We start from the raw sequence: 56,643 nt of genomic DNA on the forward strand, positions 1-56,643 counted from the left end.
GGTCATGCTGTCTCTCCCTTTTGATTTTTTTAAGTTCGACCCTGAGTGGCTGGTCCCGCCTGCTGGTTTCACGCTGGCAGAGCCTAAACAAAAAGTAAATCAGTGCCTTAAGAGGTTTAAACGATTTAGTTTTCTTAAATCGATTGTATTGCGCATTTTTTGTGACAACCGGGCGTCTGCGGACGCCGGTGGACAGGGGATCAGCGGATGGACAGGGCTGTATTCTTCGGCAACGTTCGCCGGACGCTTTTTGGCGGGCGGCTGACGAGCGGGCAGGTGGTGGGGATGAGCGCCATTCTCGAGCGGGCGCGGGCCGGGCCGGGTGGCCTCGCCGGGTTCTATGACAGGCGGTGGCTCGCCTATATGCTCGCGACCGTGCATCACGAAACCGGGCGAAAGATGCAGCCTGTGCGGGAGACGATGGCGGCGAGCGATGCGCAGGCGATCGCCCGGCTGGACAAGGCTTTTGCGGCCGGACAGCTGCCGACGGTGCGCACGCCCTATTGGCGGCGCGATGCCGAGGGCAAGTCGTGGCTCGGCCGCGGCCTGGTGCAACTGACGCACCGGCGCAATTACGAGAGAGTGTCGGGCCTTGTCGGGATCGACCTTGTTGCTGATCCCGCCCGCGCGATGGACGGCGCGACGGCCGTCGAGATCCTCTTTATCGGCATGGAAACGGGTGCCTTTACCGGGGTGTCGCTGGCGGATGTTTTCAGCGCCGGCCGGACCGACTGGGTGGGCGCGCGACGGATCATCAACGGGCGGGACCGCGCCGTCGATATCGCAGCGCAAGCCCGGGCCTATCATGCGGCGCTGAGCGCTGCGGGACTGCCCTCCATCAGAAGGATTTCCTTACCATGAAGATGCCGTTCGGTTTGAAAATGCCGGGGGTTTGGTGCGGGGACGCTGCACGAGGCGGCGGCGACCGATGCCGTGGACGCGGCGCTGCGCGACCATCAGGCCGGGCGCCGGCAATTGCGCTTCGCGCTGCCGCCGAATGCGCTCGGGCCGATGCCGGGGGATATCGTTACCGTGCCTGCAGGGCCGTCCGGGACGTTCGTCATCGAGCGGATCGACGATGGCGAGGTGCGGCGGGTGGAGGCACGCGGCATCGTCCTGGGCGGTGCCAGCCGTTTCGTGCCGCAGGCGCGGGTGGCCGCGAACGGCCACAGCGCCTCTGCCGCCTTCGCGCCGCTGGTGCACCTGATGGACCTGCCGCGCTACACGGACGGGGACGCGGCCAGTTTTGCGCGGGCGGCGGTGTTTGCGCGGCCCTGGACGTCGGTGACGCTGTCGGCCTCGCCGACGCGCGAGGGCTATGCGGCGCGGCTGTCGTTGGATCGCCCGGCGCGGACGGGGACGCTCGTCGCGGCGCTTGGCGTCGGCGTTTCCGGGCGGTTCGACCATGCGAATGCCGTAACGCTCGACCTGCATGCGGGGGAGCTGACGTCGATCAGCGATCTCGCGCTGTTTCAGGGTGAAAACCGGATGGCCGTGCTGTCGCGCAACGGCGCCTGGGAAATTCTCGGCTTCGGTCTGGCCGAGGAGATCGCGCCCGGACGCTGGCGGTTGTCCCGGCTGCTGCGCGGGCTTGCCGGATCGACCGATGCGCAGGGGGCGGGTGCGCAGGGCGGTGCCGCGATCGTGATCCTCGACGCGGCCGTGCAGCCGCTGGGCCTGACCGGTGCGGAAGCGGGCCAAGTGCTCAACTGGATCGTCGAGGCGCAGGGCATGCCGGCCGGTGCGGCGGAGACCTACAGCTTTGCCGGCGGTCTGCGCGCGGAAACGCCGCTCGCGCCGGTGCATCTGAGCGCGCAGCGGGATGCCGGGGGTAACCTGACGCTCCGGTGGATCCGCTGCGCGCGTGCCTCCGCCGACGCCTGGCTCGACGGGGAAACGCCGCTCGACGAACCTGTCGAGGCCTACCGTGTCGAGATCCTCTCGGGCACGCAGGTGGTGCGCGCAAGCGACACGACCACGAACGCTTTCGCCTATCCGCTGGCGCAGGAGATCGCGGATTTCGGGGCGCGGCAGAGCCAGGTGTCGGTGCGGGTGCGGCAGCGGGGGCAGGTCGTGGCGCTCGGGCTTCCGGGTGAGGCGCTGCTGGCCGTGTGAGACAGGTGGGGCCGATCGCAGCTGTGAATTGCAGGAAGACACGCCGGAAGCGGCCACCGGACGGCGGATCAGGGCTTGATCCGGAGCGGAGAAAGTGGCGTAAGTCGCGCATTCATTCGCCATTCAGGCAGGGACACCTAATACACACGCAACACCTCGGAAATGCGAAAGTGCGTTCATGCCGTCACCGCTGATCATCGCGATGCTCGCCGGAAGCCTGGCCGGAAGCCTGACGCTGCTTCCGCTGCCGACGGCCGCAGCGCCTTTCGGGGCCAGCCCCGCCGTGGGCGAGGTCGAAGCCCTGGAGGCAGCGCCCGTTTCCGGCGATTGCAGCTCGGCGGCCTCGCAAGTCGTCGAGGAAACTGGCGGCGACCTGCTGTCGGTGCAGATGACCTCGGACGGACAATGTGTGGTGACGGTGCTCATTCCCGGCAATGGCGGACGGCCGAAGAAGGTGACGATGCGGGTGCCGATGTAGATCGGACCTGAAACGGACGTGCCCCTTCCATCGGATGGCGGGGCGGGCACTGAACGCAATGCTGCCGGGCTTGCCCGGTAAGGTCCGTGACGACGGACAGACGGAGAGTGGTATCTGATGCGCATTCTGGTGGTCGAAGACGACGTGAACCTCAACCGGCAGCTGACCGACACGCTGAAGGAAGCCGGCTATGTCGTCGACCAGGCCTTCGACGGCGAGGAGGGGCACTATCTCGGCGAGGGCGAGCCCTACGACGCCATCATCCTCGACATCGGCCTGCCCGAAATGGACGGCATTACCGTGCTGGAGAAATGGCGTGGAGCCGGCCGGCGCATGCCGGTGCTGATCCTCACCGCCCGCGACCGCTGGAGCGACAAGGTCGCCGGCATCGACGCCGGCGCCGACGACTATGTGACGAAGCCGTTCCATGTCGAGGAAGTGCTCGCCCGTATCCGCGCGCTCATCCGCCGCGCGGCGGGCCATGCGACGTCCGAAATCGTCTGCGGCCCGGTGCGCTTGGACACCAAGGGCTCTAAGGCGACGGTCAACGGCATCGCGCTGAAGTTGACCTCGCACGAATTCCGGCTGCTCTCCTATCTGATGCACCATATGGGGCAGGTGGTGTCGCGCACCGAACTGGTCGAGCATATGTACGACCAGGATTTCGACCGGGACAGCAACACGATCGAGGTGTTCGTCGGGCGGCTGCGCAAGAAGATCGGCAACGACCTGATCGAGACCGTGCGCGGGCTCGGCTACCGGATGCAGGCGCCGGGTGTCGCGGAAAATGGCATGGCGGAAAAGTCTTGAGGCGGCCCGTGGAAAGCCGGCGCGGCTGATGCTGCGGCTGCAATCGCTCACGGCCCGCGTTCTCCTCGTCTCCACCATCTGGGCGGCGGCGGCCCTCGTGGTGATCGGCGTCGTCATCTCGACGCTCTACCGGCAGGGGTCGGAGCGCGGCTTTCAGGATCTTCTGCGGGCGCAGCTCTACAACGTCATCAACTCGATTGTCGTCAACGACAAGGGCGTGCTGGCGGGCAGCCCGCAGCTGGGCGACCTGCGGTTTTCGCAGCCGCAGACGGGCTGGTACTGGATCGTCGAGCCGATCGGCGAATTCAACACGCCGCCGCTGGTCTCGACCTCGCTCGGCTCCGGCAAGCTACCGATCGTTAGTGTCGACGACGTGCCGTTCGACATTCGCTACGAGCGTTTCTATACGACGCTCGACAGCTTCGGCAACGAGGTGGAGGTGGCCGAGACCGAAGTGGTGCTCGACATTCAGGGCCGCACCGCAAGGTTCCGCATTGCCGGCAACCGCGACGTGCTCGAAGCCGATATCAACGATTTCAACCGCAATCTCTATCTGGCGTTGGCGATCTTCGGCTTCGGCGGGCTGGGCATGAACGCGCTCGCCATCCTCTTCGGCCTGCGCCCGCTGGATCAGGCGCGGCGGTCGCTTGAAAAGATCCGGGCCGGCGAGAGCGAGCGGCTGGACGGGGTGTTTCCGCGCGAGATCCAGCCCTTAGCGAGCGAGGTCAATGCGCTGATCGACAGCAACCGGCGCATCATCGAGCGGGCGCGCATGCAGGTGGGCAACCTCGCGCATTCGCTGAAGACGCCGCTGGCCGTGCTGATCAACGAGGCGCGCGTGCTGGAGGCGCCGCATGGCGAGCTCGTGCGCAGCCAGGCCGACGCCATGCAGGTGCAGGTGCAATCCTACCTCAACCGGGCGCGCATCGCTGCGCAGCGCGAATCCGTGCTGGCGCGCACCGAGGTGGAGCAGGCCCTGGAGCGGCTGGTGCGCGTGATGCGCCGTCTGCATTCGGAAAAGACGTTTCTCCTGACGATCTCGCCGCCCAACCTCGTGCTGGCGATGGAGCAGCAGGACGTGGAGGAGACCGTCGGCAACCTGCTCGACAATGCCGCGCGCTATGCGCTCGGCGAAGTCCGGATTACGGCGCATCTCTCGGGCGAAGGCGTGCAGGGGCTCGACCCCGGACGGCGCGCCTGGATCACGGTGGATGTGGAGGACGACGGGCCGGGCATCGAGCCCGCACAGATCGCCATGGCGATGAAGCGCGGGCGGCGGCTGGACGAGAGCAAGCCGGGCACCGGCCTCGGCCTTTCGATCGTGCGGGAGATCGCCGGCGAGTATCACGGCACGTTGGCCATGGACCGCGCCGAGATCGGCGGCCTGAGAGCGACGCTGGTGCTGCCGGCCGCTTCGTGACGGGCGGCACGCGCTGCGGCGTGCTTTTTCGACACGGGTCGGCGGGAAATGAACGGATGTCGTTGCTTATTTCGCGATGAGCTGTTGCCCGCATTTTGCGGCAATGCAAAATAAGCCCATCAACGCTTCCTGATGAAACCCGGATCCGCTTCGCGCATGACAGACAGACACCGTTTTCCCCGCATGATCAGGCTCGCAACCACGGGACTTCTCGTCGCGCTGGGCGTTGCGAGCGGCTGTGCCTCCAAGTCTGCCGGGCCGACGACGGCGGCACTCGGCGGCGTGGCGACGCGGGGTGGTGCATCGTCCTCCTTTATCGCGGCGCTGGGTAACGGCATCATCGGGCAGAACGCCAATGTGAAGCTTTCGGGTGCGGATCGTCAGCGGGCGCTGGAAGCGGAATATCGCGCTCTCGAGGCCGCACCGGGCGGCCAGCCGGTCGTCTGGCAGGGCAGTGGCATGCGCGGCTCGGTCGTCGCGGCGGCGCCCTATCAGGTGGGCTCGCAGAACTGCCGGCAGTACAGCCATACGGTGACCGCTGGCACCGCCGACAATGTCGCGCGCGGCGTCGCCTGCCGCAACGCCAACGGCACCTGGACGCCGCTGACCTGACGTCGGCTTTCGTGGCCGGCAAGACAGCGGTCGGCATCGTCGTCCAGCCGATGCCTCAATTTTCCGTCATGCCCGCTTTGCCGATTGGAACACGACTGTCCGCATAGTATGGCTGCGAGGTGGGTCTGATCCGTCTGCCGCCGTGGCATCAGGAAGGGCTCGATGATGGAGCGTCCTGTCGGGCGCGCTGTGAGGGCTTGAAAGACTGGACATGCTGTTCTGGATCATCGTTGCCGTGATGACGGCCACCGTCTCGGCGCTGCTGCTTCTGCCGCTGTTGCGGGCAGGTGGGCCAAGCACTGTCGCCGGACAGCATGACGCCGAAGTCTATCGCGACCAATTGGAAGAACTGAAACTGGATGCGCGGAACGGGCTGATTGCGCCCGAAGAGGCCGAGCTTGCCCGCGCCGAGATCGCCCGGCGGCTGCTCGCCGCCAGCGCCACGGCGGATAAGCACAGGGTGCCGAACGGGGCGTCTTCGGCCGGCAGGGCCAACCGGCTGGCGCAGGCGGCTGTCATCGTCGTGCTGCCTGTGGTCGGGCTCTGTCTTTACTTGACGACCGGCAGCCCGGAGCTGCCAGATGCGCCGCTGGCCGCGCGTCTCGCCGACCCCGGCGACGACATCGAACTCCTCATCGCGCAGGCTGAGAAGCAACTGGCCGCCAATCCGGAAGACGGTGCCGGATACGACGTGCTGGCGCCGATCTACTATCGCAGCGGCCGCTTCGACGATGCCATCTCCGCGTTCTCCAATGCGATCCGCCTCAACGGCCCATCGCCGCAGCGGCTCGGCGGCTATGCCGAAAGCCTGATCGCGCGGTCCGGTGGCCTGGTGGCAGCTGAGGCGCGCAAGGCGCTGGAGCAATCGCTGGCGCTGCAGCCGCGCGATCCACGCGCGCGTTTCTACCTCGCGCTGGGGCTGGAGCAGGACGGCAAGGCTGTGGAGGCGCTGACGGCGTTTCGCGAGATCGTCAAGACATCGCCGGCCGGCGCGCCCTGGCTGCCGCTCGTCAACGAGCATATCGCGGCGCTGGCGCCGGCCGATGCCGCACCCGCAGCCGGCGAGGCCAAGCTCGGCGGGCCGGACGCAGCGGCGATCGCCAATGCCGAAGCCATGAGCACGGACGACCGACGACAGATGATCGAGGGCATGGTGTCGAGCCTTGCCGCCAAGCTGAAGGACGACCCCGCCAACCTCGAGGGCTGGCAGCGGATCATCCGCTCCTATGCGGTGCTGGGCGAGACCGTCAAGGCCGAAGGCGCGCTGCGCGAGGGGCTTGCGGCCTTTCCGCGCTCGGGAGACGGCGGCCGGCAGTTGCTGGCGCTGGCGGCGGAACTCGGCATCGACACGGGGAGAGCGCCATGACGCGTAAGCAGAAGCGGCTGACGCTGATTGCCGGCGGCGTCGGATTCCTGACCATGGCCGTGCTGCTCGTGCTCTTCGCCTTCAGTCAGGCGGTGGCCTATTTCTATGTTCCCGGCGATCTGGAAAAGGCGCATGTTGCGCCGGGCACGCGCATCCGGCTGGGCGGGCTGGTTGCGGCGGGCTCCGTGGAGCGGAGCGCGGGCACGACGGTGACCTTTACCGTGACGGATACGCTGGCCAAGGTGCCGGTGACCTATACCGGCATGCTGCCCGACCTGTTTCGCGAGGGGCAGGGCGTGGTGGCGGAAGGCGCGATGAACGAGGCCGGCGTGTTCGTGGCCGATACGGTGCTGGCCAAGCACGACGAGACCTATATGCCGAAGGACGTGGCCGACCGGCTGAAGGCGCAGGGTGTCTCGCTCGGCGGGCAGGAGACGATCCGATGATGGTGGAACTCGGACATTACGCGCTGGTGCTGGCGCTGGCGACCAGCCTGCTGCAGGCCGCGCTGCCGTCGATCGGCGCGTTTCGGCGCGACGTCGGCCTGATGGCCAGCGGAACCTCGGCCGCCTATGCGACCTTCATTCTCGTCGCGCTGTCGTTCGCGGCGCTGACGCATGCGCATGTAACATCCGATTTCTCGGTCGAGAACGTCTGGGCCAATTCGCATTCGGCGATCCCGCTGATCTATAAATTTTCGGGCGTCTGGGGTAATCACGAGGGCTCGATGCTCCTGTGGATGCTGATCCTCACCTTCTTCTCCGCGCTCGTCGCCTTCTTCGGCGGCAATCTTCCCGACACCCTCAAGGCGCATGTCCTCTCCATTCAGGCGCTGATCGCCACCGCCTTCGCGCTCTTCGTGCTTTTGACCTCCAACCCGTTCGCGCGGCTGGTGCCGGCGCCCGGCGAGGGGCAGGACCTGAACCCTGTGCTTCAGGATATCGGGCTCGCGATCCATCCGCCGCTGCTCTATCTCGGCTATGTCGGCTTCTCCGTCTGCTTCTCCTTCGCCGTGGCCGCGCTGATCGAGGGACGGCTGGACGCGGCCTGGGCGCGCTGGGTGCGGCCCTGGACGCTGGCCGCCTGGAGCTTCCTGACGGCCGGCATCGCCATGGGTTCCTACTGGGCCTATTACGAACTCGGCTGGGGCGGCTGGTGGTTCTGGGATCCGGTCGAGAATGCCTCCTTCATGCCCTGGCTTGCCGGGACGGCGCTGCTGCACTCCGCGCTGGTGATGGAAAAGCGCGAGGCGCTGAAGATCTGGACGGTGCTGCTGGCGCTGATGACCTTCTCGCTGTCGCTGCTCGGCACCTTTCTCGTCCGCTCCGGCGTGCTGACCTCGGTGCATGCCTTTGCGACCGATCCGCGGCGCGGCATCTTCATTCTCGTCATCCTCATTCTCTTCATCGGCGGCGCGCTGACGCTGTTTGCGATCCGTGCCGCGCGGCTGAAGGCGGGCGGGCTGTTCGCGCCGATCTCGCGCGAGGGCGCGCTGGTCTTCAACAATCTCATCCTGACGACGGCGGCCGCGACCGTGCTGACCGGCACGCTCTATCCGCTGGCGCTGGAGGCCCTGACCGGCGACAAGATCTCGGTCGGCCCGCCCTTCTTCAACATGACCTTCGGCCTTCTGATGCTGCCGCTACTGTTTGCCGTGCCCTTCGGCCCGTTGCTCGCCTGGAAGCGGGGCGATGTACTGGCGGCCGGCCAGCGGCTGTTTGCGGCCGTCGCCTTCGGTCTCTTGGTCGGCGCCGGCGTCGCTTATGCGCAGGACGGTGGTCCGGTTCTGGCGCTGCTCGGCATCGCGCTCGGCGCCTATATGATCGGCGGCGCGGTGACGGATCTCGTGCTCCGCTCAGGCCTCGGCAAGGTGCCGCTCGGCACCGCTTGGCGGCGGCTCTCCGGCCTTCCGCGCTCGAGCTTCGGCACGGCACTCGCCCATGCAGGCGTCGGCGTGACGGTCATCGGCATCGTCGCCGTGACGGCGTTCCAGAGCGAGCATATCCTGGCGATGACGCCGGGGCAGTCGACGGAGGCGGGGGGATACGCACTGCGCTTCGACGGCGTGAAGGCGGCCCAGGGACCCAACTATACCGAGGAACGCGGGCACTTCACCATCAGCCGCGCCGGCATCGTCGTCGCCGACGTCTGGTCGGCCCGCCGCCTGTACACCGCGCGGCGCATGCCGACGACGGAGGCCGGCATCCTCACCTTCGGGATGAGCCAGCTCTACGTTTCCCTCGGCGACGACCAGCCGAACGGCGGCGTCGTGGTGCGCATCTGGTGGAAGCCGCTGATCCTCTGCATCTGGGGCGGCACCATCCTGATGATGCTCGGCGGTGCGGTGTCGCTCAGCGACCGTCGCCTGCGCATCGGCGCGCCTTCGCGGGCGCGAAAGCCGGTCCGCGGACTGCCCGAGGCCGCGGAATGACGATGGCTCGACGGGCGCGCAAGGGCCTGCAGATGGCGGCGACGATGCTCGTCGCCCTGATGCTCGGGCTTCTAACGCTCGGGCCGGCACGCGCGGTCAACCCGGACGAGGTGCTGCCCGATCCGGCGCTGGAGGCGCGGGCGCGCGCCCTTTCGGCCGAGCTGCGCTGCATGGTCTGCCAGAACCAGTCGATCGACGACAGCAATGCGGAGCTCGCCAAGGACCTGCGGCTGATCGTGCGCGAGCGGCTCGCACGCGGAGACACCGACACCGCCGTGATCGACTATGTCGTCTCGCGCTACGGCGAATTCGTGCTGCTGAAGCCGCGCTTCGAGGGCAAGACCCTGATCCTCTGGGGAACGCCGGTCCTACTGCTGGTTGCCGGTGGCGCGGCGATGCTGCTCGCCGCCCGTGGCCGCCGGCCGTCGCGGGTGGTGGGGGTGCCGCTGTCTACGGAGGAAGAGGCGCGGCTGCGGTCCGTGCTCGACGACTGAGTGCGTTTTTCTCAACATTACCAAATGTTCATGCCCCAGACATTCCCTCGTAAGGTGGGGGAGCCTATCTCTGTCGTCATCGGTTGTTTCCCTCCAGTCACAGCCAGAGCAGAGAAGAAAAGGCACATCAGGATGACAACGACACGTTCTTTCCGTCCCTCCCTCAAGACCGTCCTGAAGACGTCCGGCGTCGCGGGTCTGGCCGCCGTCATGCTCTCGACGGGCATCCCGGCCGCTATCACCAGTTCCTTTGCAGAGCCCGTCCGTATCACGGCGCCGCAGCAGGTTCCGAGCTTTGCCAATGTGGTCGATGCCGTCTCCCCGGCCGTCGTGTCCGTTCGCGTGCAGAGCCGCGCCAATCCCGTTTCCGAGGATGCCTCGAACGGCTTCTCGTTCGATTTCGGCGGTCGCGGTTTCGACGATCTTCCCGAGGATCACCCGCTGAAGCGTCTGTTCCGCGAATTCGGCGGCCCGAACGGCGGTCCGCAGCATGGGCCGAACGGCCCGCGCGCCGAACGCGGCCCGCACGGCAAGGGCGGCGAAGGTCGTCTTCGTCCGACCTCGCAGGGCTCCGGCTTCTTCATCACCGAAGACGGCTATCTCGTCACCAACAATCACGTCGTCAGCGACGGCTCGGCCTTCACGGTCGTGCTGAACGATGGCACCGAGCTGGATGCCAAGCTGGTCGGCAAGGACAGCCGCACCGACCTCGCCGTGCTGAAGGTCGATGACAAGCGCAAGTTCACCTATGTGGGCTTTGCCGACGACAGCAAGGTGCGTGTCGGCGACTGGGTCGTGGCGGTCGGCAATCCGTTCGGCCTTGGCGGCACGGTGACCTCCGGCATCGTTTCGGCCCGCGGTCGCGACATCGGCTCCGGCCCTTATGACGACTATCTGCAGGTGGATGCGGCGGTGAACCGGGGCAACTCGGGTGGTCCGACCTTCAACCTCGAAGGCCAGGTCGTCGGCATCAACACCGCGATCTTCTCGCCCTCGGGCGGCAATGTCGGCATTGCCTTCGCCATTCCCGCCTCGGTGGCGAAAGATGTGGTCGAGGACCTGATGAAGGACGGCAGCGTTTCGCGCGGCTGGCTCGGCGTGCAGATCCAGCCCGTCAACAAGGACATCGCCGACAGTCTCGGCCTTGCGGAGGCCAGCGGTGCGCTGGTGGTCGAGCCGCAGCCGGGTTCCCCGGGCGAAAAAGCCGGCATCAAGAAGGGCGATGTCGTGACCGCGGTCGATGGCGAGCCGATCAAGGGACCGCGCGAGCTGGCCCGCAAGATCGGTGCGATGAAGCCGGGGAGCTCGGTCGATGTCTCGCTGTGGCGTGACGGCAAGTCGCAGAGCGTCAAGCTGGTCATCGGCACCCTGCCGGACGACAAACAGGAAGCGGCGGCTGAAACGACCCAGCCGGACGAGCCTGCGCAGCCCGCAAGCGAAAAGGCATTGGCGGATCTCGGCGTGACGGTGGCACCTTCCGAGGATGGACAGGGCGTGACGATCTCGCAGGTCGATCCGGACAGCGATGCGAGCGATCGCGGCCTGAAGCAGGGCGAGAAAATCGTCTCGGTCAACAATCAGGAAGTGAAGTCTGCCGACGACATCCTGAAAGTGATCAGCCAGGCCAAGAAGGACGGCCGCACCAAGGCGCTTTTCCAGATCCAAGCCGACAATGCCAGCCGCTTCATCGCGCTGCCGATCGACCAGGGTTGATCCTGCCTCGATAGAATGGCGCGCCGCGAAATCGACGAGGTTTCGCGGCGTTGCCGTTTCTGGAGCATTTCCAGGCGAAGCGGGATCGCTTTGCCGCGGGATAATGCGGCTCTGGAGACGGGATGTTTTCAAGGAAACACTGTGAAAGTGACGGGACCGGCAGTATGGTCAGCCACATGAAGATATTGATTGTCGAGGACGACCTCGAGGCCGCAGCCTATCTCTCCAAGGCGTTCCGCGAGGCGGGCATCGTCAGCGATCACGCCAGCGACGGCGAGAGCGGCTTGTTCATGGCGAGCGAGAACAGCTACGACGCTCTGGTGATCGACCGCATGCTGCCGCGCCGCGACGGCCTCTCCGTCATCACCGAACTGCGCGCCCGCGGCATTCACACGCCGGTTCTCATTCTCTCCGCGCTCGGCCAGGTGGACGACCGGGTAACGGGCCTGCGGGCGGGCGGCGACGACTATCTGCCGAAGCCCTATGCCTTCAACGAGCTTCTGGCTCGCATCGAGGTCCTCGGCCGGCGCAAGGGCGCGCCGGAACAGGACATGGTCTACCGGGTCGGCGATCTCGAGCTCGACCGGCTGTCGCACACCGTCAAGCGGCAGGGGCGGGAGCTGCTGTTGCAGCCGCGCGAATTCCGGCTGCTCGAATATCTGATGAAGAATGCGGGGCAGGTGGTGACGCGCACCATGCTGCTCGAAAACGTGTGGGACTATCATTTCGATCCGCAGACCAACGTCATCGACGTGCATGTGTCACGGCTGCGCGCCAAGATCGAGAAGGACTTCGACCAGCCGCTGCTGCGTACTGTTCGCGGTGCCGGCTACATGATCAAGGATGAACCCAAGGTCGAGGGGCGCGCCGAGGCATGAGCCGCGTCGGCATTCTGATGCGCACGACGGCCGTGCGGCTGTCGGCGCTGTATCTCGTGCTGTTCTCGCTCTGCGCCGCCTTCCTCGTCTTCTACGTCACCGGAATGTCGCAGCGGCTGCTCGACCAGCAGACCAAGGATGCGGTGAGCGTCGAGGTCTCGCAGATCGAGGCGATCTACGGGCGGGCCGGCATCAACGGGCTGCTGCGGACGCTGGAGCGCCGCGCGCGCCAGCCGGGTGCCGCGCTCTACGTGATTGCCGGACCGACCGGCGAGATCTTCGCGGGCAACGTCGCCTCCCTGCAGCCGGGCCTGCTCGCCAAGGAGGGCTGGACCGACGAGGCCTTTGCCTATCAGCGCTATACCGACGAAAACGGCAAGGACCGCCATGTGGCGCTGGCCCATGTCCTCTTTCTAGACAACGGCCTGCGCGTGCTGGTTGGCCGCGACCTGCAGGAGCCGGAGAAATTTCGCGTTCTCGTCCGCCAGGCGCTGATGGTCGCGCTCGGCGTCATGGGCATCGGCGCGCTGATCATCTGGTTTGCCATCGGCCGTAATGCGCTGAAGCGCATCGACCGCATGTCGGATGCCAGCACGCGCATCATGGCCGGGGACCTTTCGCAGCGCCTGCCGATGAGCGGCTCCGGCGACGAGTTCGACCGGCTGTCGGAATCTCTGAATGCGATGCTCGGCCGTATCGAGAAGCTGAACGAGGGCCTGCGGCAGGTCTCCGACAACATCGCCCACGACCTGAAGACGCCGCTGACGCGTCTGCGGAACAAGGCGGAAGCGGCTCTGTCTCATAATACCTCCATCGACGGCTATCGCGGCTCGATGGACGAGATCATCAACGAGTCCGACCAGTTGATCCGCACGTTCAACGCGCTGCTGATGATCTCGCGCGTCGAGGCCGGCTCGTCGGCTGCCGAGATGAGCGACGTCGATCTGTCGCAAAGCGTGGCCGATTGCGTCGAGCTCTACGAGCCGCTGGCGGACGAGCACGCGCTGGCGCTGGAAGCCGAGGTCGAACCGGGCATCTCGATCACCGGCAACCGCGAGCTGATCGGGCAGGCGCTCGGCAATCTCATCGACAATGCCATCAAATATTCCGAGGGTGCCGCTGACCCGCGCATTCTCGTCCGGTTGGTTCGGCGCGATGGCGCGGCCGTCGTGTCGGTTGCGGATTTCGGCCCCGGCGTTCCCGACGACAAGCGGGAGGTGGTGGTGCAGCGGTTCGTGCGGCTCGACCAGAGCCGGTCGAAGCCGGGGACGGGGCTCGGCCTGTCGCTGGTGGAAGCCGTCATGGAGCTGCATCATGGCAGCCTTTCACTCGGCAGCACCTTGCCCGAGGCGGACGGCGCGAAGGGTTTGACGACGGAGATGGTTTTCCCGCAAGGTCAGAGCTGACACTTTCCCTGACGCATGTTGGTCTCCCGAAACCGTTACACACATCCCGGCGACATGCTGTAAGAGACGTTGGAAAACGTCGTGATCGGGAGGTTTCATGACCGGGCAGGAGCAGCCGACGCGGCTGGCGGCGCTGGCGACATGCGCGCTGAAGCCGTTGAGCCAGAGCGAGGCGCGGAGCGTCAATGCCGATCTGAAGGCGATGGCGAAGGCCGAACCATTGCTTCAACCGCTGCTGGAGGGGGCGCCTGCGCTGCGCGACTTCCTCGTTGCGGCTTTCTCTCTGTCTCCCTATCTGCGCGATATCGCGGTTGCCCACCCGGCGCTGCTCCTGAGAGTGGTGACAGAGCCTCTCGGTTCTCTTCTCGACGAAACCATCGGGCAGGCGCGTGAAAGCTGGCGGGGGCTCGACGTGACAGACGGCGTGCTCATGGAGCGTCTGCGCCAGGCCAAGCGAACAGCGGCGTTCGCGCTTGCGCTGCACGATCTGGCGCGGCTGACGGAGGCGCGTGACAGTGCCCGGCTGCTCAGCCTGTTTGCGGCGGCTGCCACCTCCGCCACGATCGACCATCTGCTTCTCGGCGCGCATCGGCAGGTCAAGATCCGGCTTGGCGATGAAGACCGGCCAAGTGCAGGCTCGGGCGTCATCGTTCTCGGCATGGGCAAGCTCGGTGCCGACGAGCTGAACTACTCCTCCGATATCGACCTCGTGGTCTTCTACGAACCGGAGGCGCTTGGTTTCGCCGATATCCTCGACGCCTCCGACATCTTCGCGCGGCTGCTGCGCCGGCTCGTGCGGATCCTGCAGGAGCGCACGGGCGACGGCTATGTCTTCCGCACGGACCTGCGCCTGCGGCCCGATCCCGGCGCGACGCCGCTTGCCATTCCGGTCGAGGCGGCATTGATCTACTACGAGGGACGCGGGCAGAACTGGGAGCGGGCGGCCTATATCAAGGCGCGCCCCGTTGCGGGCGATCTGGAGGCCGGCGAGCGGTTTCTGAAGGCGCTTCGTCCCTTCGTCTTCCGGAAATATCTCGATTATGCGGCAATTGCGGACATCCACTCGATCAAACGGCAGATCCACGCGCATAAGGGGCATGGCGAGATCGCGGTGAAGGGGCACAACGTCAAGCTCGGCCGCGGCGGCATTCGCGAGATCGAGTTCTTCGTGCAGACCCAGCAGCTGATCGCAGGCGGCCGTGCCGCGGCCTTGCGCGGACGCGAGACGGAGGCGATGCTGGCCGCGCTGGCAGAGGCCGGCTGGATCGACGCGGGGACGCGAGACGAGCTGACGGAGGCCTACTGGTTCCTGCGCGATATCGAGCACCGGATTCAGATGGTGCGCGACGAGCAGAGCCACACGCTGCCGACCACGGAAGCGGAACTGAAGCGCATCGCGCTGATGGCGGGATTTTCCGACACCAAGACTTTCGCCGAGGCGCTTTCGCGCGTCATGCGCACGGTGGAGCGGCGCTATGTGCAGCTGTTCGAGCGCGAGGCCGAGCTTTCCTCGGAGCTGGGCAACCTCGTCTTCACCGGCCAGAAGGACGATCCCGACACGCTGGAGACCATTCACGGCCTCGGCTTCGAGCGGCCGCAGGACATCGCCCGCGTGATGCGCACCTGGCACAATGGCCGCTACCGGGCGACCCAGTCCGTCGAGGCGCGCGAGCGGCTGACGGAGCTGACGCCGCGGCTGTTGAAGGTGTTCGGCGAGAGCCGGCGGGCGGACGAGGCGCTGCTGCGGTTCGATGCCTTTTTGTCCAAGCTGCCGGCCGGCATCCAGCTCTTCTCGCTGCTCGGCAACAATCCGGCCCTTCTCTCCCTGATCGTCACCATCATGTCGGCCGCCCCCCGGCTTGCCGATATCATCGCGGGCAAGCCGCATGTCTTCGACGGCATGCTGGACCGGCGCGTACTCGACGAGATGCCGGAGCGGGCGGACCTTGCGCACCGGCTGGATGACTTCCTCTCGACGGCCCGCCACTACGAGGACCGGCTCGACCGCCTGCGGATCTTTGCGTCCGAGCAGCGCTTCCTCATCGGCATCCGGCTCCTGACCGGTGTCATCGATGGCCCGGCGACCGGCCGCGCGCTGACCGATCTCGCCGAGATACTGGTTGCCGCGACCTTCAAGGCCGTGCGCCTGGAGATTGCCGAGGCGCATGGGCAGATCGCCGGCAGCAGCGCGACGCTGGTTGCGATGGGAAAGGCCGGCAGCCGGGAGCTGACGGCAGGCTCCGACATCGACCTGATTCTCATCTACGATCATGATGGCGACGCGGCGGATTCCGACGGTCCTCGCCCGCTCGACGCCGCCCGCTACCATGCCCGCCTGACGCAAAGGCTGATCGCCGCTTTGTCCGCGCCGACGGCCGAGGGCGTGCTTTACGAGGTCGACATGCGGCTGCGCCCTTCGGGCAACAAGGGGCCCGTGGCCACGCGGTTGCCGGCCTTCGTCAAGTATCAGCGCGAGGAGGCCTGGACCTGGGAGCACATGGCCCTGACCCGCGCCCGCCCGATCGCGGGTGACGGGGACATGATGCAGGCGACGGCGGATGCGATCCAGGCGATCATCGCGGAGCCGGGTGATGCGACGGTGCTGCGGAAAGACGTGCGCGAGATGCGCGCGCTGGTGGAGGCGGAAAAGCCGCCGGAAAATGGTTGGGATTTCAAGCTGATCCCGGGCGGCCTCGTGGATATCGAGTTCTCGGCGCAGCTGATGTTTCTGCTGGCCTCTGCGGAGGGGAAGACCCTGCCGGCCTGCGGCCTGCCGACGGCGGGTGTGCTGGAGGATCTGGGCCCGCGCTTCCTGTCGGATGCGGACCTCACGCTGATGACGCGGGCGCTGGCCTTGATGACCGATCTCTCGCAGATCATTCGCCTCTGCATCGACAGCCCGTTCGATCCGAAGCAAGCTCCGGCCGGCCTGATCGAGCGGCTCTGCCGGGCAGGCGATGCGCCCGATATCAAGGTGCTGGAAGCCGAACTGCGGCGGCTGACAAAGGCCGTGCGCCGCATATTCCTCGCACTCGTTTCCGACTGACGGCTCAGACCGAGTCGGGGATGCGCACGGAAATGATCGTGCCGACATTTTCGGCCGAGTGGATCTTCATCCGGCCGCCATGCAGCGTGGTCAGCGAGCGGGAGATGGCAAGCCCGAGCCCCGAGCCGCCCTTGCTCTTGGCGTATTGGCTCTGAACCTGCTCAAAGGGAAGGCCGATCTTGCGCATGGCGGAGCGGGGAATGCCGATGCCGGTATCGGCGATCGTCAGCATGACCGCGCCGGAGACCTTGCGCGCCCTGAGCGAGATGCGGCCGCCTTCATTGGTGAACTTCACGGCATTCGAGAGCAGATTGAGCAGCACCTGCTTCATCGCCCGGCGGTCCGCGACCATCGTCAGGCCCGAGGAAACCTGGTGGATGACGCTGATGTTCTTCTGCGTGGCGGGGATGGTGGTGAGGCGCAGCGTTTCCTCGATCAACGGCGCAAGGTCGATCCGCTCGCGGTCGATCCGCATCTGCCCGGCCTCGATCTTCGACATGTCGAGAATATCGTTGATGACGTTGAGGAGATGCTTGCCGCTGTCGTGGATGTCGAGGGCGTATTCGCCGTATTTGTCGGAGCCGAGCGGACCGAACATGCGGTGCTTCAGGATTTCCGAGAAGCCGAGGATCGCGTTGAGCGGCGTGCGCAGCTCGTGGCTCATATTGGCGAGGAACTCGGACTTCGCCCGGTTGGCGGCTTCGGCGCGCTGCTTTTCCGCCAGATAGTTCGCGTTGGCGATCGACAGTTCCGATTTCTGGTGCTCCAGCGTCATGCGGGACGTGGAGAGATCGCCGATGGTTGCCATCAGCCGGCGCTCAGATTCGCGCAGGCGCACCTGATGGCGCTTGAGGAGGGTGATGTCGGTGCCGACGGAGACGAGGCCGCCATCGCGCGTGCGGCGGTCGTTGATCTGCAGCCAGCGCTGGTCGGCCAACTGGACTTCCGACGTCGAGGAATGATTGGCGCGATCCGGATCGGCGATGCGCCGCTCGATGATCGGGCGGGCGGAGGCGGCATTGACGGCCGAGCGTTCGGTGCCGGGCACGAGCACGCTGTCGGGAAGCTGGTAGGCCTGCTGATAGTGCGTGTTGCACATCACCAGCCGGTCGTTCTTGTCCCAGAGCACGAAGGCTTCCGACGTACACTCGATCGCATCCGCCAGCCGCTGGTCGGCTTCGGCATAGCGCTGGGCGAGACGGTGCTGCTCGGTCACGTCCATGGCGATGCCGATGAGGTGTACCCGGTCGCCGCTGGTGCGGATGACCTGCGCACGGGCGCGCAGCCAGACATAATGGCCATCGGCATGGCGCATGCGGAACACATGGTCGATGTGGCGGATGTCACCGCGGGCAATGGAACGGGCGACCTTGTAGAGGCCGGTATCGTCGGGATGCATCAGCCGGGCGGCATCGCCGAAGGAGAGAACGCTGCCCTGCGGTGTCATGCCCAGCATTTCATACATGGAGCGCGACCAGAACAGCCGCCGGTTCGGCATGTCGAAATCCCACAGCCCGCATCGGCCGCGCGACAGCGCGGTTTCGACGCGGAGGTTCGACTCGGCAAAGATCTGGTCGGCGTCGCGGGCGCGCTTGGCCTGGATGTAATAGGCATAGAGCACGACGAGCAGGATCGCGGAAATGCCGGCAAACAGCGTGACGTTCAGCGAGACCTCGTCGCGCCAGAGCCGGTCCATGTGCGCGAGCGGCGTCGCGACCATCAGCGTGCCCGCCTTGTCACCCACCTGCATCAACGCGACGAGGTACTCGTCGCCGCCGATGAAGGCGTTCATGACGGTGGAACGCTCGCCGAAATACTGGAAGGCCGCGACTTCGGGCGAGATCGCCGACAGGGCTCGGCCCGTGAAGGGCTTACCCTCCGACGAGGAGGCAAAGATACGCCCGTCATTGCGCACCGCGAGCGCGAAGGCGCCGGGCTCCAGCATGTCGGGGGTGAGAAGGTCGTTCAGTGTCTGCTCGACGGGCGCGCGTTCGGCCTGATCGAAGAGGAGATGCGCCTGCGGCGCGAGCGTGGCTTCGGCTGCCGTTGCCGCCATCACCGTCGTCTGGCGGGCGCTGTTTTCCATGCGGGCATATTCGTTGACGATGCCGCTGATGCGGGAGATGGCGACCACGATCAGGAACGCCGTGATCAGCACCGGAATGGAGCGCTTCAGAAGCGGCTCCGCCTGGTTCAGCCGTATCGACGCCGGTGCGGCAAGGCTGCGCACATGCCGCAGGAAGCCCTGCTCAAGGCCCGCAAGGCCCGGGAATCGTGGACGCAGCCGATCCCCGGCCGCGCGCATCTGCTGCGCTTCCGCCATCTTCGTCAAATCTTTGAACCTCGCTTGATTCGACGCGCCGCTCGCCCGAATCTGGCTCAATGAATCAATTCGGATTCTTCTTGTCCAGCAAAAAGGGTAACGGGACGTTAACCAGTTCTCACTGGTGCGAATTCGCAGCTTGCCGCGCCGCGAACCCGATTTTCAGCGTAAGACACTGAAAGGAATCAATATTTTAGAGGTTCCGATGACGCGGATCAGCCCTTGAGCGTGCGCTCCACGATGTCGCTGACGTCAGGAGAAAGCTTCGCACCAGCTGCGATCTCGCTCAGAGCCGCGCGGGCATGCTCGGCCCGTCCGGATTCCAGCGAACGCCAGGACCGCATCGAGGTCAGGATGCGGGCGGCAAGCTGCGGGTTGCGCGGGTCGATATCGAGAATCTGGCGCGCGAGGAACCGGTAGCCCTTGCCGTCCGCCCGGTTGAAGCCGGTCGGGTTGGAGAAGGCAAAGGTGCCGACGAGCGCGCGGACGCGGTTCGGGTTGAGGCCGTTGAAGAGTGGATGCGCCATCAAGGTCTCGACGCGCTCCAGCGTCGCAGCACCCGGAATGGTCGCCTGGACAGTGAACCATTTGTCGAGAACAAGCGCGTTGTCCGCAAACCGCGTCTGGAAGCTTTCGAGCGCCGCCGTGGCCTCCGGCGTGTCCGGGAAGCGGTGGACGAGAATGGTGAGCGCCTGGCTGAGGTCGGTCATGTTGTCGGCGGCCGAGAAAGCCTCGACGGCGCGTGTCGGCGCGTTTTCGGCGAGCACGAGGTAGGCAAGCGCGCTGTTGCGCAAGGCGCGACGGCCGGCGCTCGCGGCATCCGGGGAAAACGCTTCCGTCGAGCGCATGGTTTCGAACAAACCGGCAAACGTTTCGCGGCCGGCCGTGGCGATCGCCGTCATGATCTCGCGACGGGCGGCGAAGATGGCGTCCGGGTCGTTATCCCGTCCGATTTCCCGCGCGATGTCCGACTCGCTTGGCAAGGCCAGCGCCTGAGCCCGGAAGGCCGGTTCCAGGGCGTCGTCGGAGACGGTCGCCATCAGCGCGTCGATGAGAGCCTGGTCGCAGACGACCGGCGTACCGGCGCGGACGCTTGCCGTGGCTGCGACCAGCGCATCGAGCGCCATGTCGTTCAGCGCCTGCCAGCGCGCGAAGAGATCTGTCTCGAAACGGGCGATCTGGGCGCGGTCGGCTGAGGACTTTTCGAAATGCAGGTTGATGGGGGCGGAGAAGCCGCGGTTGAGCGACACAACGGGACGAGAGGCGATGCCCTCGAACGTCACGCTCTGGCTGCGCTCGACGAGATGCAGCACGTCGCCGGTCACCTCCGCGCCGGAGACGCTTGAGGCTTCCGTGATCGTGCCGTCTTCGGAGATGAGCGCGAAGCGAAGCGGGATGTGCACCGGCTGCTTGGTGCTCTGGCCCGGCGTCGGCGGCACGGTCTGTTCGAGCTGAAGCGTGAAGGTCTGCCGGCTTGCGTCATAGGTGCCCGATGCGCTGACGAGTGGCGTGCCGGCCTGGTGGTACCAGAGCGAAAACTGCGTGAGATCCCGGCCGCTCGCCTCCTCGAAGCAGCGGATGAAGTCCTCGATGGTGACGGCCTGTCCGTCATGGCGATCGAAATAAAGATCCATGCCGGCCTTGAAGAGATCGGGGCCGAGCAGGGTGGCGATCATGCCGGTGACTTCCGAGCCCTTCTCGTAGACGGTCGTCGTGTAGAAGTTGTTGATCTCGCGGTAGCGGGTCGGGCGGACGGGATGAGCGAGCGGCCCGCCGTCTTCGGGAAACTGCTCGGCCTTGAGGTGGCGAACCTCGGCGATGCGCTTGACGGCGCGCGAGCGCTGGTCGGCGGAGAACTGGTGGTCGCGATAGACCGTGAGGCCTTCCTTGAGGCAGAGCTGGAACCAGTCGCGGCAGGTGATGCGGTTGCCGGTCCAGTTGTGAAAATACTCGTGCGCGATGATCGCCTCGATATTCGCGTAGTCCTGATCGGTCGCGGTTTCCGGGTCGGCCAGCACGTATTTGTCGTTGAAGACGTTGAGCCCCTTGTTCTCCATGGCGCCCATGTTGAAGTCGGAGACGGCGACGATCATGAAGATATCGAGATCGTATTCGCGCCCGAAGACTTCCTCGTCCCAGCGCATCGAGCGCTTCAGCGCGTCCATGGCATAGGCCGCGCGCGGCTCCTTGCCGTGCTCGACGTAGATCTTTAGCACGACCTCGCGGCCGGACAGGGTGGTGAAGCTGTCCTCGACCACGCCGAGATCGCCGGCCACCAGCGCAAAGAGGTAGCTGGGCTTCGGATGTGGATCGAACCAGGCGGCGAAGTGCCGGCCGTCGCCCATGCCGGCGCCGCCGAGGAAGTTGCCGTTGGAGAGCAGCAGCGGAACGGTCGCCTTGTCCGCGATGATGTTGACCGTGTAGACGGCGAGAACATCCGGCCTGTCGGGGAAGAAGGTGATGCGGCGGAAGCCTTCGGCCTCGCACTGGGTGCAGTAGACGTCGTTCGTCCGGTAGAGGCCCATCAGCTTGGTGTTGGTCTGCGGCGAAAGCTCGGTCGTGACGGTGATCTCGAAGGGCGCGCTGTCCGGCAGGCCGCGAATGGTCAGCGTCTCCCCGGTCTCGGTGTAGTCTTCGGCGGCGATCGGCTCCTGGTCGAGCAGCAGGCCGGTCATCTTCAGCTCGTCGCCATCCAGCACCAGCGGCCGGTCGGCCGCCACGCCTTCGCGGCGATGGAAGATCAGACGGGCTTCGACCTTGGTTTCCAGCGGATCCAGTTCGAAGGTCAGATCGACGCGTTCAAGCACAAAATCTGTCGGCTGATAGTCTTCGAGGTGGATGATCTCGCCCGTGTCCGTCCGCATGTGTCGTTTTGCTCCCCGGGGCACCCTGAAAAGCCGGTCGCGACGATGCGAAGGCCAGTGCCGATAAAAGACCTGAACAATTACGCGGTTCGGCCTAACAAGATTTTAAGCAATAAGCCATTTTGGGACAGACTTCATTCTTTTCGAGTAACGATGATCAAACTGTGCGGCGCAACCTGTCGTCCGTCACGGAGAATGCGTAAGTCACGAGCAACGTGGACACAGGAACCGTTGGTTCGGCGGATATTCGCATATTTCCGCCTCGGCTGATTCCGGTTTGGGGATTTATGCAGTAGGCTTGCGATTCTCCGCGCCGCCTCAAGCTGCCTTTTCCTCCTCGTGCATGCAGGACCGATCTTATGGATCGCGACGAGCCCAACCCGCTTCTGGGCATTGCTCTCAAAGTTTCTTCCGTTCTCGTTTTCGTGGCGATGTCGACCTTCATCAAGTCGGCCGGCGACGGTATCGCGACGGGCCAGATCACCTTCTACCGCTCGGCTTTCGCAATGGTGCCGATCCTCTGCTACCTCGCGGTCAAGGGCGATCTTGCCACCGCCTTCAAGACGCGTGATCCGTTCGGTCACCTCATTCGCGGTTTCATCGGCATTCTCGCCATGAGCTGCGGCTTCTACGGCCTGACGCATCTGCCGCTGCCGGAGGCGATCGCCATCGGCTACGCCATGCCGCTTCTGGCCGTCGTCTTTGCCGCCGTGTTCCTGAAAGAGGTCGTGCGCATCTATCGCTGGTCGGCCGTCATCGTCGGCCTCGTCGGCGTGATGATCATCACCTATCCGCGCCTGACGCTGTTTGCCGGCGGTGGTGGGGAGGCAGGGGCAGCCTATGGCGCCCTGGCGGTGCTGCTGTCGGCGGCGCTGGGTGCAACGGCCATGGTGCTGGTGCGCAAACTGGTGATGAACGAGCGGACGCACACGATCGTCCTCTATTTCTCCCTGTCCGCCTCCCTGTTCTCGCTGCTGACGCTGCCCTTCGGATGGGAGCCGCTGACCTGGCGCGCCTTCCTCTTTCTGATGGCGGCGGGTTTTTGCGGGGGTGTCGCGCAATTGCTGCTCACGCAGAGCTATCGCTATGCCGATATGTCGACCATCGCACCGTTCGAATATACCTCGATCGTTCTCGGACTGGTGATCGGCTACTGGCTCTTCGACGATGTACCCACGGTTACCATGCTGATCGGCACCGCCATCGTCATCAGCGCCGGCATCTTCATCATCCTGCGCGAACACCGGCTGGGCCTGGAGCGAAGGGCTGCCCGCAAGCACGTGACGCCGCAGGGGTGACGTGGAGCGGGCGAGGGAAGGAACGGTGGTAGGGGAGGTGTTCGAGGTCAGCCTCGATGGGACGGCACATCAGGCCAGCGCCATTGTCAAATTAGGCGTCGTAGACGCTTGCGATCATCCGACCTGATGGCACGGAAGAGCCGTCACCCGAAGTCCTGTCGGCAACGTCATTATCCCCACCGATCCATGCGGTAAGGAGAGCGAGATGCCGAAAACCTCAGCGCGGCAGCAGGCCGAACGAACCGCGGTTCGCATCCGACGATGCGCGGGCATCGCGGCTGAGGTCTGAAAAGGTCTGGGATGCACGCACGGCGATTCGGATGTCCGAAACAAGAGCGTTCAAAGCGCGGATGGCCATGGGGTGGTCCTTTCCATCTTTTCCGGAACGTTTGCCCGGATGGACGGTTTCGAGATCGTGTCTGCCGGCGATCATGCCGGCGTCAGCGCTTGACGCTCGCGAGCGAGCCAGCGATCAGCGCTGGATGAATTCGGCATAGATGTTGGCAGGACGTGCGGCGCGGGCGTAGCCGGCAGCCGTCATCTGTTCGTTTGCTGCCGAGCCGAAGCCGCTGAACGGCGTGCGGAGGGCAGAGCCACTGCGACGGAGCGTTTCGAAGCCGCAATGCAGAGGGCGCGGACGGGTGTTCATTGTCAGTTCCTTAAATTCCATTCCCCCCGTGATCATATATTGCGCTGCACCATCTTTTTCACAAGCCGCGATGTCGGGTTGCTGCCATGCGCAACTTGCATGGCTTTTTTCCTTTGCCATTCATAGTTTCTTCGCAATTGGAAAAAGGCGCGTGACGTACGAGCGTCAGGAATCGTTGCCGGCGGCAAACATCTGCAAATCCTGCCAGGCAAGGCGCTTGCAGATCGGCGCCGACATCAGGTCCTGCGGATGCAATGTCGCCAGCGCCCGGAAGGTTTCTCCGCCGGTCGTGATCGTCCGCCAGTCGCCGCGCATTTCGTGGATCGTATCGGTGCCGCCGAAGAAGAATCGTGCCGCGAAATTGCCGAGAACCAGCACGCGCTGCGGCTTGGCGAGCGCGAACTGCCTGTCGAGGAACGGTCGGCAGATCTCCATCTCCCGCGCGGACGGCATGCGGTTGCCGGGCGGACGCCAGGGAATGACGTTGGTGATCAAGACACCCGCCCGGTCGAGCCCGATGGCCGCCAGCATCTTGTCCAGAAGGTCGCCCTGCCGGCCGGCGAAGGGGCGCCCCTCGCGGTCGTCGTCGCCGTTCGGTCCCGGCCCGACGATCATCAGCCCGGCGGCCGGATCGCCCTCGGCAAATACCAGATTGCGGGCACTGTTACGCAGATTGCAGCCGGTAAAGCCGTCGAGCGCGACCTTGAGGTCGGCAAGCGTCTGGGCCGAACCGGCAGCGATCCGCGCCTCGGCCACGGCCTGCTCATCGGGTATGGCGACGCGGGTAGAGACCGGGCGTGGTGCGGGCTCGGACTTCCCTCTCGTCTGCGGCTTTTCCGCAGCGGGGGGTTGAGCGCGGCCATCCGCTTCATTTTTGGGCGCTGGCGCCCTGTAGCTTTGCGCGGTCTGCAAGGCTCCTGCAGGGCTCCCATGACCAGAGCCCGACCCGGCTTCGCCGCGCGCCGTCTGGCTGGCGGCAAAGGCGGCGATCCTGTCGATCGGATCGTCTTCCAGCAGCCACTCCACCCCCGAATCCGCATGGAAATGCAAAAGCGCCGCCAACTCGTGCGGCGTCATCGCATCCAGGGTCGGTCCGTCGGAAAACCGTGTCTCGTCGGGGGAGCTCATGGCAGAAGGTTTACAGAAGCGCCGCCGCGCATGAAAGCGGCAAATGGTGCGAACGGGCTCGCTGCAGGCACCAAGCGTCAGTTCGCCTCCGCTGTCCACAGGTCGATGTCGTCCCGTGCGCCGATGAGCGCGAGACCGTGAGCGATGGAGAGGAGTTCGCCACCGCTCTCGATGCGTCCGGCATCGAACCGCCGCTCGAACATGCGCCGCACGGCTGGCACGAAGGACGTGCCGCCGGTGAGAAACACCTTGTCCACCGTGCCGGCAGCCGTGTTCGTCTTTTCCAGCACCTCGTCCAGCGCACTCTCGATTCGTCCGAGTTCCGGCGCGATCCACTGTTCGAAGTCCGAGCGGCGCACGATCTTGCGGCTGCGCTCGCCGAGCGGCGCGAAGAAGAACTCGGTCTCTTCCTCGGCCGAAAGGCGCATCTTGGCCGCGGAAACGGCCTGATACAGCGGATAGCCCTCGTCATGCTCGATGAGGTCGATAAAGGCTTCCAGCTTTTCCGGCTCCAGCGACGAGCGCACGAGCTGCTTCAGATCGGCGAAGTCCTTGAGCGTCTTGAAGATCGACAGCTGGTTCCATCGCCCGAAATTCGCGTAGTAGCCGGAGGGCACATCCAGCACCTTGTCGAACGAGCGGAACTGCGTGCCCTTGCCGATCAGCGGCGACACGAGGTTGTCGATGATGCGGAAGTCGAAATGATCGCCCGCGATCCCGACGCCGGAATGGCCGATCGGCATTGCCGACAGCACGCCGGCATGGGTTTCGAAGCGAATGAGCGAATAGTCGGTGGTGCCGCCGCCGAAGTCCGCGACCAGCACCGTCGCATCCTGTTTCAATGTCTGGGCGAAGTAGAAGGCGGCGGCCACCGGCTCGTAGACATAGCGGATATCCGAAAAGCCGAAACTGCCGAGCGCTGTCTGGTAGCGCTCCAGCGCCAGGTTGTCGTCCGGGTTTGCCCCCGCATAGCGCACCGGCCGGCCGACGACGATGCGGGTGCCCTCGACGGGCCAGGCGTCACCGGCATAGTCCTTGAGACGTGCGACGAAAGCGCGCATCAAGTCTTCGAATCCATTTCGCCGTGCAAAGATCAGCGTTCCCTGGAACAGCGGGCTCGCGGCAAAGGTCTTGATCGACTGCAGGAAGCGCGCGTCGCCCGGATTGTCGATGAAGGTGCGGATGGCGGCCTGTCCGGCCTCGATCTGCAGAGCCTGCGCGCCGAGGTTCGGATGCTTCATGAACGACAGGGCCGTCCGCATCGTATCGTACCGTCCGGCAGGACTGTCGAAGTCGATTGCGCGTGTTTTTCCGTGTTCGACGGCGGCCAGAACGGAGTTCGTGGTGCCGAAATCAAAGCCGAGCGACTGGGTCATGGTGTCTCTCCTCATGGGGATCGCCGTGCTGCGGCAGGTCGAGCGCCGGGGGTTCCGGTCGCCGCAACGGCTGTCGATCGCGAGCATGGGCCGGCCCTTCGCGGGGGCCTGCGGGAATGGAAATGGTCGCCGGTATCGGCTGTGGGGATGCCGCTCCCTCGCATGGCCCGCCCTCAAAAACAAGAGCGCCCGCCTTCGAAAACAGGAGGCAGAGGTGGCATCGCGCCGCTTCGTGACGCACATCGGCTCGACAAGCTTGCTCTTATTTGACATGACGACCCATGGAGACGGGCGCGGCATAGGCCGTTGGAGCGGAGGCTGGTCATGAGCGAAATACAGGAAATGCCGGAGCGGGAGAGCATGGATTTCGACGTGGTCGTGGTGGGAGCCGGCCCGGCAGGCCTCTCCGCCGCGATCCGTTTGAAGCAGATCGATCCGGAACTGACCGTCGTCGTTCTCGAAAAAGGCGGCGAAGTCGGCGCCCATATCCTCTCGGGCGCCGTGGTCGATCCCTGCGGCATGGATGCCCTTCTGCCCGGCTGGCGCGAGGAGGCGGACCATCCCTTCAAGACGGAGGTGACGGAGGACCAGTTCCTGCTGCTCGGCCCGGCCGGCTCACTGCGTCTGCCGAATTTCGCCATGCCACCGCTCATGAGCAATCACGGCAACTATATCGTCTCGCTCGGCAACGTCTGTCGGTGGCTGGCCGGCAAGGCGGAAGAGCTCGGCGTTGAGATTTATCCCGGCTTTGCCGCGACCGAAGTGCTTTATAACGAGGAAGGCGCGGTCGTCGGCGTCGCCACGGGCGACATGGGCATCGAGAAGAATGGCGAGCCCGGCCCGAGCTTCGCCCGCGGCATGGAGCTTCGCGGCAAGTACGTGCTGATCGGCGAAGGCGTACGCGGTTCGCTCGCCAAGCAGCTGATCGCCCGCTACGACCTGCAGAAGGACCGCGAACCGCAGAAATACGGTCTGGGAATCAAGGAACTCTGGCAGGTGAAGCCGGAGAACCACAAACAGGGCCTCGTGCAGCACTCCTTCGGCTGGCCGCTGGGCCTGAGCACAGGTGGCGGCTCGTTCCTCTATCACCTCGAGGACAACACGGTCGCCGTCGGCTTCGTGGTGCACCTCAACTACAAGAACCCCTATCTCTATCCGTTCGAGGAATTCCAGCGCTTCAAGACGCATCCGGCGATCCGCGGTACCTTCGAAGGCGGCAAGCGCCTGTCCTACGGCGCACGCGCCATCACCGAGGGCGGCTATCAGTCGGTGCCGAAGCTGACCTTCCCCGGCGGCGCGCTGATCGGCTGTTCCGCCGGCCTCGTCAACGTCCCCCGCATCAAGGGCAGTCACAATGCTGTCCTCTCGGGCAAGATGGCGGCCGAGAAGATCGCCGCGGCGATTGCGGCCGGTCGGGCGAATGACGAGGTCGTCGAGATCGAAAATGAATGGCGGGCCGGCCCGATCGGGCAGGACCTCAAGCGCGTGCGCAACGTCAAGCCGCTCTGGTCGAAGCTCGGCACGGTGGCCGGCGTCGCGCTGGGCGGTCTCGACATGTGGACCAACCAGCTTTTCGGCTTCTCGTTCTTCGGCACGCTGAAGCACGGCAAAACGGATGCGCAAAGCCTGGAGCCGGCGGCAAAGCACAAGAAGATTGCCTATCCGAAGCCGGATGGCGTGCTGACATTCGATCGGCTGTCCTCGGTGTTTCTCTCCAACACCAACCACGAGGAGGACCAGCCGGTCCACCTGAAGGTGAAGGACATGGAGCTGCAGAAGCGCTCCGAGCACGACATCTATGCCGGGCCGTCCACACGCTATTGCCCGGCCGGCGTCTATGAATGGGTGGAGAAGGATGGCGAGGAGGTCTTCGTGATCAATGCGCAGAACTGCGTGCACTGCAAGACCTGCGACATCAAGGATCCGAACAGCAACATCACCTGGGTTCCGCCGCAGGGCGGCGAGGGGCCGGTCTATCCCAATATGTAAGTATATCCGAACATTTTAGGCTTATGCGAGCCGGGAAGACGCAGTTGCGGCGTCTTTAGAAAACGAAAACCCTCCCTTCCCGGCCAGCCTGACGAAACGTCGGGCCAGCGGGAAGGGAGGGTTTTTCTTTGTGAGGATCGATCAATGCACGGTCATCCATTCGCGGGCCGAGCGCAGCGCGATGGCGAGATCGGCCTTCGACATCGTGGCGGCGAGTTCGGCGCGCAGCTCGGCTGCCCGCTCGGAGCCCTTGATGGCGGCGATGTTCAGCCACTTGTGGGCGGCAACGACGTCGATGTCGCAGCCGCGGCCTGTGGCGTACATCAGGCCCATGTTGCAGAAGGCTTCCGCGCGGTTTTCGCCGGCGATCGTTGCGTAGGTGAAATTCTGGAGGTCGAAGCGTGCCATTGTCGTTGTCCCTGTTTCGTTAAAGCGTTTCTTCGTGCAGTCCCTGTTTCGACCCCTGAAAGCCCGGCCATCTGCGTGGCTCTTGATCTTCCGGAGGCTGTCGGCGGAGTGTTCGTCTCCGCTCGTCTTATGGGTTGGAGTATGCGGCACGGCCTTCAATTCCCGCTTAAAATGCATGCTTAACCTGCAGCAAACGAAGTTCAAACGATTGGTAAACTTGGGTTTTTGTTAAACATCCGGCCCCCTGCATTGCCGGGCTTTCGTCTTAAATTTTACGTATCTTTTACATCTCGATTTCAACGCTTCGTTCACCACGAAACGCTGAGCACCCTTCGCGACCGAAAAATATCGAGCGGCGCGATCTTTTCGAATCTGCCTTTTGACATTCCTTTTACGTTCACGTAATTTAGCAGGGAGACGCTCGGGAGGCGTCCTATGGAGGGAGATTTCATGAAGATCACACGGATCATGTCGGCCGCTATCCTCGGTTCGGCTCTTCTCGCACTGCCCGTTCTGGCGGCGGAGCCGATCGTCGGCAACTGGAAGACGGCGAGCGGCGAAACAGCCGCAATCGCCACCTGCGGCGGCAGCTTCTGCATCACGGTGAAGACCGGCAAGCATGCCGGAAAGAAGATCGGCACCCTGTCGGGCGCGGGCGAGGACTATTCCGGCGAAGTGACGGACCCCGACAACGACAAGACCTATAGCGGCTCGGCCGCCGTCGTCGGCAGCCAGCTGAAGCTGAAGGGCTGCGTGCTGAAGGTCCTCTGCAAGAGCCAGACCTGGAGCCGTCTGTAGGCCTACGCGAGGCGACGGCGGTTAGCGTCGCCGCCGCACAATGCGGCAACGATAAAGGAATGAAGCTTTCCCGGTTTACCGGGAAAGCTGGGATCTAGACGAAGAGAGAGTTACCCTCTCGATCCACCCTACTGCGCGCGCTGGCCAAACAGGATCTTCTGCGCATCCTTGTCTTCCGACAGATGCTTCTGCCGCTCGCGCTCTTCACGACCGACATCGAAGCCGGCGATGACGGCGGGGCGGGCCGAAAGGGTCTCGAACCAGCGCTGTAGGTGCGGGAAGTCGTTGAGGTCCTGTCCGCCGCTTTCATACTGGCGCACCCAGCCCAAGCAGGCCATGTCGGCGATCGAATACTCGGTAGCCAGAAACTCGCGATCCGCAAGGCGCCGGTTCATGACGCCGTAGAGGCGATTGACCTCATTCGTATAGCGATCGATGCCATAGGCGATCTTTTCCGGGGCGTAGTGGCGGAAGTGGTTGGCCTGTCCGGCCATCGGCCCCAGCCCGCCCATCTGCCAGAACAGCCACTGATCGACATCCACACGCGCACGTTCGTCGCTCGGATAGAATTTGCCGGTCTTGCGGCCGAGATATTGCAGGATGGCACCGGACTCGAACACGGAGATCGGCGAGCCACCCGGACCATCGGGATCGACGATGGCCGGCATGCGGTTGTTCGGGGCGATCTTCAGGAAGTCCGGCGCGAACTGCTCGCCCTTGGAGATGTTGATATATTTGACCGCATAGGGAAGGCCGAGTTCTTCCAGCATGATGGTGATCTTCCAGCCGTTGGGGGTCGGCCAGTAGTAGAGGTCTATGGGTGCGGACATCATGGTCTCCGGTCTCTTGCATGCATCGGGTTCGGCGCTAACCTAGCGCAGAAACCTGCGAACCGAAACCGTTCGTGCGCGATGATCGGTCCCGATCGTGCCGGAGAGGTGATGCGGAATGAGGGGTGCTGGAGACGTCCGAGAAGCGGAATCGCTGCGATGCAGCATTCAACCTGAACGGCACATGAACCGACCTCTCAGCTAGAATTCAGTTTGCCTGTGCGAAAAGACGGTCATCGAACCAACACCAACCCAATTGCTTCGAACGGATCGACTGTCATGGATATTCTTGCCCGCCGCCTCACCATCATCAGCGCTCTCATGGTCGTCTTCGCCATGAGCCTGGCCGCAGCCGTCAGCGCCGACACCGAGCGCCGCCGTCAGCACGATTACACCACGACCCTCGCGGACTGCACCGCCCACACCGCCCAGTTCTGCCAGGCCAAGCTCTGAGGCTTGTTGATGTGAGAGCGCTCGATCCGGCGCGACGATGAGACGGGACCCGCCACAGGTTGGCGGGTTACACGGTAGACGCACCGTCCAGACGGGTGCCTTCATGCGCAAATCGGCTTGTGTCCGCTCCCGCATTCCGGTCATCTAGCGGAATGTTCGCGCTCCCTTTCTCCACCATCCTCCTCTATGCGCTTGCGGCTCTGTTCGAGATCGCAGGCTGTTTCAGCCTCTGGGCGTGGATGCGTCTCGGGCGGTCTGCGCTCTGGCTCATTCCCGGCATTGCCAGTCTGGTCGCCTTTGCCTGGCTTCTGACGTTCAGCCCGCAGCCGGCGGCGGGGCGCAGTTTTGCGGCCTATGGCGGTATCTATATCGCGGCGTCGGTCCTGTGGATGTGGCTGGCGGAAGGCGTTCGCCCGGATCGCTTCGATCTCGCGGGCGTGCTGCTAGCGCTTGCCGGTACGCTCGTCATCATCGCGCCTGCGCGCGGATAGCTGCATATGGGCCAATCAATTGCGCCAGAGCATTTCCAGCCGAAGCGAAATCGCTTCGGCGTCGGACAATGCGGCAAAAACAGGAGAATAGAGCATTTCCGGTGAACCCGTGTTCACCGGAAATGCTCTAGTTCGTCTTCAACTTGTCGTTTGCTTGTCAATTGCGGCGTCCTATAATGCCGCATGAGCGCACGAATCTCTTCCATCCAAGCCCTTCCCACCGCAATGCCGGAGGCCTTCGAGCCGCAGACATTCGATGATCCGGTCAAGGCCGTCGATGCGCTGACGGCGCTCTACGAGCGCAACACGAATTTCCTCGTGGATGGCTTCACGGCGCTCGGTAAGGGTGTTGCCGCGAGCCGGTTTCGCGCCTGCTATCCGCAGGTCAGCATGGAAACCTCCAGCTTCGGCCATGTCGATTCGCGCCTGTCATACGGCCATGTCACGGCGCCGGGCGTCTACACGACCACGGTCACGCGCCCGAAACTCTTTCGCCACTATCTGAAGGAACAGCTCGGCCTGTTGATCCGCAACCACGGCACCGGCATCACCGTGTCGGAATCCTCGACGCCCATTCCGCTGCATTTCGCCTTCGGCGAAGGCGCGCATGTCGAGGCATCGCTGGCCGAAAACATCGATGTGCCCCTGCGCGACCTGTTCGACACGCCCGACCTTTCGACCACCGACGACGAGATCGCCAACGGCGCCTACGAGCCCGGCCCCGGCGAGCCGTTTCCGCTGGCCCCGTTCACGGCGCAGCGCATCGATTACTCGCTCGCGCGCCTCAGCCACTACACCGCGACCAGTGCGGCGCATTTCCAGAATTTCGTGCTCTTCACCAATTACCAGTTCTATATCGACGAGTTCTGCGTCTGGGCGCGCAAGCAGATGGCGGAAGGCGGCAATGGCTATACGGCTTTCGTCGAGCCGGGAAACATCGTGACGCAAGCCGGCTCCGATGAGCCGGATAGCGACCTGACGCTCGCCCGCCTGCCGCAGATGCCGGCCTATCACCTGAAGAAGAAGGGCCATGGCGGCATCACCGTCGTCAATATTGGCGTCGGTCCCTCCAATGCGAAGACGATCACCGACCACATCGCCGTGCTGCGTCCGCATGCCTGGCTGATGCTCGGCCACTGCGCCGGCCTGCGCAACAGCCAGGCGCTGGGCGATTATGTCCTGGCGCATGCATATGTCCGCGAGGACCACGTGCTGGATGACGATCTGCCGGTCTGGGTGCCGATCCCGGCACTCGCCGAAGTGCAAATGGCGCTGCAGGAGGCCGTTGCGGAAACCACGGGGTATGAGGGCTACGACCTGAAGCGCATCATGCGCACCGGCACGGTCGCCACCATCGACAACCGCAACTGGGAGCTTCGCGACCAGCGCGGCCCGGTCAAGCGGCTCTCGCAATCCCGCGCCATCGCGCTCGACATGGAATCCGCCACCATCGCCGCCAACGGCTTCCGCTTCCGCGTGCCCTATGGAACGCTGCTCTGCGTCTCCGACAAGCCACTGCACGGCGAGCTCAAACTGCCGGGCATGGCCACAGCGTTCTACAAGAATCAGGTTAGCCAGCACCTGCAGATCGGTATTCGCGCGCTGGAGAAGCTGGCGGCCATGCCGCCGGAAAAGTTGCATTCCCGCAAGCTGCGCAGCTTCTTCGAAACGGCCTTCCAGTAGCGCGGTAAGGCTGTGCCGGTCGGCGTTGGGTGTACCCCTCGCTAGGCCGTCATGCCGGGTGCCGGCGCCACGGCGGCGGCCTGAGGCGCCACCGGACTGCCGACCAGCAGCTTCAGCTCGCCGGCGTGGATCTTGATCTCCACATCGCCGCGAAGCCGCAGCAGTTCGCCGTCGATGACGCAATTGATCTTGTGCTTGCGGGCATCCGGAAAATAGAGCTCGACCTGCTTGACGCTCATCTCGGTGATCAGCGTGCTCTCGCGAAACTTGCCGCGCAGGATGTCGAACACGAGGCGTCCAACGCCCGGCGGGGTGAGGGGCGGGGCGGTATAGAAGCCAAGGTGACCGCCGGTCAGGTCGTCCGCATACATCAGCGAATTGGCGCCGAAATGATTGTTGGAGACGGACAGGGCCGAGACCTTCCGACGCTCCGTCACGCCATCCGCGCGAAACTCGATCTTGAACTGCGGCGGGTTGAAGACCACGCCGATCGCTGCGCGGGTGCTGGCGGAAATCTTGCCGAGGCGTGAGGCGAAGCTGTAGGATTCTCTGTAGCGCACCATGCGCGCATGCAGGCCCATGGAGAACTGGTGCACGAAGGCGCGGCCATTGGCACTGCCGATGTCGCCGTCGATCACCTCGCCATTGGCCAGCACGTCGAGAACCTTCCAGATATCGAGCGGCAGCTTCAGCGAGCGCGCAAACAGGTTCATGGTTCCCGCGGGCACGACGCCGAGCGGCAGCCCGCTTTTCCACGCAACGCCGGCCGCAGCCGAAATCGTCCCGTCGCCGCCCCCGGCGATCATCGCATCCAGATCGTCCCGGTTCGCCGCCCTTTTCAGTTCGGCTTCCATATCGCTGCCCGACACCACGGCGATCTCGATCTCGTGGCCGGCCGACCGGAACGCCTCGTCCATCGCCTTGGTGTAAAGGCCCATGTCGGTGGTGCGAAAGGTGCCGCCGTCGCTATTCAGTATGGCTTTGAGCTTCATGCGGATCCCGGCTTTGTCTGAGCACAAGGCTGGGCGAAACCGGGAAAACCCCGGCCTGTCCCTCTTGCCGGATCGTATATGCGGCGTCCGTCACCGGGTTCAAGATGATGGCAGGCGGACGAGCCCTGCTTATTTCGCATCCGCGCATAAAGGCCGAATGCTCAGGCCGAGGCCTGCAGCACCACGACCTGGCCGCCAGCCTTCACACGCCCGTAAAGATCGACCACATCGTGATTGAGCATGCGCACGCACCCGCTCGACATCGCGTGGCCGATCGACCGCGGCTGGTTCGTGCCGTGAATGCGGAACATCGTGTCGTTGCCGTTGCGATAGAGATAGATCGCGCGGGCCCCGAGCGGATTGTTGGGGCCGCCCGGCAAGCCGCCGGCATATTTCAGGTTCCGGCCCGGATCGCGCCGGATCATGTTGGGCGTCGGCGTCCAGCTCGGCCATTCCGCCTTGCGGCCGATATAGGCATTGCCAGCCAGCGCATAGCCTTCGCGGCCGACGCCAATGCCGTAGCGCATGGCACGGCCGTTATCGAGAACGTAGTAGAGTCGCCGCGCCGGCGTATCGACCACGATGGTGCCCGGTGCGGTGGCCGAGACATAAGCGACCTCCTGCCGGCGCAGTTCCGGCTCGATCTGGTCCAGCGGCACGGCGGGCAGGGGGAATCGCTCGTCTGGTAGGGCCGCATAGTTCAGCCGGGCGAGGGACCCGGTATCGGCACAGCCGGCGAGAAGAGCGGAAAAGCCGAGCAGCAGGCCGCGGCGGGAGATGGACATGGACTGGCCTCGATTGTGGTGATTCTGTGGAGACCAAAATGCGGAGTTTATGGTTAACAGCCGGTAAACACGCGCCACCGGGCGTTGTCATCGCGGCATGCCTTGGCGAAACGTGACGGCGTGTCATTCTTTGTGACATCCCGGTCACAGGCGGGAGCGGATCGTTTCAGCCTCTCGCGCGTTATGAACGGCCAAACGCATTTCCGCCCTAACTCGGGTCGATGTCCGTATCTCGTTCTGACAGGAGAAAATCATGAACAAATCCCTCGCCAGCATCGTCTGCGCTGCAGCCATCGCTTCCGGCACCCTGCCGGTCGTGGCCGCCGACCTCGCCCCTGCACAATCCTATTCCGATTCCGGCGCCCGCAACGGCGTGAAGATCGGTTACCTCGATTGCACCATCGCCGGTGGTGCCGGTTACATTCTCGGCTCGTCCAAGGAGGTCAATTGCGCCTTCAAGTCGACCATCGACGGCGAGCCTGTCGACGACTACTCCGGTGCCATGCGCAAGCTGGGCGTCGATCTCGGCTTCACCACGGAAGGTCGCCTGATCTGGGCCGTTCTCGCGCCGACAGCCGGTTACCACCATGGTTCGCTGGCCGGCCTTTACCAGGGCGCATCGGCTGAAGCTACGGTCGGCCTTGGCGTCGGTGCCAACGTCCTCGCTGGCGGTACGTCGGGCTCGATCCATCTGCAGCTCCTGAGCCTTCAGGGTCAGGTCGGCCTGAACATCGCAGCCGCAGGCACATCGATGACGCTGACCTCGGTCAACTGATTACCGACAACGTCGAATAGAAAAGAGCGCGTGGCCTCAGGCCGCGCGCTCTTTTCGTTTCCGGTGACCAATGATGTGTCGCCTCAGGCCTTGGAAAGCCGGTCGAGGACACGCGGCAGAGCGCCCGCAAAAGCGTCCATTTCCGCCTCGGGTCCGGCACTCACCCGGATGCAGCGGTTGAGGGGTGCCGCACCCGGCATACGGATGAACACACCGGCCTCATCCATCAGCCCATCCACAATGGCACGCGCGAAGGCTGCATCCCGACCGCAGTCGATGGTCACGAAATTCGTGGCCGACGGCAGAGCCTTCAGGCCCGCTCGGCTGGCAATGTCCGCGATCGTTGCGCGGGAGGCGGCAATGCGCGCGATGACGGTCTGCAGATAGGCCTGATCGTTCAACGCTGCTTCAGCCGCTGCCGTGCCGATCCGGTTCATCCCGAAATGGTTGCGGATCTTGTCGAAGGCGGCCGCCGTTCCCGGCGTGGAGATTGCATAGCCGACCCGCGCCCCGGCAAGGCCGTACGCCTTCGAGAAGGTCCGCGTCCGGATAATGTTCGGCCGATCAATGAGGGCGGCGAGGTCCGGCAGCGTGCCCGCCGGCGCCGTTTCGCCATAGGCCTCGTCCAGCACCAGCAACGTCGTTTCCGGCAAAGCCAGTGCAAACTGCACGATGCTCCCGGCATCCCACCAGCTGCCCATGGGATTATCGGGATTGGCGAGGTAGACGAGCGGCGCATCCTCGCGCCGGACGGCTTCCAGCAGGCCTTCGAGATTTTCCCGGTCGTTGCCATCGTAGGGCATGGTCACCAGCCGGCCCCCGTGGCCTGCAACGTGGAAATTGAACGTGGGATAACCGCCGAGCGACGTCACCACTGGCATGCCGGGCTCGATGACCAGCCGCACGATCTGGCCGAGCAGCCCATCGATCCCTTCGCCGATCGCCAGATTGTCCGGCCGCACACCGAGATGATCGGCAAGCGCCTGCTTCAGATCGAAATTTTCGGGATCGTTATATTTCCAGACACTGGTGAGGGCCGCCGTCATGGCCTCGATCACGCTCGGCGCCGGCCCGAAGCCGCTTTCATTCGCCCCGATCCGCGCCGTCAATCGCGCATGCCGCTGGCGCTCGATGGCTTCCGGCCCGACGAAGGGCACGGTCGCGGGAAGGGAACGAGCAAGGGGCGTAAAACGGGCAAAGGCTGACATGATGGGTCCGATGATCATGAAGATCAGCCACCCTAGCAGAAACCACAGCGCCGGAAACGGTCCGCCGCCGTGATCAACCGCTAATCACGCATCTCCTTATCCGCAATCGGACCAGGATCAAGCGGCAGCATCACCCAGCCAACGCACAGCCATAAGACCACACGCAGCGCCGAGCGCGGTGAGGAAGGTGCCCCAGATCATGTCCACCACGCTCAGCATCGCGGGCCAGTTTCTCAAGGTCGAGAGGTTGGTGATATCGTAAGTGCCATAGGCTGCGAGACCCAGCACGGCGCCATAGCCGATGGTGGTCATCATCGATCCCGCGCGCAGGCCCGGGAGAACGGCGAGAATGACGATGGCGGCGGCGAAGAACAGGTAGAAAACGGCAGCGACGGTCAGATTCGGCTGCGGCGACATCAAGTCGCCGAGCTGGTCGCGATAGAATGTTCGCGCCACCAGACCCAGCCACACGGCATCGACGACGAGGAAGGAGAGAAGGGTACCGGCATAGGCAATCAGATAGGTCTTCATCGTCGCGCTCCTGTTTCGCACGTCTACGAAGGCCGGGCAGCACCGGATTACCGAATGCTGCGTCATTGATGGGGCACCAAGGTGGGAATGTGGCCGGTGAGTCGTGTTTTAGCGGTTGGCGATGCTGTTCTGCGCGAAATCCATGCGGATGAGCTGCCGAATGACGTCTTGCGACAGCTGCATGTTGAAGCGAACGCCGAGTTCCGAGCCTGCCCGGTGAACGACGGTGCTGCCGATCTCTTCGGGAAAGCCGACGATCTCCACGAAGAAATGCTGGGGCAAGGATACGGCGGGATTGAAGTCGATCATCGCGCCGCCAATCGAGATATGGCGCAGCAGGCCGTTATATTTCGTCTTTGGCTTCAGATGCTGGCCGACGACGAGGATGCGGCACGGCCGTTCGACGAAAAAGTGCTTGTAGGTTGCACTCGTCTGCCCCGGACGGGCCTCCGCCCTGTGCATGATCATGGACATGGGATTGCTCCGGAAAAGGGGTCGCTCGGTCGCTGGTTCCGCCAAGCCTTAGGCCATGAAGCTTGTTTCGAGCTTGCTTTTTGGTTGCGGGAACGCGCGCTTTCGAAGCGGTCATTTGCCCCAGCGATTCCGTCAGGGCCGCTTCGTTCCGTCTTCAATGAGATACTGATATGTAAGTTGGAGGTTCCATTATTCGGGTTTCTCCGTTAGAAAAATTCGCAGGAGGAGATGTTTTCAACAGGGGCACGGTGCTTTCCGGCGCTGTCCTTCAGGTAGGACCGATGAAAAAATTTCTCTTTAAGAACGAAGTGACCTCGGGCGACAAGCTTTCGACGGGCGACCTGCAGAATTTGCTGAACGGCTTTCTCCTTTTTAACGAGGCCGACTATATCCGCGCCAATCCCGACGTCCGCCAGGCCGTCCAGAGAGGCGACTTCCCTTCAGGATTTTCGCATTTCCAGGAACGAGGCAACATGGAACGCCGCTTTCCCGGCTTCAACGGCTTCAAGTGGGACGATTACGTCAAGGCCAATGCCGACCTCGCGCATTTTCGCGAAGATCCCTCTCCGGAGGCACGCGCCAAGGCGCACTTCAAGGAAAGCGGATACGCCGAAGGTCGCCGGCTCGAGCCCTGACAGGCATTTTGCGCCGCTCCGAGGAGAGGCGTAACCGGCACAGGCCGCAATGACGAGAGCTGCGCGCCCGCGCGTCTCTCACTCGTCCTCAAACCATCTCATCTTTACCGCCGATCAGCGATATCATTGTAGGAAAGACCAAATAGCCCTTGATCCCCACGAGGATTGATCCTATCAGGGGCCTCGACGGAGAGGTGGCCGAGTGGTCGAAGGCGCTCCCCTGCTAAGGGAGTATACCCGGAAGGGTATCGTGGGTTCGAATCCCATCTTCTCCGCCACTATTTTCATTCATTTCATTGTGTTTTTTGAAGAGTCGGCTCCAGTATCGAATCCCGAAAAGCCTCAAGCCGGTTCTCGGTCAATCTTTTAAGTGGCAAGCCGATCAACGCGTATCGGTTCTTCGGCGTCCAGAGCTTGGCGCACGTGCTCGCTGCCGCACAGCCCGACCGTCATAGCCGATCTGCTGGTCGGCCTGCATTCCCGTCCTAGAACCAGCCGACCGATTCGGCCGTTCGCGGGCTCTTCTGAGGCCCACGTTGTTACGATTTGCGCCCTCGACCGGAACCGGCTGCTTGCCGGGATGGCTTGGCCGTATCGGAAAAACCCGGGTGCTTACCTTTGATCCATGCGACGAATTTCTGCATGGCAGGATCTCCGAGGATGGCGTCGATCGTTGAGAATGTCTTTGCGAGTTGGGAATCCGCGAAGGTCGCGTGTATCTGATCGTGGCAGATCCGGTGCAAGACGACGGTTTTCTTGCCGCCTTTGCTCTTCGGGACGAGATGATGCGCGACCGTTTGATCATCCGGGATGATTCGCTCACAGATCGGACACAGCACGGGCGGCAAGGCCTCAATGTCCCATGCAGATAAGTCATCTCTCTTCTTACGGGCCATTGGTCTTGGATCGCTTTCCGGGCGTTGGCTGTGTCGGAAAAATGTCAGCAGGAACGAACGCATTCGCTCCTGCTACGGAGCCTGAAGGACATTAAAAGCAGCGGTAATCCGTCGACAGTCTGTGGATATGGTCCGCTCCGATTCCGCAGCAGCCACCGATGATGCTGGCACCGGATGCCGCCCACCGCTTTGCCCATTCGCCGTAAGCGGCGGGCCCGAGATCCTCGCGAACCTCGGTCAGCGTGGCGTTAGCCTCCGCGTCGTCCTGCTGGGAGGGGAACGCGTTGGCGTAGACGCCGACCTGGATATCGACGCCCAGGCCTTCGAACGTCGAGCGGGCCGCTGCGATGGCGGCCTCCATGACCTCTGGCATGCTGCAATTGAACAGCATCGCCTCCGCACCGACGGACGCTGCCAGTTCGGCTGCGGCCTTGACCGTCTCGTTGGAGCGGAGAAGCGGCTCGGGCATCTGCGAGACCGGAAGATCGTCACGGAGCGTGAACGACAGCCAGAGCGGCTTGCCTGTCTCCTTCGTCGCCTGATGCGCGGCGCGGGCTTCGGCAAGGCTGCTCTGCGTTTCGGCGAGCCACAGATCGACCGACGGCGCCATGCCCTCCACGAGCACGTCGAGGTAGCGGCCGGCAAGGGCGGGGTTGAAAAGGTCCGGCTGGTAGGAGCCGAAAACGGGCGGAAGGGAACCGGCAACGAGGATCTTGCGATCGCGGCTGGCGTCCGCCGCGTCGCGCGCGAGGCGGCCGGCACGGGCGGCCAGCATGGCACCATCCGCTTCGAAACGCGCGTCGCCGATATGGAAGGGGACCACGGCATAGCTGTTGGTGGTGATGACGTCGGCACCGGCCGCAATGTAGTTGTCGTGCACCGTCCGCACAGTGTCCGGCGCTTCCATCAGCGCGAGCGCGGACCATTCCGGCTGCCGGAAGGGCGCGCCGATGCGCTCGAGTTCGCGGCCCGTACCACCGTCCAGAATCAGCCCGTGCTTCGTCATGCGATCATTCCTTTGCTTCACGTCCCGCGTCACGGTTTGGGCATTTCGGATCGGTTGCGTCCCGCGATGGCATCATCGAGCCAGCCGGGGCGCATTTCGGGGACCGATGCGATCAGCCTTTCCGTATAGGGATCGAATGGCGGTGCGAGCACGTCGGCTTTCCCACCGCTGCGTACCACCTTGCCGCCGAGCATCACAACGACGCTGTCGGCGATAGACCGCACGATCGCAAGATCATGCGTTATGAACAGATAGGATGTTCCGGCCTCCCTTTGCAAGCGCATCAGCAGGTCGAGAATGCCGTCTGCCACCAGCGGATCGAGCGCCGATGTCGGCTCGTCGCAGATGATGAGCTTCGGGTCGGCCGCCAGCGCGCGGGCGATACAGACGCGCTGCTTCTGACCGCCGGAAAGCTCGGCGGGATACCGGTCGCGGAGGGTGGACGGCAGCTCGATCTGGTCGAGCAGCGTTGCGACGCGCTGTCTTAAAGCCGGCCCCTTCAGCCCGAAATAGAAGGCAAGGGGCCGCGACAGGATCGCCTCGACCGTCTGGCGCGGATTGAGCGCGAGGTCAGGGATCTGGTTGACGATCTGGATGTTGCGGTGGGTCTCGGCATTCCGTGCGGCAAGCGCCGGCGCCAGTACCGCGCCGTCGAACTGCAACTGTCCCGACCATGCGGGAAGAAGCCCCGTGATCACGCGCGCGAGCGTCGATTTCCCCGATCCGGACTCGCCGACCACGGCCAGCGTTTCGCCACGCATGAGGTCGAGGCTGACATCGTCGAGGATGGAGACGCCCTTGGCATAGCCGGCCTTTATGCCGGAGACCCGCAGGAGGACATCGCCGCCGCGAGCCTGAGACGGCTTTTCTGCCCGGCGCAGCGAAACAAGGCGCTTGGTGTAGTCTTCATGAGGTGCCTGAAAGATCCGCTCGACAGGACCGCGCTCGACCATCCGGCCGTTACGCAGCACGAGGATCTCGTCGGCGACCTGGGCGACGACGGCCAGATCGTGCGAGATGTAGAGGGCGGCGGTGCCGGTTTTCGAGATCGCATGCTTGATGGCCGCGAGGACGTCGATCTGCGTTGTCACGTCCAGCGCCGTCGTCGGCTCGTCGAAGACGATCAGTTCCGGGTTCGGGCAAAGCGCCATGGCGGTCATGGCCCGCTGCAGCTGCCCGCCGGAGGCCTGATGCGGATAGCGGTCGCCGAAATGTGCCGGGTCCGGCAATCCGAGCAGCGCAAAGAGCGCTTTGGCGCGTTCCGTTGCCTCCGCGCGCGGCATCAATCGGTGCCAGAGCGTCGCTTCGATCACCTGGTCGATCAGCCGGTGCGCCGGGTTGAAGGCCGCTGCTGCGGATTGTGCGACATAGGTGACGGAGGCACCCCGCAGAAGCCGGGCATCCCGTCGTGCTGGCTTCAGAATGTCGCGGCCGTTCAGTTCGGCGAGGCCGCCGGTGATCCGCAGGCCCTGCCGCGCATGGCCGAGGGAGGCGAGCCCGATGGTGGACTTGCCGGCGCCGGACTCGCCGATCAGGCCGAGCACGCGACCCTTTTCGAGCGTGAACGACACCTTGTCGACGATGACAGTCGCACCGGCCTTGATTTCGAGGTCGGTGACGTTCAGCAGGAGCTCAGCCATTGCGGCGGGACCCCTTCAGGCTGGTCGTCTTCTGGAGCATCCAGTCGACGACGAGGTTGATGCAGATCACCAGAATTGCGATGGCGGCGCCCGGAATGAGCGCGGCGAAGACGCCGAACAGCAGCCCGTCCTTGTTTTCCTTCACGAGGCTGCCCCAGTCGGCAATAGGCGGCTGCACGCCGAGACCGAGGAACGACAGCGTCGACAGAAACAGGATCGCGAAGGCGAAGCGAAGGCCGAGTTCGGCGAGCAGCGGCGAAAGCGCATTCGGCAGGATTTCGCGCAGGATCACCCAGCGCCAGCTCTCGCCGCGCAACCGTGCGACCTCGACGTAATCCAGAACGACGAGATCCGCTGCGATGGCGCGGCTGACGCGGAAGACGCGCGTGGCTTCGAGCGTCGCCATGACGAGAACCAGCACCACCATGGTCTTCGGCAGCACCGCAAGCACGACGAGGGCGAAGATCAGCGTCGGTATGGCCATCATCAGATCGTTGAGGCGCGAAAGCACCTGATCGATCCACCCGCCGCGAACGGCGGCGTAGAAGCCGAGAAGAACCCCAAGAAGAAATGCGATGGCGGTCGAGAGAGCGGCGATGACGAAGGTGACCCGCGCGCCCCAGACGAGGCGGGAGAAGAGATCGCGACCGATATTGTCCGTGCCGAGCAGCGCATTTGCCGACGGCGGGTCCCAGACGCCGCCTACCACGGCGGACACGGGATGCGGCGCGAGCCACGGCGCGAAGGCTGCGAGCAGAACGAAGGCGGCAGTGCCGAGAAGGCCGATGACCGCCATGGGCGTCAGGGGAGGCAGCCGGCTCATCGCGGATGCCTCAGGCGCGGATTGGCGATGACGGAGATCATATCCGCGACGATGTTGAGAAGAATGTAGATCGCCGCGAAGACGAGGCCGGCGGCCTGCACCACGGGCACGTCGCGCTTTGCCACGTGATCGACGAGGTACTGTCCCATGCCGGGATAGACGAAGATCACCTCGACCACGACGACGCCGACGACGAGGTAGGCGAGATTGAGCGCGACGACGTTGACGATGGGCGACACGGCATTGGGCAGCGCGTGCTTCCACACGATGCGCGACCATGGCAGCCCTTTGAGAAGCGCCGTTTCGATATAGGGTGAGGCCATGACGTTGAGGAGCGCCACGCGCGTCATCCGCATCATGTGGCCGACCACGGCCAGAACCAGTGTGAGGCACGGGAGGAGCGTCACGACGAGCCGCTGCCCGAGGGACATGCTATCCGAAACGGTGGCGCTGCTCGGCAGCCAGAAATGCGTCACCGAGAAGTAGGCGATCAACAGGTAGCCCGCGAAGAATTCCGGAAGCGAAACGGCGCTGAGCGTCACGAGGCCTATGGTGCGATCGATCCAGCTTCCCGCGTGAAGGGCGGACAGAATGCCAAGACCGATGGACAGAGGCACGGCGATCACGGCGGCCATCGCCGCCAGCAACAGCGTATTCTTGAGGCGTGGGGCGATGCTTTTGGCGATGTCCTGCCGGTTGCTGTAACTGCGGCCGAAATCGCCGGTGACGGCGCCGCCCAGCCACTTGACGTAGCGAACGGCCGCCGGCTGCTCAAGACCCAGTTCCTGCCGAATACTCGCAACCGCCTCCGGCGTCGCCTGCTGGCCGAGCATGGCGGTTGCGACATCGCCCGGCAGGATCTGCGTGCCGGCAAAGATGACGAGCGACACCGCCCAGAGCAGCACCAGACCGAGCGCAAGCCGCCTGCCGAGCATCGCCCACAGGCTGAGACCCCTGGCCTTCGGTGCTGCGAGCACGGACATGACCTTGATGTCTGCTTCGATTCCATCAGCCAAGGAGAAGACGCCTGTGTTGCAAGAGTTGAAGCACTGGCGCTAACGCGATCCCGCGCGCGATGCAACGAGAGATGCACGTTTCGACCGTAAAGCCACCCGGACTTGCTCCGGGTGGGGGTTGTCATACGGTTTCCGGTCTGATCAACCGGAAACCGTATCAGATGCGCTTTCCGCTCAGGCGTTGAGCCAGACGCGCTCCGTGATGCGATAGCCGCTGAGATCGCCGCCGCCGGGAACCGGCACGTAACCGCCGATCTTGTCGGAAGCTGCGGCGATGTTGTCAACGAAGAGGGGGATCAGTTCGCCGCCTTCGTCGACCAGTTTCACCTGCAGGTCGTGGTAGATCTGCTTGCGCTTCGTCTCGTCCAGTTCGACGCGGGCGGCCGCCAGCAGCTTGTCGAAGGCTTCGTCCTTCCAGGCCGTCTCGTTCCACGGCGCGTCGGACTGCAAGATCAGCGACAGCATGGCATCGGCTGTCGGCCGAACGGACCAGTTGGAGGCGACGAAGGGCTTCTTGAGCCAGACCTCGTCCCAATAGCCGTCGGAGGGCACGCGCTCGACATCGATGGTGATGCCGGACTTCGCGGCAGACGCCTGAAACAGCTGGGCTGCATCGACCGACCCCGGAAAGCCGTTGTCGGACACGCTGAGCTGAATGCCACCGGGCGAACCGGCCTTCTTGAAGTGGAAGGCGGCCTTGTCGGCATCGTAGGGACGCTGGGGAATGTCCTTGGCGAAATAGGGATTCCAGGACGCGATCGGGTTGTCGTTGCCGATGGCACCGGTGCCGACCAGAAGGCTCTTTTGCAGCTCTTCGCGATCGATCGCATATTTCAGCGCGAGCCGCAGATCGACATTGTCGTAAGGCGCCGCGTCCACCCGCATGGGGAAGCAGAACATCGTGTTTTCCTGCGAGCGCAGGATCTGCACGCCGGGGCGCGCGCTCAGGCGGCTCAAGGCACGCGGCTCGACGCGGTTGATGATGTGCACCTGCCCGCTGAGCAGTGCGGCCATGCGCGCCGTCGCGTCGCTCATGGCGATCGTCTCGACGGAATCGACAAAGGCGCGGTCCGATGCCCAATAGTTCGGGTTGCGCTTGGTCAGCGCGCGAACGCCGGGCTGGAAGTCTTCGAGAACGAAAGCGCCGGTGCCGACGCCCTTGTCGAAATCGCCGCCATCCGGGCCGATGCCCATGTGATAATCCACCAGCGCTGCCGGGAAATCCGCATTGCCGGCGCTCAGCGTCACCGTCACCTCATGCGCGTCGGTCGCCTTGATGTCGGTCACGGCCAGAAGCTGGCCCTTGCCGCCGGAATTGCTCTTTTCGCCACGATGATGGTTCAGCGAGTAGACGACGTCCTGTGCCACGAGTTCCTTGCCATTGTGGAACTGGATGCCCTTCTTCAGCTTGAACACCCAGGTGCTGGCATCCGGCGTCGCCGCTTCCCAGCTTTCGGCCAGAGCGCCGATCAGCTTTCCATCCGGCCCAAGCTCCAGCACCGTGTTGAAGAGCTGGAAGCCGACCGTGTACATATAGGCTTCGGTATAAAAGGCCGGGTCGAGCCTGTCGGAGCTCGAAGCCGTATCGAGACCGAGAACGAGATGCCCGCCCTTGACCGGTGCCGCCTGTTGCGCGCGCGCTGCACCGGGAAGGAGCAAGCCGCCGGCCGAGAGCGTTGCGGACAACAGCCCCGCATTTTGCAGGAGCCGGCGACGCGTGGGCTGCAGGAAGCTCGAAGGTGTGTGGTCCGGCATCGGTAATCCGTTCTGGCAAAATGCGTTTCATGGCCGAAAGCGGGAGCCCACGGCGTTCAGAGCTACTTAGCTGTATCGAATGCCACAATCCCGCAATATCGTTCTAAACTTGCTCTCTGAAAGAGAAGAAAATGCAGATCGGCCCCTGTCCGACACCGTGAACTCCTGCCTCACGACAGCAGCCGGGCAGCTGCAAGCGAGAGCGCGACGACCCCGTTGACGATGCAGCCTTCGTCGGGCTGGTAATCCGAATTGTGAAGCTGATCGTTTCGCCCGTCCTGTCCGGCACCCACGCCCAGCTGGAACGCGGGCACCCGCGCTCCGACCAGTGCGAAATCTTCCGCGCCGAGGTTTGAAGCACGGGGATGGACGACATCGCCGAAATGATCGCGAATGGCCGACATCGTCAGCTTCAAGAGACGGTCGTCGGAGACGAGAGACGGAACGCCGCGCACGAAATTGATTGCGCAACGCACCCGCATCGACGCTTCCAGACCCGCACAGACACGCCGGATCGCAGCCTCGATGACATCGCGGGATGCCGGATCCTGGCAACGCACGGTTCCCATGATGGCCACGCTGTCGGGAATGATGTTGTGGGTATCGCCGCCGTGGATGGAGCCGATGGTGAGCACGGCCGGCTGCATGGGATCGACTTCGCGCGAGATGATCGTCTGGAGCTGCGTGATCAGTTGCGCGGTGGCAACGACGGGGTCGATGGCCAGATGTGGCCGCGCGGCGTGGCCAGAGGCTGCGTGAAGGGTGATTTCGAACTCGTCGGACGAACCGTTCGCGATGCCTTCGACGAAGCTGAAGGTCCCGACCGGCTCATCGGGATGATTGTGAAAGCCGAGCGCGAAATCGACATCGTCGAGAACGCCATCGGCGATCATCGCCGCCGCGCCGCTCTCCTGTGTTTCCTCGGCAGGCTGGAACATCAGCTTGATATTGCCGCGAAGCTGCGGCGCGATTTCCTTGAGGACGGCGCCGATCCCGATCAGGGTCGCGGTGTGAAGATCATGTCCGCAGGCATGCATCCGCCCATCGACAGCGCTGGCAAAGGGCAGCCCGGTTTGCTCCCGGATCGGCAGGGCGTCCATGTCGGCGCGAATCAGGAGGGTCGGGCCGGGCGCTCCCCCCTTGATGGAACCGACTACGCCGGTTCGCCCGACGCCCGTCACATGCTCGATCCCAAGCCCCGACAGTTCCCGCGCCACAACGGCTGCCGTTCTCTCGACATTGAAGCCGACTTCGGGATGCATGTGCAGATCGCGACGGATGGCGACAAGCTGTGCCTCTCGATCGCGGGAAACGGTGTCGATGAAGCTGTTGAGATCATTCCGAAGCATGTCGATATCAAGGTCTCTTGTTTGAGGCGGATGGGTTCACGTTATGCGGCCAGTGCCGATACGTCCAGCATGGCGCATTGCTCTTCGGCCTCTCGATTTTCCCGCATTCGCCAACCGTCGACGTCTGGTTCTGACAGCGGCGAGCCGAATGCCACCCCTTGATCGTTTGCCCGGCTGGCGCCACATATGGGGCGAAAGGATGATCGTGATGAAACAGCCCCGTCTTCTCCCGGATGCCATCGAGGCCGGTGCGATAGAGCTTGTCGATCGCGTCGCGACGCGGCATCGCAAAAGCCGGAAATATGGCAGCGTCACCATCATCGTTCCCGACGTTGTTTATGATGGAATGCCGGCAGGCGAATACGAGGTCGTGATCCGTCGCAAAGTCTCTGCACTGGGCGACAGGCTGAAGACGCTGGACAACCCCTGGATGCGGTTCTTCGATCAACAATCGCGATCGGAGCGTTCTTTTGCTTGGTTCATACGGACGCTGCGAGGCTGAGCGAATGGCTCGGGGAGCCTGCAAAATCCCGATTTTTGCAAGCTTTACTGGCGACGAACGGCAGGCGAGGTGCTAACGTCGGCTAATGGTTCTCTTCTCGGTTCACCACAAGACGTCCTATCGATACAAGCGGCCGGTTGCCTTCGGCGAGCACCGGCTGATGTTTCGACCGCGCGACAGTTTCGATCAGACGCTTCTGGAAGCGTCCCTGCATGTGTCTCCGGAGCCGAGCTATGTTCGCTGGATCCATGATGTGTTCGGCAACTGCGTGGCCTTGGTCGGCTTTGAAAAGCCAGCGCGGGAACTGACGTTCGAGACGCTGATCCGGCTCGAACACACGCCGCATGTGCCGATCGATTTCGTGATCGACGAGGCAGCGCGAACCTATCCGTTCTCCTACGATCCGGAAGAGGCCTTCGACCTCGAACGGACGATGAAGCGGCATTGTCCCGATCCCGAGGACCAGGTCGGCAAATGGGCGCGCCAGTTCGTGCGGGTCGGTCGGCCGACGGAGACCGGACATTTGTTGATGACCCTCTGCTATGCGATTCGCGAGGGTTTCGTTTACGCTCGGCGGCAGGAGCACGGCACCCAGCAGCCTCTGGAAACACTGCGCCTGCGCAAGGGGACCTGTCGCGATTTTGCCCTGCTGATGATGGAAGCCGCCCGCTCGCTCGGCCTCGCGGCACGGTTCGTCACCGGCTATATCTACGTGCCGAGCCGGGATGGACAGCGCACGCTGGGCGGCGGATCGACCCATGCGTGGTGTCAGGTCTACCTGCCGGGGGCAGGGTGGGTGGAATTCGACCCGACCAACGGCATCGTCGGCAACCGCGATCTGATCCGCGTCGGCGTGGCCCGCACGCCCCGGCAGGCGGTGCCGCTCTCGGGAAGTTATGACGGCAAGAAAGGCGACTTCGACAGCATGACCGTACAGGTCAATGTGGTCAGCGAGGCGCCGACGACGGCCGGCGACACATCCGCCAGCGAGCCCCACGCGCAAGCCGGCATTCCGCAAAACGCAGAGATCGAGACGCCGGAACGCGCGCGCTCGAAACAATCGGCATCCTAAACCATTTCCTGTCCAGCATGACCCTCCCGTCACCTCCCAACGAAGGATAGAGCATTTGAAGATCAAAGCCGGTTTCCACATCAGCTATGAATGCCAACAGGACACCGCCATGTTGCTGGTGCTCAACATTCATCCTTCCAGGCGCGTGGATCTGCTGACGGAACAGGTTTTGCAGTTCGACCGGCCGATCGAGGCCTGGGAATATGTGGATGGCTTCGGAAACAGCTGCAGCCGGATCGTCGCGCCGGCCGGCATCACGACGCTCTCGACCACGTTCGAGATCTACGACAGCGGCCAGCCCGATATCATCCCGTATGATGCCGTGCAGCATTCGATCAAGGATCTGCCCGACGACGTGCTCGTCTTCCTGCTCGGCAGCCGCTATTGCGACACCGATCGCCTCGCGACCTTTGCCTGGCAGACCTTTTCCCATGTCCCTCCGGGCTGGCCCCGCGTGGCGGCGATCATGGAATTCACCCACAACCGCATCCGGTTCGATTATCAGCGGGCAGATGCGACGCGCTCGGCATTTGGCGGGTTCACCGATCAGACCGGCGTTTGCCGAGACTTCGCGCATCTCGCCATTACCCTCTGCCGCGCCATGAATATCCCGGCTCGCTACTGCACGGGTTATCTCGGCGACATCGGTGTGCCGGTGGACGTCAATCCCATGGATTTCAGCGCCTGGTTCGAGGTCTATCTTGGCGGGCACTGGCACACGGCCGACGCCCGCCACAACAAGCCTCGCATCGGCCGCATCCTTATGGCAACCGGACGCGATGCGACGGACGTTGCGCTCTCCACAGCCTTCGGACCCGCCGCGCTCGTGCGCTTTGACGTGGTAACGGATGAAATTCCGCATGATTCGGCCTCATAGGGCTTGCGAAAACCTTCTGCCGTCTATGGTGGCGTAGGCAGGCCGAGGGACGTGCGTTCCTCGGCCGAGGGGCAAGTGGACAGTCGTGGAGAAGCCTCTTCTCTACGCACTACGCTCGCTTGCTGTCGGAAAAGTCGGCACTGATTTAGCATGCCTGTTCCGACTGCGTCTGTTGCGGAATCCGGTTTGTCCTTGCGGACATGGAGGCTTTCTGACTGGCACGCTCCAAGACGGGTACGCAAAGATCGAGGTCGTGAGAGGCGAGGTGGGCGTAACGCATCGTCATCTGTAGCGTCTGGTGGCCGAGCCACATCTGGACGCGGCGGATATCGATGCCGCCGCGCACGAGCCGTGAGGCACAGGTGTGGCGCAGCACATGCGGCACGAGATCCGGATCGTCGAGAAAACCGGCATCCTGCTTCGCCGCCTTCCACACCGTGCGGAACTGCTGCTGGTCGATGCTCGAGAACGGCCCGAGACCGCGCGCCGTGGCATGGCCAATGGCTTTGCGCGCCCGCGTCGTCAGGGGTACGGAGCGGCTGCGCCCGGATTTGGTGATCCAGAAGGTGGCCATGGAGCCCTGCAGGTCGTTCCAGCGGAGACCGAGCGCCTCGCCAAGACGGGCCCCGCTATCGACCAGGAAGATGCAGAGGCGCTGATAAAGCTCGTTGCGCGCACCGATCGCCGCGAAAAGCCTCACCTCTTCATCATGCTCCAGAAAGCGCACGCGCCCCGCGCGTTCCTTCTGACGGGTGAAATCCGGTAGGACATTGATGTCGCCGATCTTGTGCGCCTTGCGCAGAAGCTTGCTCAGCGCCGACATTTTGCGGTTGATCGTGGCATTGCTGTTGCCACGCTTGCGCAGCGCGTTCACCAGACGGTCGAGCATGTCCTGGGAGAAGCCGCTGAATTCCTTTTCGGGCATCATGTCGTAGAGATCGTAGATGAAGGCGACGACATTGGCCTTGTGCTTGCCGCCCTCCCAGAGCGTGTCGCCATAACGATCGAGAAGCGTGACGAGCGTATGCGTGGCCGGCGGTTCGAAGTCGCCCCCCGCGCGCAGCGTGTAGGAGAGCCCGGAAAACGAGCCGGCGCCATACGACTCCGCTACGAAGGGTTTGCCGTTCATATCCATGAATGCCGTCTCCAATGATGCACCCTGAGAGGGCGCCTATGCAGGTACTCTCTGCTCGGCCGTGGAAGGGCTCTGCAGCATGATGGACGCAGTCCGGCAGTGACGGCATCGGGGTGCGATGCAGACCTTGCGAACGAGGGAAGCGGGATCGCTTCGGATGTTTCGGGAGCCCGATCGGCGCAGAAGGCACACGATCAAGCATAGTGAATATGCCTTATACAGTGCATACTTATTTTCAAAATTCCAAAACCACAAGGCCCGCAGTTCGTGAGAACTGCAGGCTTTATTTTTTTGGATGTCAGACCTTCACATCAGAAGGTCTGACGACGTTGCGGGTGCGTGACTTAGAAGTCGCGCTGCAGACGGAGGAAGCCGGTCCACTTTTCGGAATCCGGGCCAGCATCGTTGTTCTCGTCGTAGTAGTTGACGGTTGCCAAGGTCTTCAGGCCGGTCGTGATCTGGTACTGAGCGGTTACGCCGACCTTCCAGGCATCGATGTTGCTGTTGAACTTGACGTCGCCGAAATACTGCGCGCCGGGCGTGATCGTCAGCTTGTCCGATGCCTTGAGGGCGTAGGAAGCTGCAACAGCCCATTCGGACTTGGACCAGTAGTAGTTCGGGTCCGTGGCGTAGACGCCAGCGACAGCAAGCGAGCCGGGGCCGATATCAGCGGTAACGATGGCGCGGAAAGCGGATTCTTCAACGTTGAAGTCGTAGGAACCGATGAGGTTTGCCGAGACGCCGCCCAGTGTGTAGCCGAGCTTGCCGGAGACGCCGACGTCGTCGTTGGACTTCAGGTTGGTCGTTGCGAGTTCTTCGACGGCAACGCCGAGAACGACCGGGCCACCTTCGTAGGTGTAACGAACCGAGTTCTGAAGGGTTTCTTCAGAGCCGATTTCGTCGGTTTCGCCGGCAATACCGTCATCCCACCAGTCGTAGAAGTAACCGACGTCAAAGCCAGCGATGTTGATCCAAGCGCCGTCGAGCAGCGTGTCCTTGGTGTCGTTGGCTTCCAGGTTGATGTAGCCGGTCAGCGCGCCGAATTCGGTGTCGCTCTTGGCTTCGATGGTCAGGTAGCCCTTTGTCTGAGCGTCCCAGTCGCCCGTCTTGCCGCGCGGGCCAACAGGATCAATACCGAAGGCGTCTTCGTCGTACTTGAACTGCGTACGAACGTAGCCGCCGATCTTGAGGCAGGTTTCCGTGCCCGGGATGTAGAAGTAGCCGGTGCCGAAGGCGTCGCAGACGCGAACGTATTCCAGTGCTTCCGGTTCAGCAGCGACGATAGCGTCGGCAGCGTGTGCGCCGGATACTGCTGCGAGAGCGGCAGCGGAGCCGAGAAGAAGGCTCTTAATGTTCATTTCTGACCTCCAGTCAAAAATGAGTCAAAACTTACCAAACGTCTGGCCAGCAGGGCTTTGAGGCAGTCGGCGCCTCGTGCGGTCCTGCGGCACCATCAGCGCGGGTCGACAGTCCGGACGCCTTGCTCTCGCAATATCGGGTGTCCGAACCTCCCGACATCGATTCTCTGGAGGGAATCATGCGCGGCAACCGATTCTCAGGTCCGGTCGAATGGCACGGTGCCAGGGCACCCAGGCGGCGGATGGTGACGGCGGGGAGGCCTTGCGACCGGCGTAGCCCCCGTTTTGACACCTTAAACATCAGTTTCGCGCAAGCCTCCGCACCGCTAAGCACTTCGCAACAAACGATTTTCTTAAGCTCTCATTAAGACTTCGGAGCCCGGATGGCCATTTTGTGTCGTTTCAGCAACAGGACATGCGGAAGGGCGGGCGAAAGGAGGCGGGATAGCAAGTTGGTGATTGCGCCATCGGCCGGGTCAGGTATTTTCAAATCCAGAAGCAAGGGCGGTTGATCGCCAACTTCTGAAGTGTTGGGGATGGGGCAGGGAACGCTGTCCTTCAGCAAAATACCCAGACCCGTTTTAAACTTTTGACTGGAGGTCAGAAATGAACATTAAGAGCCTTCTTCTCGGCTCCGCTGCCGCTCTCGCAGCAGTATCCGGCGCACACGCTGCCGACGCCATCGTCGCTGCTGAACCGGAAGCAATGGAATACGTTCGCGTTTGCGACGCTTTCGGCACCGGCTACTTCTACATCCCGGGCACGGAAACCTGCCTCAAGATCGGCGGCTACGTTCGTACGGAAGTTCGCTTCAACGAAAATACCTACGGCGCAAACGGCCGTGGCGACTATGATGGCTACTCGCGTGGCTACCTGACGTTCGCTGCCAAGAACGACACGGAATACGGCACGCTGTCGTCCTACATCAACCTTCAGGCTGATACCGAAAGCGACGTATTCCTTGACGGCGCATGGATCAACATCGCTGGTTTCGACGTCGGTTACTTCTACAGCTACTGGGACGATGGTCTCTCTGGCGAAACCGACTCGCTCGACTCTTCGTTCGGCGCTCTGCAGAACTCGGCTCGCTACACCTATGACGCCGGCTCTTTCGTCGCCAGCGTATCGGTTGAAGAAATCGAGAACACCTACTTCACCGACCGCGACAGCAACAACGACGTTGGCGTAACCGGTAAGCTCGGTGCAACGATCGGCGGCTTCAACGTCTACGGTCTCGCTTCCTACGACGTCGACGTCGAAGAAGCTGCTTTCCGCCTGCTTGCTACGGCTGAAATCGGCCCGGGCACGTTCGGCATCGCTGGCCAGTACGCCACGAACCCGAACTACTACTACGACCGCGCTGAATGGACCGTTGCAGCTGAATACGCTGTAAAGGCAACCGACAAGCTGACGATCACCCCGGCCGCTCAGTACTTCGGCAACGTCCGTACGGGCAGCCAGTTCAACAACGACCTCGACGCTTGGAAGGTTGGCCTGACGGCTGGCTACCAGGTTACGGAAGGCCTGCGCACGCTGGCAACCGTCAACTACACGAAGTTCGACGGCGACGCAGCTGACGCGCTCGTATCCGACGACCAGTGGACTGGCTTCGTTCGCCTTCAGCGCGACTTCTAATATCACTTGACCTCACGGTCATTGATGGAAAACCCGGCAGCAATGCCGGGTTTTTTCGTTTTCGGACGAGACGATGCACGACGGAAGCTGATGTCGGCGCAGAATATGCCGCGTTGCTTAAGCCAGTGTCGCGAGAAAGTCCGCGATCGGCTCGATGACGCCGGGGAGGTGGAGGAGGGGAGCGTGACCCTGGCCGGGCACCGTCAACGCATGCAGTCCGGGGTGGTGCTGGGCCATGTCCGAAACCGTCTTCTGCGAGAGAAGAGACGATGTCTCGCCGCGGATCACCATGAGGGGCTGGTCCCGGAGGCGATCGAAGAGGGGCCAAAGGTCGGCCAGAGGCGTTTCCGCCGAGAGTTCGAGGAGCGGTGCGACGAGGGCAGGGTCGAAGTCCGGTATGATGATGCCCTCGGCCTCGCGATAGAGGCTTTGTGCCATATCGTCCCAATCCGAGGCTTGAAGGGCGGGAAAGGCCGGCCCGTGCAGCATCTTCAACGCCATGGCCGCAGCACGCCAAGATGCGTAGCGGCCTTCGTCATTCAGATAGCGGGCGATGGCCAGCAGCCCGCCGATCTCGATCACGGGACCGATATCATTAAGGATGTTGGCGCGTGAAAGTCCGGGCGCCATGCCGGGGAGAAGGTGGAGGATCAAGCCGCCGCGCGATGTTCCCACGAAGATGGCAGCATCGATGTCGAGCGCGCCGCAGATCTCCAGAACATCGCCCGCCTCGACAGAGAGCTGGTAGCGGCTCGGATCCGGGTCCCAGTCGGATCGTCCACGACCTCGATAATCGACCGCGATCACCCGCCGCGGCTTTTCCCGATCGCTCGAGATGGCCTTTGCAAAACCATGAAAGTCGCGGGAGTTGCGGCTGAGGCCGGGGAGGCAGACAACGGGCAGCGGATTGTTGCCATCCGCTTGACGGTGAGCGGCAGGATACTCCGCCGCAAACAGCGTCAGGCCGTCGCGAACCCGGATGAAATGCTCGACGATATCGTTCCTGTCCATATCCCCTCCCTTCGCGGAGGTTCGTGTCGCTCCGCCGTCTCGGTTCTCTCTTCTTTATAAAGGGGACGAAGGCGAAAGGAAGAAAGGAGGAACCGGCCTGATCAGGACGACTGCCGTCCCATCCGCAGATCCTCGACGATATCGGCGCTTTGTCCGAGTCGCGATTTATAGACCTGGTAGTTCTCCATGACCCGCTGCACGTAGTTACGCGTCTCGGCGAAAGGAATGCGCTCGATCCAGTCCACCACCTCGTCGATCGATTTTCCGCGCGGATCGCCATAGCGGCCGATCCATTCCGGCACGCGGCGAGGGCCCGCATTGTAGGCGATGAAGGTCAGGATGTAGGAGCCGCCGAAATCATTGATCTGCTCGCCGAGATAATGAGCACCGAGCGTCGCATTATACCCGGCATCCGTCGTCAGGCGTTCCTTGGAATAGGGGATGCCATGGCGGCTCGCGACGAGCTTTGCCGTTGTCGGCAGGATTTGCAGCAGGCCGCGCGCATTCGCCGGCGATACCGCAGCCGGGTTGAAGGCACTTTCCTGCCGCGCGATGGCATAGGCGAGCGCCTTGCCGGAACCCGAAATGTTCGCCGTGCCCGGGATGACGCCCAAGGGAAAGGCGAGGGCCGCTACATCGATTCCGCGGCCGAAGGCCAGCTTGCCGACCTGAAGCGCGAGGCTATGCGTCCGTGTCTTTTCCGAGCGGGCAGAGAGAATCGCGAGCTCACCCGGACTGGTCAGGTTGTCGGCCAGCGCCAGATACAGCCCGTCCGCCCGCCAGCCATGTCCGGCCGCTTCAAGCCGGCCGATCGCGCGAACGGCTTCCCGGCTCTCGAACCGCGTGCGGTCCTCGGCCGTGGGGCTGGGATAGGTGACGTTCAGCGTCTTGCGGCCGAGCTTTGCGCTGGCCAGCTGCCCATAGAACGTGCCCGAAAGCGCGGCTGCCTTGGCATAATAGGTCTTGGCCTGTCCGGGGCCACCCTTCTCGGCAGCGCGGCCGAGCCAGTAATAGGCGCGCGACACCGAGATCGGCCGGTTGGATGCCTTGAGAATGCGCTCGAAATGCGCGGCAGCCGTTTGCCCGTCCTGAAGACCGCGCAGCGCATACCAGCCGGCATGGAATTCCGCATCCACCACATCGGCGGCATCCGTGGCCACATGCGCAGCGGCAACCCGGTAGGCACCGCGGAAATCTCCAGCATCGGCGAGCCCGCGGCTGATGATCCGTTGCTCGACCCACCATTCTCCCGTGTCAATCAGGCGTTCGGGGTCTTTCGGGAGTTGCGACAGGAGCTTTGCGGCGGCGTCGTACTTCTCCTGCTTGCGCAACTGCTCGATCCGCACGAACAGAAAGGCCGGATCGCTGCGCCAGGACGGATCGACGGCGGCGATCAGCGCATCTGCATTCGCGGCCTTTTTCGACATGGCGATCCATGCGCGATAGAGCGACTGCGCCTTGCCGAGATCGCTGAAGCGCGTCGCCTGCTCGAAACGGCCGCGATAGAGCAGCATTTCCATGCGGCGCTTATGGTCTGCCGTCGTCAGCAGGCTTGGAAATTCCGCAAGCACGTTCGTTTCCGTCGCGGCGTCCAGCGCTTTCGTCGCCCAGAGCGTGCGAAGCCTTGTTGCCGCCTGACGCGTGTCGCCTTTCGCAACCAGCGCCCGCGCGAGGATCAGCGTGCCCTCCGACGTCTCGGGCGTGGTGCTGCCGAAGGCCGCGAGCACATCCTTCGGCGCCGGGTTCTCCCGGTAGAGCGCGCGTTCCGAGCTGGCGCGCAGCCCACTGAGGCCGGGCCAGCCTTTGAGTTCCTGCTGGGCGCGCGCGATTTCGTAGGACGGAATACCCTTTTGCGTCGATTGTGCGATGGCCCAGGTGAGGATGTGCCGGTCGAGCGTATCGTCGCCCATGGCGTTGCGCACGGCGATGGCGCGCACGGGATCGCGATTCGTCAGGGCGTCCAAACCGTCTTTGAGAGCAGCAACGGAGGCCGGGATGGTGCTGCGCGGAATGGCACCGGTCATGCCACCATCCGTCATGCCGCTGAAGGCGGCCGGCGCCTTGGGAACGGGTACGAAAGCTTCCGCTGCGGATGCGACGGCTGTCGGG

General features: G+C 63.6%; 50 protein-coding genes, 1 tRNA gene and 1 pseudogene. 28 read left to right on the forward strand and 24 right to left on the reverse strand.

Going from position 1 to position 56,643, the window contains the following annotated elements; all coding sequences use genetic code 11:
* The 15 genes from G8E10_RS26180 to G8E10_RS24175 all read left to right on the forward strand — a co-directional run.
* A partial coding sequence (locus G8E10_RS26180) for a hypothetical protein (RefSeq protein WP_281517790.1) occupies positions 1-265 on the forward strand: 265 nt, incomplete at its 5' end.
* Positions 208-861: a lysozyme family protein gene (locus G8E10_RS24110; RefSeq protein ID WP_167130977.1), complete on the forward strand. Its 654-nt coding sequence runs from the start codon at positions 208-210 to the stop codon at positions 859-861. The genes G8E10_RS26180 and G8E10_RS24110, both read left to right, overlap by 58 nt.
* Before the next feature lie 45 nt (positions 862-906).
* Positions 907-2,115, forward strand: coding sequence for a GTA baseplate fiber-binding domain-containing protein (locus G8E10_RS24115; protein ID WP_281517794.1), 1,209 nt, complete (start codon positions 907-909; stop codon positions 2,113-2,115).
* Positions 2,116-2,317: 202 nt separating this feature from the next.
* The gene (locus tag G8E10_RS24120) at positions 2,318-2,593 is read left to right on the forward strand and encodes a hypothetical protein (RefSeq protein WP_425530876.1); all 276 of its coding nucleotides are present in this window, start codon (positions 2,318-2,320) and stop codon (positions 2,591-2,593) included.
* A gap of 117 nt (positions 2,594-2,710) precedes the next feature.
* Positions 2,711-3,403, forward strand: coding sequence for a response regulator transcription factor (locus G8E10_RS24125; RefSeq protein WP_110799759.1), 693 nt, complete (start codon positions 2,711-2,713; stop codon positions 3,401-3,403).
* A 31-nt stretch (positions 3,404-3,434) separates the two neighbouring features.
* Complete coding sequence (locus tag G8E10_RS24130) at positions 3,435-4,823, forward strand: ATP-binding protein (RefSeq protein ID WP_110800095.1); 1,389 nt, start codon at positions 3,435-3,437, stop codon at positions 4,821-4,823.
* Between the two features lie 156 nt (positions 4,824-4,979).
* On the forward strand, positions 4,980-5,435 hold the full coding sequence (locus G8E10_RS24135) for a hypothetical protein (RefSeq protein ID WP_245507080.1): 456 nt from the start codon (positions 4,980-4,982) through the stop codon (positions 5,433-5,435).
* A gap of 211 nt (positions 5,436-5,646) precedes the next feature.
* Positions 5,647-6,801: a c-type cytochrome biogenesis protein CcmI gene (gene ccmI / locus G8E10_RS24140; RefSeq protein ID WP_167130979.1), complete on the forward strand. Its 1,155-nt coding sequence runs from the start codon at positions 5,647-5,649 to the stop codon at positions 6,799-6,801.
* Positions 6,798-7,247, forward strand: a complete 450-nt coding sequence (ccmE, locus tag G8E10_RS24145; protein WP_110726564.1) for a cytochrome c maturation protein CcmE — start codon at positions 6,798-6,800, stop codon at positions 7,245-7,247. Before ccmI ends, ccmE begins: the two co-directional genes overlap by 4 nt.
* Positions 7,244-9,232 (forward strand): heme lyase CcmF/NrfE family subunit, encoded by a 1,989-nt coding sequence (locus tag G8E10_RS24150; RefSeq protein WP_167130980.1) that lies wholly within the window; start codon positions 7,244-7,246, stop codon positions 9,230-9,232. Before ccmE ends, G8E10_RS24150 begins: the two co-directional genes overlap by 4 nt.
* Positions 9,233-9,234: 2 nt before the next feature.
* Positions 9,235-9,726 (forward strand): cytochrome c-type biogenesis protein, encoded by a 492-nt coding sequence (locus G8E10_RS24155; protein WP_425530877.1) that lies wholly within the window; start codon positions 9,235-9,237, stop codon positions 9,724-9,726.
* A gap of 132 nt (positions 9,727-9,858) precedes the next feature.
* Positions 9,859-11,439, forward strand: coding sequence for a Do family serine endopeptidase (locus G8E10_RS24160; protein ID WP_167130981.1), 1,581 nt, complete (start codon positions 9,859-9,861; stop codon positions 11,437-11,439).
* Between the two features lie 164 nt (positions 11,440-11,603).
* Positions 11,604-12,317, forward strand: a complete 714-nt coding sequence (locus tag G8E10_RS24165; protein WP_110799752.1) for a response regulator transcription factor — start codon at positions 11,604-11,606, stop codon at positions 12,315-12,317.
* Positions 12,314-13,723 (forward strand): sensor histidine kinase, encoded by a 1,410-nt coding sequence (locus G8E10_RS24170; RefSeq protein WP_167130982.1) that lies wholly within the window; start codon positions 12,314-12,316, stop codon positions 13,721-13,723. Before G8E10_RS24165 ends, G8E10_RS24170 begins: the two co-directional genes overlap by 4 nt.
* A 97-nt stretch (positions 13,724-13,820) precedes the next feature.
* Positions 13,821-16,769: a bifunctional [glutamine synthetase] adenylyltransferase/[glutamine synthetase]-adenylyl-L-tyrosine phosphorylase gene (locus G8E10_RS24175; protein WP_167130983.1), complete on the forward strand. Its 2,949-nt coding sequence runs from the start codon at positions 13,821-13,823 to the stop codon at positions 16,767-16,769.
* Positions 16,770-16,773: 4 nt separating this feature from the next.
* Here G8E10_RS24175 and G8E10_RS24180 read toward each other — a convergent pair whose 3' ends face one another.
* Both G8E10_RS24180 and pepN read right to left on the reverse strand, forming a co-directional pair.
* Positions 16,774-19,092, reverse strand: coding sequence for an ATP-binding protein (locus tag G8E10_RS24180; protein WP_425530875.1), 2,319 nt, complete (start codon positions 19,090-19,092; stop codon positions 16,774-16,776).
* A 215-nt stretch (positions 19,093-19,307) separates the two neighbouring features.
* Positions 19,308-21,956, reverse strand: coding sequence for an aminopeptidase N (pepN, locus tag G8E10_RS24185; protein ID WP_167130985.1), 2,649 nt, complete (start codon positions 21,954-21,956; stop codon positions 19,308-19,310).
* Positions 21,957-22,315: 359 nt separating this feature from the next.
* Between pepN and G8E10_RS24190 the strand changes: the two genes are divergently transcribed.
* A complete protein-coding gene (locus G8E10_RS24190; RefSeq protein WP_110799748.1) occupies positions 22,316-23,254 on the forward strand; it encodes a DMT family transporter in 939 nt (312 codons plus the stop codon).
* Positions 23,255-23,471: 217 nt separating this feature from the next.
* On the opposite strand, the gene G8E10_RS24195 is transcribed toward G8E10_RS24190, so the two are convergent.
* The 4 genes from G8E10_RS24195 to G8E10_RS24210 form a co-directional block, all read right to left on the reverse strand.
* The gene (locus G8E10_RS24195; protein WP_165916885.1) at positions 23,472-23,612 is read right to left on the reverse strand and encodes a hypothetical protein; all 141 of its coding nucleotides are present in this window, start codon (positions 23,610-23,612) and stop codon (positions 23,472-23,474) included.
* A 114-nt stretch (positions 23,613-23,726) separates the two neighbouring features.
* Positions 23,727-24,023: a hypothetical protein gene (locus tag G8E10_RS24200; RefSeq protein ID WP_146236029.1), complete on the reverse strand. Its 297-nt coding sequence runs from the start codon at positions 24,021-24,023 to the stop codon at positions 23,727-23,729.
* Between the two features lie 45 nt (positions 24,024-24,068).
* Entirely contained in the window at positions 24,069-25,031 is a 963-nt protein-coding gene (locus G8E10_RS24205) for a uracil-DNA glycosylase (protein ID WP_281517791.1), read from the reverse strand.
* Positions 25,032-25,108: 77 nt separating this feature from the next.
* Complete coding sequence (locus G8E10_RS24210; protein ID WP_110799746.1) at positions 25,109-26,407, reverse strand: Hsp70 family protein; 1,299 nt, start codon at positions 26,405-26,407, stop codon at positions 25,109-25,111.
* 324 nt (positions 26,408-26,731) lie between these two features.
* On the opposite strand from G8E10_RS24210, the gene G8E10_RS24215 reads away from it, so the two are divergent.
* The gene (locus G8E10_RS24215; RefSeq protein ID WP_110799744.1) at positions 26,732-28,396 is read left to right on the forward strand and encodes an electron transfer flavoprotein-ubiquinone oxidoreductase; all 1,665 of its coding nucleotides are present in this window, start codon (positions 26,732-26,734) and stop codon (positions 28,394-28,396) included.
* A gap of 141 nt (positions 28,397-28,537) precedes the next feature.
* Here G8E10_RS24215 and G8E10_RS24220 read toward each other — a convergent pair whose 3' ends face one another.
* Complete coding sequence (locus tag G8E10_RS24220) at positions 28,538-28,804, reverse strand: sel1 repeat family protein (protein ID WP_092932801.1); 267 nt, start codon at positions 28,802-28,804, stop codon at positions 28,538-28,540.
* A gap of 468 nt (positions 28,805-29,272) precedes the next feature.
* Here G8E10_RS24220 and G8E10_RS24225 point away from each other — a divergent pair, with 468 nt between their 5' ends.
* Entirely contained in the window at positions 29,273-29,602 is a 330-nt protein-coding gene (locus tag G8E10_RS24225; RefSeq protein ID WP_425530878.1) for a DUF2147 domain-containing protein, read from the forward strand.
* A gap of 128 nt (positions 29,603-29,730) precedes the next feature.
* Here G8E10_RS24225 and G8E10_RS24230 read toward each other — a convergent pair whose 3' ends face one another.
* A complete protein-coding gene (locus G8E10_RS24230) occupies positions 29,731-30,432 on the reverse strand; it encodes a glutathione S-transferase N-terminal domain-containing protein (protein ID WP_167130986.1) in 702 nt (233 codons plus the stop codon).
* A 279-nt stretch (positions 30,433-30,711) separates the two neighbouring features.
* On the opposite strand from G8E10_RS24230, the gene G8E10_RS24235 reads away from it, so the two are divergent.
* The 3 genes from G8E10_RS24235 to G8E10_RS24245 all read left to right on the forward strand — a co-directional run bounded on the left by G8E10_RS24235 (position 30,712) and on the right by G8E10_RS24245 (position 33,059).
* Entirely contained in the window at positions 30,712-30,885 is a 174-nt protein-coding gene (locus G8E10_RS24235) for a hypothetical protein (protein ID WP_092932804.1), read from the forward strand.
* Positions 30,886-31,037: 152 nt separating this feature from the next.
* Positions 31,038-31,376: a YnfA family protein gene (locus tag G8E10_RS24240; RefSeq protein WP_110799742.1), complete on the forward strand. Its 339-nt coding sequence runs from the start codon at positions 31,038-31,040 to the stop codon at positions 31,374-31,376.
* A gap of 183 nt (positions 31,377-31,559) precedes the next feature.
* The gene (locus tag G8E10_RS24245) at positions 31,560-33,059 is read left to right on the forward strand and encodes an AMP nucleosidase (RefSeq protein WP_110799741.1); all 1,500 of its coding nucleotides are present in this window, start codon (positions 31,560-31,562) and stop codon (positions 33,057-33,059) included.
* A gap of 41 nt (positions 33,060-33,100) precedes the next feature.
* Here G8E10_RS24245 and G8E10_RS24250 read toward each other — a convergent pair whose 3' ends face one another.
* Positions 33,101-34,051, reverse strand: a complete 951-nt coding sequence (locus tag G8E10_RS24250) for a diacylglycerol/lipid kinase family protein (RefSeq protein WP_167130987.1) — start codon at positions 34,049-34,051, stop codon at positions 33,101-33,103.
* 161 nt (positions 34,052-34,212) lie between these two features.
* Positions 34,213-34,836, reverse strand: a complete 624-nt coding sequence (locus tag G8E10_RS24255; RefSeq protein WP_110799739.1) for a L,D-transpeptidase — start codon at positions 34,834-34,836, stop codon at positions 34,213-34,215.
* Between the two features lie 253 nt (positions 34,837-35,089).
* Between G8E10_RS24255 and G8E10_RS24260 the strand changes: the two genes are divergently transcribed.
* Positions 35,090-35,611, forward strand: coding sequence for a DUF992 domain-containing protein (locus tag G8E10_RS24260; protein WP_110732701.1), 522 nt, complete (start codon positions 35,090-35,092; stop codon positions 35,609-35,611).
* 83 nt (positions 35,612-35,694) lie between these two features.
* Here the strand turns inward: G8E10_RS24260 and G8E10_RS24265 are convergent, their stop codons facing one another.
* From G8E10_RS24265 to G8E10_RS24275, 3 genes are all read right to left on the reverse strand, one after another.
* On the reverse strand, positions 35,695-36,819 hold the full coding sequence (locus G8E10_RS24265) for a pyridoxal phosphate-dependent aminotransferase (RefSeq protein WP_132663593.1): 1,125 nt from the start codon (positions 36,817-36,819) through the stop codon (positions 35,695-35,697).
* A gap of 117 nt (positions 36,820-36,936) precedes the next feature.
* Positions 36,937-37,350 (reverse strand): DUF2177 family protein, encoded by a 414-nt coding sequence (locus G8E10_RS24270; protein ID WP_092932816.1) that lies wholly within the window; start codon positions 37,348-37,350, stop codon positions 36,937-36,939.
* Between the two features lie 108 nt (positions 37,351-37,458).
* Complete coding sequence (locus tag G8E10_RS24275) at positions 37,459-37,824, reverse strand: PilZ domain-containing protein (RefSeq protein ID WP_110799737.1); 366 nt, start codon at positions 37,822-37,824, stop codon at positions 37,459-37,461.
* Positions 37,825-38,105: 281 nt separating this feature from the next.
* Here G8E10_RS24275 and G8E10_RS24280 point away from each other — a divergent pair, with 281 nt between their 5' ends.
* Both G8E10_RS24280 and G8E10_RS24285 read left to right on the forward strand, forming a co-directional pair.
* A complete protein-coding gene (locus G8E10_RS24280) occupies positions 38,106-38,459 on the forward strand; it encodes a hypothetical protein (RefSeq protein ID WP_110799736.1) in 354 nt (117 codons plus the stop codon).
* A 188-nt stretch (positions 38,460-38,647) separates the two neighbouring features.
* A tRNA-Ser gene (locus tag G8E10_RS24285) sits at positions 38,648-38,737 on the forward strand.
* Positions 38,738-38,998: 261 nt separating this feature from the next.
* Here G8E10_RS24285 and G8E10_RS24290 read toward each other — a convergent pair.
* The 7 genes from G8E10_RS24290 to G8E10_RS24320 all read right to left on the reverse strand — a co-directional run bounded on the left by G8E10_RS24290 (position 38,999) and on the right by G8E10_RS24320 (position 46,944).
* Positions 38,999-39,418 (reverse strand): HNH endonuclease, encoded by a 420-nt coding sequence (locus G8E10_RS24290; protein WP_281517792.1) that lies wholly within the window; start codon positions 39,416-39,418, stop codon positions 38,999-39,001.
* A 28-nt stretch (positions 39,419-39,446) separates the two neighbouring features.
* Positions 39,447-40,361, reverse strand: coding sequence for a homocysteine S-methyltransferase family protein (locus G8E10_RS24295; RefSeq protein ID WP_167130988.1), 915 nt, complete (start codon positions 40,359-40,361; stop codon positions 39,447-39,449).
* A gap of 29 nt (positions 40,362-40,390) precedes the next feature.
* Positions 40,391-42,001, reverse strand: coding sequence for an ABC transporter ATP-binding protein (locus G8E10_RS24300; RefSeq protein ID WP_167130989.1), 1,611 nt, complete (start codon positions 41,999-42,001; stop codon positions 40,391-40,393).
* A complete protein-coding gene (locus tag G8E10_RS24305; RefSeq protein ID WP_167130990.1) occupies positions 41,994-42,824 on the reverse strand; it encodes an ABC transporter permease in 831 nt (276 codons plus the stop codon). Before G8E10_RS24305 ends, G8E10_RS24300 begins: the two co-directional genes overlap by 8 nt.
* Positions 42,821-43,807, reverse strand: coding sequence for an ABC transporter permease (locus G8E10_RS24310; RefSeq protein WP_167131000.1), 987 nt, complete (start codon positions 43,805-43,807; stop codon positions 42,821-42,823). Before G8E10_RS24310 ends, G8E10_RS24305 begins: the two co-directional genes overlap by 4 nt.
* Before the next feature lie 207 nt (positions 43,808-44,014).
* Entirely contained in the window at positions 44,015-45,595 is a 1,581-nt protein-coding gene (locus tag G8E10_RS24315; RefSeq protein ID WP_167130991.1) for an ABC transporter substrate-binding protein, read from the reverse strand.
* A 170-nt stretch (positions 45,596-45,765) separates the two neighbouring features.
* Entirely contained in the window at positions 45,766-46,944 is a 1,179-nt protein-coding gene (locus G8E10_RS24320; protein ID WP_281517793.1) for a M20 metallopeptidase family protein, read from the reverse strand.
* 208 nt (positions 46,945-47,152) lie between these two features.
* Here G8E10_RS24320 and G8E10_RS24325 point away from each other — a divergent pair, with 208 nt between their 5' ends.
* From G8E10_RS24325 to G8E10_RS24335, 3 genes and pseudogenes are all read left to right on the forward strand, one after another.
* Complete coding sequence (locus G8E10_RS24325) at positions 47,153-47,446, forward strand: hypothetical protein (protein WP_167130992.1); 294 nt, start codon at positions 47,153-47,155, stop codon at positions 47,444-47,446.
* Between the two features lie 85 nt (positions 47,447-47,531).
* Positions 47,532-48,398, forward strand: a pseudogene (locus tag G8E10_RS24330) (transglutaminase family protein); the annotation flags it as partial.
* 175 nt (positions 48,399-48,573) lie between these two features.
* Positions 48,574-49,395: a transglutaminase-like domain-containing protein gene (locus G8E10_RS24335; protein ID WP_110799726.1), complete on the forward strand. Its 822-nt coding sequence runs from the start codon at positions 48,574-48,576 to the stop codon at positions 49,393-49,395.
* Between the two features lie 145 nt (positions 49,396-49,540).
* On the opposite strand, the gene G8E10_RS24340 is transcribed toward G8E10_RS24335, so the two are convergent.
* Positions 49,541-50,524, reverse strand: a complete 984-nt coding sequence (locus G8E10_RS24340; protein WP_425530879.1) for a tyrosine-type recombinase/integrase — start codon at positions 50,522-50,524, stop codon at positions 49,541-49,543.
* Positions 50,525-50,874: 350 nt separating this feature from the next.
* Positions 50,875-51,888: a porin gene (locus G8E10_RS24345; RefSeq protein ID WP_132714439.1), complete on the reverse strand. Its 1,014-nt coding sequence runs from the start codon at positions 51,886-51,888 to the stop codon at positions 50,875-50,877.
* A gap of 606 nt (positions 51,889-52,494) precedes the next feature.
* On the opposite strand from G8E10_RS24345, the gene G8E10_RS24350 reads away from it, so the two are divergent.
* On the forward strand, positions 52,495-53,523 hold the full coding sequence (locus tag G8E10_RS24350; RefSeq protein ID WP_110799723.1) for a porin: 1,029 nt from the start codon (positions 52,495-52,497) through the stop codon (positions 53,521-53,523).
* Between the two features lie 117 nt (positions 53,524-53,640).
* On the opposite strand, the gene G8E10_RS24355 is transcribed toward G8E10_RS24350, so the two are convergent.
* Positions 53,641-54,534, reverse strand: coding sequence for an alpha/beta fold hydrolase (locus G8E10_RS24355; RefSeq protein ID WP_167130995.1), 894 nt, complete (start codon positions 54,532-54,534; stop codon positions 53,641-53,643).
* Between the two features lie 101 nt (positions 54,535-54,635).
* Positions 54,636-56,643 (reverse strand): lytic transglycosylase domain-containing protein (locus tag G8E10_RS24360; protein WP_167130996.1); only part of this gene is annotated, 2,008 nt, incomplete at its 5' end.

Origin of the sequence: Ferranicluibacter rubi, assembly GCF_011603255.1 — a bacterium.
In the GTDB taxonomy this organism is placed as follows: Bacteria; Pseudomonadota; Alphaproteobacteria; order Rhizobiales; family Rhizobiaceae; genus Ferranicluibacter; species Ferranicluibacter rubi.

Coding starts and splice junctions, on each gene's coding strand:
- G8E10_RS24270 (WP_092932816.1), bottom strand. CDS start 37,350: ATGAAGACCTATCTGATTGCCTATGCCGGTACCCTTCTCTCCTTCCTC.
- G8E10_RS24235 (WP_092932804.1), top strand. CDS start 30,712: ATGGATATTCTTGCCCGCCGCCTCACCATCATCAGCGCTCTCATGGTC.
- G8E10_RS24165 (WP_110799752.1), top strand. CDS start 11,604: ATGGTCAGCCACATGAAGATATTGATTGTCGAGGACGACCTCGAGGCC.
- G8E10_RS24300 (WP_167130989.1), bottom strand. CDS start 42,001: ATGGCTGAGCTCCTGCTGAACGTCACCGACCTCGAAATCAAGGCCGGT.
- ccmI (WP_167130979.1), top strand. CDS start 5,647: ATGCTGTTCTGGATCATCGTTGCCGTGATGACGGCCACCGTCTCGGCG.
- G8E10_RS24250 (WP_167130987.1), bottom strand. CDS start 34,051: ATGAAGCTCAAAGCCATACTGAATAGCGACGGCGGCACCTTTCGCACC.
- G8E10_RS24150 (WP_167130980.1), top strand. CDS start 7,244: ATGATGGTGGAACTCGGACATTACGCGCTGGTGCTGGCGCTGGCGACC.
- G8E10_RS24225 (WP_425530878.1), top strand. CDS start 29,273: ATGTCGGCCGCTATCCTCGGTTCGGCTCTTCTCGCACTGCCCGTTCTG.
- G8E10_RS24190 (WP_110799748.1), top strand. CDS start 22,316: ATGGATCGCGACGAGCCCAACCCGCTTCTGGGCATTGCTCTCAAAGTT.
- G8E10_RS24265 (WP_132663593.1), bottom strand. CDS start 36,819: ATGTCAGCCTTTGCCCGTTTTACGCCCCTTGCTCGTTCCCTTCCCGCG.
- G8E10_RS24125 (WP_110799759.1), top strand. CDS start 2,711: ATGCGCATTCTGGTGGTCGAAGACGACGTGAACCTCAACCGGCAGCTG.
- G8E10_RS24110 (WP_167130977.1), top strand. CDS start 208: ATGGACAGGGCTGTATTCTTCGGCAACGTTCGCCGGACGCTTTTTGGC.
- G8E10_RS24175 (WP_167130983.1), top strand. CDS start 13,821: ATGACCGGGCAGGAGCAGCCGACGCGGCTGGCGGCGCTGGCGACATGC.
- G8E10_RS24205 (WP_281517791.1), bottom strand. CDS start 25,031: ATGAGCTCCCCCGACGAGACACGGTTTTCCGACGGACCGACCCTGGAT.
- G8E10_RS24220 (WP_092932801.1), bottom strand. CDS start 28,804: ATGGCACGCTTCGACCTCCAGAATTTCACCTACGCAACGATCGCCGGC.
- G8E10_RS24345 (WP_132714439.1), bottom strand. CDS start 51,888: ATGAACATTAAGAGCCTTCTTCTCGGCTCCGCTGCCGCTCTCGCAGCA.
- G8E10_RS24260 (WP_110732701.1), top strand. CDS start 35,090: ATGAACAAATCCCTCGCCAGCATCGTCTGCGCTGCAGCCATCGCTTCC.
- G8E10_RS24200 (WP_146236029.1), bottom strand. CDS start 24,023: ATGGCAAAGGAAAAAAGCCATGCAAGTTGCGCATGGCAGCAACCCGAC.
- G8E10_RS24215 (WP_110799744.1), top strand. CDS start 26,732: ATGAGCGAAATACAGGAAATGCCGGAGCGGGAGAGCATGGATTTCGAC.
- G8E10_RS24295 (WP_167130988.1), bottom strand. CDS start 40,361: ATGACGAAGCACGGGCTGATTCTGGACGGTGGTACGGGCCGCGAACTC.
- G8E10_RS24180 (WP_425530875.1), bottom strand. CDS start 19,092: ATGGCGGAAGCGCAGCAGATGCGCGCGGCCGGGGATCGGCTGCGTCCA.
- G8E10_RS24245 (WP_110799741.1), top strand. CDS start 31,560: ATGAGCGCACGAATCTCTTCCATCCAAGCCCTTCCCACCGCAATGCCG.
- G8E10_RS24170 (WP_167130982.1), top strand. CDS start 12,314: ATGAGCCGCGTCGGCATTCTGATGCGCACGACGGCCGTGCGGCTGTCG.
- G8E10_RS24240 (WP_110799742.1), top strand. CDS start 31,038: ATGTTCGCGCTCCCTTTCTCCACCATCCTCCTCTATGCGCTTGCGGCT.
- G8E10_RS24325 (WP_167130992.1), top strand. CDS start 47,153: ATGAAACAGCCCCGTCTTCTCCCGGATGCCATCGAGGCCGGTGCGATA.
- pepN (WP_167130985.1), bottom strand. CDS start 21,956: ATGCGGACGGACACGGGCGAGATCATCCACCTCGAAGACTATCAGCCG.
- G8E10_RS24290 (WP_281517792.1), bottom strand. CDS start 39,418: ATGCGTTCGTTCCTGCTGACATTTTTCCGACACAGCCAACGCCCGGAA.
- G8E10_RS24160 (WP_167130981.1), top strand. CDS start 9,859: ATGACAACGACACGTTCTTTCCGTCCCTCCCTCAAGACCGTCCTGAAG.
- G8E10_RS24155 (WP_425530877.1), top strand. CDS start 9,235: ATGGCTCGACGGGCGCGCAAGGGCCTGCAGATGGCGGCGACGATGCTC.
- ccmE (WP_110726564.1), top strand. CDS start 6,798: ATGACGCGTAAGCAGAAGCGGCTGACGCTGATTGCCGGCGGCGTCGGA.
- G8E10_RS24210 (WP_110799746.1), bottom strand. CDS start 26,407: ATGACCCAGTCGCTCGGCTTTGATTTCGGCACCACGAACTCCGTTCTG.
- G8E10_RS24275 (WP_110799737.1), bottom strand. CDS start 37,824: ATGTCCATGATCATGCACAGGGCGGAGGCCCGTCCGGGGCAGACGAGT.
- G8E10_RS24310 (WP_167131000.1), bottom strand. CDS start 43,807: ATGTCCGTGCTCGCAGCACCGAAGGCCAGGGGTCTCAGCCTGTGGGCG.
- G8E10_RS24120 (WP_425530876.1), top strand. CDS start 2,318: ATGCTCGCCGGAAGCCTGGCCGGAAGCCTGACGCTGCTTCCGCTGCCG.
- G8E10_RS24230 (WP_167130986.1), bottom strand. CDS start 30,432: ATGTCCGCACCCATAGACCTCTACTACTGGCCGACCCCCAACGGCTGG.
- G8E10_RS24315 (WP_167130991.1), bottom strand. CDS start 45,595: ATGCCGGACCACACACCTTCGAGCTTCCTGCAGCCCACGCGTCGCCGG.
- G8E10_RS24280 (WP_110799736.1), top strand. CDS start 38,106: ATGAAAAAATTTCTCTTTAAGAACGAAGTGACCTCGGGCGACAAGCTT.
- G8E10_RS24355 (WP_167130995.1), bottom strand. CDS start 54,534: ATGGACAGGAACGATATCGTCGAGCATTTCATCCGGGTTCGCGACGGC.
- G8E10_RS24135 (WP_245507080.1), top strand. CDS start 4,980: ATGACAGACAGACACCGTTTTCCCCGCATGATCAGGCTCGCAACCACG.
- G8E10_RS24305 (WP_167130990.1), bottom strand. CDS start 42,824: ATGAGCCGGCTGCCTCCCCTGACGCCCATGGCGGTCATCGGCCTTCTC.
- G8E10_RS24350 (WP_110799723.1), top strand. CDS start 52,495: ATGAACATTAAGAGCCTTCTTCTCGGCTCCGCTGCCGCTCTCGCAGCA.
- G8E10_RS24320 (WP_281517793.1), bottom strand. CDS start 46,944: ATGCTTCGGAATGATCTCAACAGCTTCATCGACACCGTTTCCCGCGAT.
- G8E10_RS24340 (WP_425530879.1), bottom strand. CDS start 50,524: ATGAACGGCAAACCCTTCGTAGCGGAGTCGTATGGCGCCGGCTCGTTT.
- G8E10_RS24255 (WP_110799739.1), bottom strand. CDS start 34,836: ATGTCCATCTCCCGCCGCGGCCTGCTGCTCGGCTTTTCCGCTCTTCTC.
- G8E10_RS24195 (WP_165916885.1), bottom strand. CDS start 23,612: ATGGCCATCCGCGCTTTGAACGCTCTTGTTTCGGACATCCGAATCGCC.